The sequence below is a fragment of the Cognatundibacterium rugosum genome (assembly GCF_014284365.1).
GTDB lineage: Bacteria > Pseudomonadota > Gammaproteobacteria > Burkholderiales > Burkholderiaceae_D > Undibacterium > Undibacterium rugosum.
Window position 1 is genome coordinate 173015 of record NZ_JACOGG010000003.1, and the last position, 57671, is coordinate 230685.

Annotated in this window: 41 protein-coding genes, 1 tRNA gene and 1 riboswitch (2 of these 43 running past the window's edge); of the genes, 34 read left to right on the plus strand and 8 right to left on the minus strand. The window is 52.2% G+C overall.

Features of this window, described 5'->3' with window-relative positions; all coding sequences use genetic code 11:
• The 16 genes from nusA to H8K47_RS04105 all read left to right on the plus strand — a co-directional run.
• Positions 1–1549, plus strand: the 3' portion of a protein-coding gene (gene nusA / locus H8K47_RS04030) for a transcription termination factor NusA (RefSeq protein WP_162020156.1). It extends 11 nt beyond the left edge of the window; 1549 of the gene's 1560 nt are visible here — the last part of the coding sequence; its start codon lies off the left edge, out of view; it ends in the stop codon at positions 1547–1549.
• Positions 1550–1596: 47 nt separating this feature from the next.
• Positions 1597–4455, plus strand: a complete 2859-nt coding sequence (gene infB, locus H8K47_RS04035) for a translation initiation factor IF-2 (RefSeq protein ID WP_186880133.1) — start codon at positions 1597–1599, stop codon at positions 4453–4455.
• Positions 4456–4512: 57 nt separating this feature from the next.
• Positions 4513–4899, plus strand: coding sequence for a 30S ribosome-binding factor RbfA (gene rbfA / locus H8K47_RS04040; RefSeq protein ID WP_162020158.1), 387 nt, complete (start codon positions 4513–4515; stop codon positions 4897–4899).
• Between the two features lie 27 nt (positions 4900–4926).
• Positions 4927–5862 carry a tRNA pseudouridine(55) synthase TruB gene (truB, locus tag H8K47_RS04045; protein WP_186880134.1) on the plus strand — a complete coding sequence of 312 codons (936 nt, stop codon included), beginning with the start codon at positions 4927–4929 and terminating at the stop codon, positions 5860–5862.
• 167 nt (positions 5863–6029) lie between these two features.
• On the plus strand, positions 6030–7865 hold the full coding sequence (typA, locus tag H8K47_RS04050; RefSeq protein WP_186880135.1) for a translational GTPase TypA: 1836 nt from the start codon (positions 6030–6032) through the stop codon (positions 7863–7865).
• A gap of 363 nt (positions 7866–8228) precedes the next feature.
• Positions 8229–10031 (plus strand): DUF4153 domain-containing protein, encoded by a 1803-nt coding sequence (locus H8K47_RS04055; RefSeq protein ID WP_186880136.1) that lies wholly within the window; start codon positions 8229–8231, stop codon positions 10029–10031.
• Positions 10032–10365: 334 nt separating this feature from the next.
• On the plus strand, positions 10366–11259 hold the full coding sequence (locus H8K47_RS04060; RefSeq protein WP_222612725.1) for a DMT family transporter: 894 nt from the start codon (positions 10366–10368) through the stop codon (positions 11257–11259).
• Positions 11260–11325: 66 nt separating this feature from the next.
• Positions 11326–12690, plus strand: a complete 1365-nt coding sequence (trhP, locus tag H8K47_RS04065; protein ID WP_186880137.1) for a prephenate-dependent tRNA uridine(34) hydroxylase TrhP — start codon at positions 11326–11328, stop codon at positions 12688–12690.
• Between the two features lie 68 nt (positions 12691–12758).
• Positions 12759–15227 (plus strand): PKD domain-containing protein, encoded by a 2469-nt coding sequence (locus H8K47_RS04070; RefSeq protein WP_186880138.1) that lies wholly within the window; start codon positions 12759–12761, stop codon positions 15225–15227.
• 102 nt (positions 15228–15329) lie between these two features.
• Entirely contained in the window at positions 15330–15602 is a 273-nt protein-coding gene (locus H8K47_RS04075) for a DUF1294 domain-containing protein (protein ID WP_186880139.1), read from the plus strand.
• A gap of 151 nt (positions 15603–15753) precedes the next feature.
• Positions 15754–16083, plus strand: coding sequence for a DMT family transporter (locus H8K47_RS04080; protein WP_186880140.1), 330 nt, complete (start codon positions 15754–15756; stop codon positions 16081–16083).
• Positions 16084–16128: 45 nt separating this feature from the next.
• Complete coding sequence (locus H8K47_RS04085) at positions 16129–20220, plus strand: DEAD/DEAH box helicase (RefSeq protein ID WP_186880141.1); 4092 nt, start codon at positions 16129–16131, stop codon at positions 20218–20220.
• A gap of 217 nt (positions 20221–20437) precedes the next feature.
• The gene (locus H8K47_RS04090) at positions 20438–21265 is read left to right on the plus strand and encodes an ABC transporter substrate-binding protein (protein ID WP_186880142.1); all 828 of its coding nucleotides are present in this window, start codon (positions 20438–20440) and stop codon (positions 21263–21265) included.
• Positions 21266–21292: 27 nt separating this feature from the next.
• A complete protein-coding gene (locus H8K47_RS04095) occupies positions 21293–22066 on the plus strand; it encodes an amino acid ABC transporter ATP-binding protein (RefSeq protein WP_186880143.1) in 774 nt (257 codons plus the stop codon).
• A complete protein-coding gene (locus H8K47_RS04100; protein WP_186880144.1) occupies positions 22063–22797 on the plus strand; it encodes an amino acid ABC transporter permease in 735 nt (244 codons plus the stop codon). Before H8K47_RS04095 ends, H8K47_RS04100 begins: the two co-directional genes overlap by 4 nt.
• A 78-nt stretch (positions 22798–22875) precedes the next feature.
• A complete protein-coding gene (locus H8K47_RS04105; RefSeq protein WP_186880145.1) occupies positions 22876–23559 on the plus strand; it encodes an amino acid ABC transporter permease in 684 nt (227 codons plus the stop codon).
• A 183-nt stretch (positions 23560–23742) separates the two neighbouring features.
• Here the strand turns inward: H8K47_RS04105 and H8K47_RS04110 are convergent, their stop codons facing one another.
• Positions 23743–24147, minus strand: a complete 405-nt coding sequence (locus H8K47_RS04110) for a hypothetical protein (RefSeq protein WP_186880146.1) — start codon at positions 24145–24147, stop codon at positions 23743–23745.
• Between the two features lie 454 nt (positions 24148–24601).
• Here H8K47_RS04110 and dusA point away from each other — a divergent pair, with 454 nt between their 5' ends.
• The 6 genes from dusA (at position 24602) to H8K47_RS04140 (ending at position 28667) form a co-directional block, all read left to right on the plus strand.
• Entirely contained in the window at positions 24602–25660 is a 1059-nt protein-coding gene (dusA, locus tag H8K47_RS04115; protein WP_186880147.1) for a tRNA dihydrouridine(20/20a) synthase DusA, read from the plus strand.
• A 21-nt stretch (positions 25661–25681) separates the two neighbouring features.
• Positions 25682–26125: a copper chaperone PCu(A)C gene (locus H8K47_RS04120; protein WP_186880148.1), complete on the plus strand. Its 444-nt coding sequence runs from the start codon at positions 25682–25684 to the stop codon at positions 26123–26125.
• 196 nt (positions 26126–26321) lie between these two features.
• Positions 26322–26879: a hypothetical protein gene (locus H8K47_RS04125; RefSeq protein ID WP_186880149.1), complete on the plus strand. Its 558-nt coding sequence runs from the start codon at positions 26322–26324 to the stop codon at positions 26877–26879.
• A gap of 161 nt (positions 26880–27040) precedes the next feature.
• Positions 27041–27116: transfer RNA gene (locus H8K47_RS04130), tRNA-His, on the plus strand.
• A gap of 218 nt (positions 27117–27334) precedes the next feature.
• Complete coding sequence (locus H8K47_RS04135) at positions 27335–27757, plus strand: hypothetical protein (protein WP_186880150.1); 423 nt, start codon at positions 27335–27337, stop codon at positions 27755–27757.
• 457 nt (positions 27758–28214) lie between these two features.
• Complete coding sequence (locus H8K47_RS04140) at positions 28215–28667, plus strand: RrF2 family transcriptional regulator (RefSeq protein WP_186880151.1); 453 nt, start codon at positions 28215–28217, stop codon at positions 28665–28667.
• A gap of 15 nt (positions 28668–28682) precedes the next feature.
• Here H8K47_RS04140 and H8K47_RS04145 read toward each other — a convergent pair whose 3' ends face one another.
• The 6 genes from H8K47_RS04145 to glyA all read right to left on the minus strand — a co-directional run bounded on the left by H8K47_RS04145 (position 28683) and on the right by glyA (position 37558).
• Positions 28683–29843 carry a PepSY-associated TM helix domain-containing protein gene (locus tag H8K47_RS04145; protein ID WP_186880152.1) on the minus strand — a complete coding sequence of 387 codons (1161 nt, stop codon included), beginning with the start codon at positions 29841–29843 and terminating at the stop codon, positions 28683–28685.
• A 145-nt stretch (positions 29844–29988) separates the two neighbouring features.
• On the minus strand, positions 29989–32094 hold the full coding sequence (locus H8K47_RS04150) for a TonB-dependent receptor (protein ID WP_186880153.1): 2106 nt from the start codon (positions 32092–32094) through the stop codon (positions 29989–29991).
• Between the two features lie 37 nt (positions 32095–32131).
• The gene (locus H8K47_RS04155) at positions 32132–33367 is read right to left on the minus strand and encodes an MFS transporter (protein WP_186880154.1); all 1236 of its coding nucleotides are present in this window, start codon (positions 33365–33367) and stop codon (positions 32132–32134) included.
• A gap of 3 nt (positions 33368–33370) precedes the next feature.
• The gene (locus H8K47_RS04160; RefSeq protein ID WP_186880155.1) at positions 33371–35230 is read right to left on the minus strand and encodes an IucA/IucC family protein; all 1860 of its coding nucleotides are present in this window, start codon (positions 35228–35230) and stop codon (positions 33371–33373) included.
• A gap of 360 nt (positions 35231–35590) precedes the next feature.
• Complete coding sequence (nrdR, locus tag H8K47_RS04165) at positions 35591–36067, minus strand: transcriptional regulator NrdR (RefSeq protein ID WP_186880156.1); 477 nt, start codon at positions 36065–36067, stop codon at positions 35591–35593.
• A 240-nt stretch (positions 36068–36307) separates the two neighbouring features.
• A complete protein-coding gene (gene glyA / locus H8K47_RS04170; protein WP_186880157.1) occupies positions 36308–37558 on the minus strand; it encodes a serine hydroxymethyltransferase in 1251 nt (416 codons plus the stop codon).
• 104 nt (positions 37559–37662) lie between these two features.
• Positions 37663–37813, minus strand: a riboswitch (ZMP/ZTP riboswitch).
• 415 nt (positions 37814–38228) lie between these two features.
• On the opposite strand from glyA, the gene H8K47_RS04175 reads away from it, so the two are divergent.
• From H8K47_RS04175 to H8K47_RS18590, 8 genes are all read left to right on the plus strand, one after another.
• Positions 38229–38981 (plus strand): SDR family NAD(P)-dependent oxidoreductase, encoded by a 753-nt coding sequence (locus tag H8K47_RS04175; protein ID WP_186880158.1) that lies wholly within the window; start codon positions 38229–38231, stop codon positions 38979–38981.
• 125 nt (positions 38982–39106) lie between these two features.
• Complete coding sequence (gene ybgC / locus H8K47_RS04180; RefSeq protein ID WP_186880159.1) at positions 39107–39508, plus strand: tol-pal system-associated acyl-CoA thioesterase; 402 nt, start codon at positions 39107–39109, stop codon at positions 39506–39508.
• A gap of 53 nt (positions 39509–39561) precedes the next feature.
• Positions 39562–40257, plus strand: coding sequence for a protein TolQ (tolQ, locus tag H8K47_RS04185; RefSeq protein WP_186880160.1), 696 nt, complete (start codon positions 39562–39564; stop codon positions 40255–40257).
• A 13-nt stretch (positions 40258–40270) separates the two neighbouring features.
• A complete protein-coding gene (locus H8K47_RS04190; protein WP_186880161.1) occupies positions 40271–40714 on the plus strand; it encodes an ExbD/TolR family protein in 444 nt (147 codons plus the stop codon).
• Between the two features lie 3 nt (positions 40715–40717).
• The gene (locus H8K47_RS04195; protein ID WP_186880162.1) at positions 40718–42586 is read left to right on the plus strand and encodes an autotransporter assembly complex protein TamA; all 1869 of its coding nucleotides are present in this window, start codon (positions 40718–40720) and stop codon (positions 42584–42586) included.
• 1 nt (position 42587) lies between these two features.
• Complete coding sequence (locus tag H8K47_RS04200) at positions 42588–46871, plus strand: translocation/assembly module TamB domain-containing protein (RefSeq protein WP_186880163.1); 4284 nt, start codon at positions 42588–42590, stop codon at positions 46869–46871.
• Between the two features lie 328 nt (positions 46872–47199).
• On the plus strand, positions 47200–48846 hold the full coding sequence (locus tag H8K47_RS04205; RefSeq protein ID WP_186880164.1) for a methyl-accepting chemotaxis protein: 1647 nt from the start codon (positions 47200–47202) through the stop codon (positions 48844–48846).
• Between the two features lie 331 nt (positions 48847–49177).
• Entirely contained in the window at positions 49178–50845 is a 1668-nt protein-coding gene (locus tag H8K47_RS18590; RefSeq protein ID WP_186880165.1) for a methyl-accepting chemotaxis protein, read from the plus strand.
• Between the two features lie 35 nt (positions 50846–50880).
• Here the strand turns inward: H8K47_RS18590 and H8K47_RS04215 are convergent, their stop codons facing one another.
• Positions 50881–51564 (minus strand): DsbA family protein, encoded by a 684-nt coding sequence (locus H8K47_RS04215; protein ID WP_186880166.1) that lies wholly within the window; start codon positions 51562–51564, stop codon positions 50881–50883.
• A gap of 349 nt (positions 51565–51913) precedes the next feature.
• On the opposite strand from H8K47_RS04215, the gene H8K47_RS04220 reads away from it, so the two are divergent.
• From H8K47_RS04220 to H8K47_RS04235, 4 genes are all read left to right on the plus strand, one after another.
• Positions 51914–53275 carry a putative bifunctional diguanylate cyclase/phosphodiesterase gene (locus tag H8K47_RS04220; RefSeq protein ID WP_186880167.1) on the plus strand — a complete coding sequence of 454 codons (1362 nt, stop codon included), beginning with the start codon at positions 51914–51916 and terminating at the stop codon, positions 53273–53275.
• A 106-nt stretch (positions 53276–53381) separates the two neighbouring features.
• Complete coding sequence (locus tag H8K47_RS04225) at positions 53382–54110, plus strand: sterol desaturase family protein (RefSeq protein ID WP_186880168.1); 729 nt, start codon at positions 53382–53384, stop codon at positions 54108–54110.
• Between the two features lie 155 nt (positions 54111–54265).
• The gene (gene ilvD, locus H8K47_RS04230) at positions 54266–56149 is read left to right on the plus strand and encodes a dihydroxy-acid dehydratase (protein WP_186880169.1); all 1884 of its coding nucleotides are present in this window, start codon (positions 54266–54268) and stop codon (positions 56147–56149) included.
• A gap of 690 nt (positions 56150–56839) precedes the next feature.
• On the plus strand, positions 56840–57671 hold the start of the coding sequence (locus H8K47_RS04235; protein WP_186880170.1) for a hypothetical protein. 911 nt of this gene lie beyond the right edge of the window; only the first 832 of its 1743 coding nucleotides appear in the window; the start codon lies at positions 56840–56842; its stop codon lies beyond the right edge, outside the window.

Genomic DNA, 57671 nt, shown 5'->3' on the forward strand with positions numbered 1-57671 from the left:
TTTGTTGTTATTAGTGGATGTGCTGGCGCGTGAAAAAAACGTCGATGAAGAAGTGGTCTTCGGTGCGTTGGAGCATGCACTGGCTCAGGCGACAAAAAAACGTTTTCCCGGCGAAGTAGATATTCGCGTTGAAATTGATCGCGACACAGGCGAGTTCCGTTCTTTCCGCCGCTGGCACGTGGTGCCGGATGAAGCTGGTCTGCAATTGCCTGATCAGGAAATTCTGCATTTCGAAGCAGTCGAAGATGATGCCGATATCCAGGTTGGTGATTACATCGAAGAAGAAATTGAATCCGTTGATTTTGGCCGTCGTTTTGCACAGGATACCAAGCAGGTTGTGTTGCAGCGTATCCGTGATGCTGAGCGCGAGCAAATTTTGGCTGACTTCCTGGCGCGTGGTGACTCCCTGGTAACAGGTACCATCAAACGCATGGAACGCGGTGATGCTGTGGTTGAGTCCGGTAAAGTGGAAGCCCGTCTGCCACGTGATCAGATGATCCCGAAAGAAAACCTGCGTGTCGGTGATCGCGTCCGTGCTTACATTTTGCGTATCGACCGCAACGCACGTGGCCCTCAGGTTATCTTGTCCCGTACCGCGCCTGAATTCATCATGAAGTTGTTTGAGCTGGAAGTGCCAGAGATCGAACAGGGCTCCCTGGTGATTAAATCGGCTGCCCGTGATCCTGGTGTGCGCGCGAAAATCGCGGTACATACCAGCGATAAACGCATCGATCCTATCGGTACATGCGTAGGTATGCGCGGTTCCCGCGTACAGGCAGTGACTGGCGAACTCGGTGGTGAGCGTGTAGATATCGTGCTGTGGTCGGAAGACCCGGCACAGTTCGTCATTGGTGCGCTGGCGCCGGCCAATGTGTCATCCATCATGGTGGATGAAGAGAAGCATGGCATGGACGTGGTTGTCGACGAAGAAAACCTCGCGATCGCCATCGGCCGCAGTGGCCAGAACGTACGTCTGGCAGCTGAACTGACTGGCTGGCAAATCAATATCATGACTGCAGAAGAATCTGCCAGCAAAGCTGAGCAGGAAACTGCAGGTATCCGCGCCCTGTTTATGGAAAAACTGGACGTGGATCAGGAAGTGGCTGAAATCCTGGTGGATGAAGGCTTCTCCAGTCTCGAAGAAATCGCTTATGTACCAATCAGCGAAATGCTGGAAATCGAAGCGTTCGACGAAGACACTGTGAATGAATTGCGTAACCGTGCGCGCGATGCCCTGTTGACTGAAGCGATTGCTTCGGAAGAAGGTCTGGAAGGCATGGAAGATCAATTGATCAACCTCGAAGGTATGACCCGCGTGACTGCTGGCAAACTGGGTTTGGCTGGTATTAAAACGCTGGCAGCTTTTGCTGCTCTGGCATACGACGAATTTGGCGCGATCCTGGCATTATCTGCCGACCGTTCCCGCCATTTGATTAAAGAAGCATTTGAAGATGTGACCGATGATGAGATGAAACTCATCGACGCTAAATATGATGATCAGGCCAAAGCTGTATTAGCGACCGCCTGGAAACTCGTAGAAGCTAAGTAATTCACGGGTTTCAAATTCATAACGCGCACATAGAAAAAGAGGACTGAATGGCGAGTAACAACGTTGCCCAATTTGCCACCGAGCTGAAAATGTCAGCGGATTTACTGCTCACGCAATTGCGTGCGGCAGGCGTGGATAAAAATTCCACGTCGGATTCATTGACCAAAGAAGATAAGGACCGACTGCTGGATCACCTGCGTCGTTCCCATGGATCTGCTGTTGACACTGAAAAGAAAAAGATCACGTTGACTCGTAAAGAGACAACGGAGATCAAACAGGCGGATGCTACGGGCAAATCGCGCACCATTCAGGTCGAAGTTCGTAAAAAGCGTACCTTTGTAAAGCGCGATGAAATCTCTGCTGAAGAAGCGCCGGCACGTGCTCCTGTCGTTGATGCGGAAGAGATTGCGCGTCGCGAAGAAGAGGCTCGCCGCGAGGCAGAGCTGATCGCGCGTCAGGAAGCTGAGCTGATCGAAAAGCAGGAGCGTCTGGCTAAGCTGGAAGCTGAAAAAGAAGCGCAGGCAAAAGCTATGCGTGAAGCTGCTGAAGCTGAAGCGAAAAAGGCAGAAGCTGAGCGTCTGAAAGCGGAGCAGGCTGCTGCTGCAGCGGCCGTCGCAGCTGTGAAAACGGCTGAAGCTAAGCCAACTGCCAACGACGAAGAAAAGAAACGTCTGGAAGCAGAAGAAGCGAAGAAAAAAGCGGCTCTGGAAGCGAAAGAAGCTGCTGAGCGTGCTGCCGCAACAGAGCGTGCCCGCAAAGCGGTGGCTGATGAAGTTGCGCAGATCAAAGAAATGATGAATGCCGCACGTCGTCCTAAGCCAGTTGCTCCGGCACCTGCGCCTGCACCTAAAGTGGCAGAGGGCACGCTGCATAAGCCAACGGATAAAAAACTGGCCGACAAAAAGCCAGCGCCTGCGGCTGAAAAGAAAGATGACAAAAAACCTGCAACGACGGATAAGAAGGCAATTAAATCTGCCAATGTATCGTCGACCTGGCAGGATGAGTCATCCAAAAAACGCAGCGGTGGTTTGAAAACCCGTGGCGATACGTCGGGTGGCCGCGATGGCTGGAAAGGTGGCCCTAAAGGTCGCCGTAATCATCATCATGATGATCAGCGCGAATCGAATTTCCAGGTTCCGGTTGAAGCCGTTGTAAAAGAGATTTTTGTGCCAGAAACACTGACCGTGGCTGAACTCGCGCATAAGATGGCGGTGAAGGCTTCCGAAGTCATTAAGCAATTGATGAAACTGGGTCAGATGTGCACCATTAACCAGGTACTGGATCAGGAAACAGCGATGATTCTGGTCGAGGAAATGGGTCACAAAGCATTTGCTGCGAAGATCGATGATCCGGAAGCGATGCTGACAGACGTGGCGGAACATGCGCAGTACGAAGCATTCCCGCGTGCGCCGGTGGTGACAGTCATGGGTCACGTTGATCATGGTAAAACGTCCTTGCTGGATTACATCCGTCGCGCTAAAGTCGCGTCAGGTGAAGCCGGTGGCATTACTCAGCATATCGGTGCCTATCACGTTGAAACACCACGTGGCATGATTACCTTCCTCGATACGCCAGGTCACGAAGCGTTTACCGCAATGCGTGCACGTGGTGCGAAGGCAACTGACATCGTTATTCTGGTGGTTGCAGCTGATGACGGCGTGATGCCGCAAACGAAGGAAGCGATTTCCCATGCTAAGGCGGCGGGCGTTCCTTTGGTGGTAGCGATTAATAAGATTGATAAGCCTAGTGCCAATCCGGATCGCGTGACTCAGGAGCTGGTTGCTGAAAGTGTTGTGCCGGAAGAATACGGTGGTGATTCTCCTTTCGTTCCTGTGTCTGCAAAAACTGGCCAGGGTATCGACGCCTTGCTGGAGCATGTATTGCTGCAGGCAGAAGTGATGGAGTTGCGTGCGCCGAAGGATGCGCCGGCTAAAGGTCTGGTGGTTGAATCCCGTCTGGATAAGGGGCGCGGTACCGTTGCAACTATCCTGGTTCAGTCCGGTACGCTCAAGCGTGGTGACGTGGTACTGGCAGGTTCTTCGTATGGCCGTGTACGCGCTATGCTGGATGAAAATGGTAAGAGCATCGGCGAAGCAGGTCCTTCGATTCCGGTAGAAATCCAGGGTCTGACAGAAGTGCCGTCCGCTGGTGAAGAAGTCATGGTGATGGCCGATGAGCGTAAAGCACGTGAAATCGCGCTGTTCCGTCAAGGTAAGTTCCGTGACGTGAAACTGGCTAAACAGCAAGCTGCTAAGCTGGAAAATATGTTTGAAAACATGGGCGAGGGTGAAGTGAAAAACCTGCCTGTTATTATTAAAACAGACGTTCAGGGTTCGCAGGAAGCGTTGGTGCAGTCGCTGGTTAAATTGTCTAACAGCGAAGTGCGCGTACAGGTTGTACATGCAGCGGTGGGCGGTATTTCTGAATCCGACGTCAATCTGGCGGTGGCTTCGAAAGCAGTAATCATCGGCTTTAATACCCGTGCTGACGCGTCTGCGCGTAAGCTGGCTGAGTCGAATGGCGTGGATATTCGTTACTACAACATCATTTACGATGCGGTCGACGAAGTCAAAGCAGCCTTGTCCGGCATGCTGGCTCCAGAGAAGCGTGAGCAAGTGATCGGTATGGTAGAGATCCGCCAGGTATTCATGGTCAGCAAAGTCGGCGCAATTGCGGGCTGTCTGGTGACCGATGGTATGGTTAAACGTACTTCTTCTGTCCGTCTGCTGCGTAATAACGTAGTTACCTGGACAGGCGAGCTCGACTCCCTGAAGCGTTATAAAGATGACGCTAAAGAAGTCAAAGCCGGTATGGAGTGCGGCTTGTCCCTGAAAGGTTATAACGAGATTCAGGTTGGCGACACACTCGAAATATTTGAAGTTCAAGAGATAGCACGTACGCTCTAAACACTTCGGCCCCGGACTCGTTCCGGGGTTCTCGTTTTATGGCGTAGAAAAGAATTTATGGCAAAACATAGTAAAAATATTCCGGGTCGTGGTCTGCGTGTTGCAGATCAGATCCAAAAAGATCTGGCAGAAATTATCTGGTCAGAGTTGAAAGATCCACGCGTCGGCATGATCACGCTGACCGAAGTCCAGCTCACGCCTGACTACGCGCATGCGAAAGTGTATTTCACCACGCTGGCAGACGATGCGGAAGCGATCAAGGCGACCCAGCAAGGTTTATCCAAGGCTGCTGGTTTCTTGCGTAATCAGCTGGGTCTGCGTCTGCGTATCCACACCTTGCCGCAACTGCATTTCGTGCATGACACCTCCACCATCCGTGGTATGGCGATGTCTAAGCTGATCGATGAAGCGATCGCGACCCGTGTTCAGGACGAAGAAGAATAAAGCCAGTCCGGTTTTTCCAGATTACTTATGACGAATCCCCCCAAAAAACGCACGCGTTTGCCAGTGCATGGCGTGCTTTTGCTCGATAAACCCGTTGGATTTTCCAGTAATGATGCGCTGATCAAAACCAAGCGCTTGCTGAACGCGATCAAGGCCGGGCATACCGGTACCCTGGATCCGTTTGCAACTGGCTTGCTGCCACTGTGCTTTGGTGAGGCGACCAAGTTTTCTCAGGATTTGCTGGAAGCGGACAAGACTTATATCACCGTAGTTCATCTGGGTATCACCACGACTACTGGAGATACAGAAGGTGAGCAACTGGAGCAGCGTGCCGTCGACGTCAGTATTGAGCAGATACGGGCGGTGCTGGCGCAATTTACAGGCCCGATACAGCAGGTGCCTCCCATGTATTCAGCGCTTAAGCGTGACGGCAAACCCTTGTATGAATATGCGCGTGCCGGTGTGACGCTGGAGCGTGAAGCCCGTGCGGTGGTGATCCATGCGTTGGAATTGCTCGATTACAGCGCGCCCATGATGACTTTGCGCGTCAAATGCAGCAAGGGAACCTATGTGCGGGTGCTGGGTGAAGATATCGGTGCTGCACTGGGTTGTGGTGCGCATCTGCAAGCTTTACGCAGGATACAGGTTGGTCATTTGCAGCTGGAAAAATCGATCACGATCGAGTCAATTGAGGCGATGCCGGAAGCAGCGCGCCTTGAGTTGCTGGACCCGGTAGACGCCTTGTTGTCCAGCTTCCCGGCTATTACACTGGATGAGGCGCTGTCCGTCCGTTTCCTGCACGGTCAGCGGCTCGCGCTCGCCAAACTGATGCCAGATTTGCCCGCGACACCTGGCCGGGTGCGCGTGTATCGCGCTGCCGACCACCAATTGCTGGGTTCTGCGCAGTTGCAGGAATTCGGCATTCTGGCACCGGAGCGGCTGATACAAACCGGTACCCATTGAGCCGCTGTGCTGCCGGGCTTACCGGCAGTTCACCGGTGCTTAGTTTTATTGAAGTCAAATTGTCATCGTACGGTAGCAACTCCTTGAAATAATAGGAGTTTCCTGCTTTTGCGTTGCAGCATGTTATAATCTCAGGTTATCCGATTTACCCCAAAACGAACGCTATCATGTCTACTACAAAACGCGCTATTCGCAACATCGCAATTATCGCTCACGTTGATCACGGCAAAACCACGCTGGTTGATCAATTGCTGCGCCAATCCGGTACTTTCCGTGACAACCAGCAGGTTGATTCTCGTGTCATGGACTCCAATGATATTGAGAAAGAGCGCGGTATTACCATTCTTTCCAAAAACTGTGCCGTTGAATACAAAGGTACCCACATCAATATCGTGGATACACCAGGCCATGCGGACTTCGGTGGTGAAGTAGAGCGTGTATTGTCGATGGTAGACAGCGTGTTGCTGCTGGTCGATGCGCAAGAAGGCCCAATGCCACAGACGCGTTTCGTGACACGTAAAGCACTCGCGCTGGGTCTGAAGCCTATCGTGGTTGTGAATAAAATTGACCGTGAAAACGCGGACCCACAAAAAGCCGTTAACGCGACTTTCGAATTGTTCGACAAGCTGGGCGCAACTGATGAACAGCTGGACTTCCCAATTGTGTACGCTTCCGGTTTCAAAGGCTATGCAGGCCTGGAAGACACAGTGCGCGACGGTAACATGGAGCCATTGTTTGATGCGATCCTGAAACACGTTCCTGCACGTGAAGATGATCCGAATGGTCCTTTGCAATTGCAAATCACATCGCTGGAATACTCTTCTTACGTTGGTAAGATCGGCGTTGGCCGTATCCTGCGCGGTAAAGTGAAAGCGTTGCAAGACGTGGTCTGGATGAATGGCCCTGAAGATAAACCAACTAAAGCACGTATCAACCAGGTTCTGACATTCAAAGGTCTGGATCGCGTATTGGTTGACGAAGCGCTTGCTGGCGACATCGTACTGATTAACGGTATCGAAGAAATCGGTATCGGCTCCACGATCTGCGCACCAGATACCCCAGAAGCCCTGCCTATGTTGAAGATTGACGAGCCTACCCTGACCATGAACTTCATGGTTAACAGCTCGCCACTGGCTGGCCGCGAAGGTAAATTCGTGACTACCCGTCAGATCCGTGACCGTCTGGAACGCGAACTGAAATCCAACATGGCATTGCGCGTAGTGCAAGCTGAAGGTGATGATTCCACATACGAAGTTTCCGGTCGCGGTGAGTTGCATCTGACTATTCTGATCGAAAACATGCGTCGTGAAGGTTTCGAGCTGGCTGTTTCCCGCCCACGCGTTGTGTTCAAAATGGTAGATGGTGTACGTCACGAGCCATATGAAAACCTGACCGTTGACGTTGAAGAGTCCAACCAGGGTGGTGTGATGGAAGAACTGGGTCGCCGTCGTGGTGATCTGCAAAACATGGAACCGGACGGCAAAGGTCGTGTACGTCTGGAATACCGTATTCCGGCCCGTGGCCTGATCGGCTTCCAGGGCGAATTCATGACACTGACCCGTGGTACAGGTTTGATGAGTCACGTGTTTGATGACTACGCACCCGTCGATAACTCCAAAGGCGAACTGGCTGGCCGTCGCAATGGTGTATTGATTTCTCAGGATGATGGCGCTGCTGTTGCTTACGCGATCTGGAAACTGCAAGACCGCGGCCGTATGTTCGTGAGCCACAATGATCCAGTGTACGAAGGTATGATCATCGGTATCCATTCCCGTGACAATGACCTGGTGGTTAACCCGATCAAAGGCAAGCAATTGACTAACGTTCGCTCTTCCGGCACGGATGAAGCGGTACGTCTGGTACCACCAATTCAAATGTCTCTGGAATACGCAGTTGAATTCATTGAAGATGACGAACTGGTTGAAGTCACACCTAAGAGTATCCGTCTGCGCAAACGTTTCTTGAAGGAACATGAGCGTAAGAAAGCTTCCCGCGAAGCGTAATCCTTAAAGGGTTTATCCGGACAATAAAAAACCGCAGCGTCGTCTGCGGTTTTTTTATGTCGCCAATTTTGCTTGCCTAACACCATGCCTGTCGCTAGATTCATGTGTCTGACTAAATGCGGAAATTAGCATAGCAACTTTGCATATATCCAAATAATTAAAAGGCTGTTTAAAAACTTCGATGCAGATTTCAGCATAGCTATGCCAATAGGAACGCTGCGCTTCGTCAACGGGTGTCAGGGATGTCAGGCATTTAATGTAATATAAGCAATTTCGGGTGCTGACATCTGGCTGTACAGATCTATGAAGCGAGGCGTCAGAAAGCCTAAAAGGCTGAATCTATCACGGTAGAAGTGGGATGCGATGAATCAGGAATTATCTTCTGTCAGCCGTTCGGTTGGTCTGATCAGGGTAGTGGTGGCGGCTGGGCAGGCGCTGTTACTGTTTTTGCTGTATCGCGCGGCAATGGATAAAGTGTGGCCGGCGTTAGTACCGCAATGGTTTTTTCCTTTGCTCTTATGCGGACTCAGTTTGCCGGTGATGGCAATTTCTTCGCTGGGACAAATGCGTAGCGCTGCCTTGCTACGCTGGCTGGCGGTCCTGTTACTGGTCTTGGTTTTATTGACGCAGCATGACTGGTTGCGCCGCAATGGCTGGAATAATGGCTGGGGCTTGCCGCCGGATGAAGTGCAGATTGTGTTTCCTTCACCCTTGCTATTTTTCTTCAGTGCTGTGAGTTTGTATGTGGCGCAAGCCCTCAAACTCGCTTATGAGCAAAACCAGCAATGCTTGGGTAGCTATCCCGTGTATTTTGATTTGTCGTGGAAATTGCTGGTGCAATTGGTGTTTTCCCTGATTTTTGTTGGTGCTTTGTTTGCCTTGCTGTATCTGGGTTCGGCTTTGTTCATGTTGCTGAAGCTGGATTTCTTAAAACACTTGCTGGAAAAAGACTGGTTCAGCATTCCGGTGGCAGTGTTGTCATTTGCCTGTGCCTTGCATTTGACCGATATGCGTCCGTCCATCGTGCGCGGCATCCGCAATCTGTTGCTGGTGTTGTTGTCCTGGCTGCTGCCGGTGGCGACTCTGGTACTAAGCGGCTTTCTGGCGGCTTTGCTGTTCAGCGGCACAGAATTGCTATGGCAAACCAAACACGCAACGAATTTACTCTTAAGCTCCTGTGTCGTGCTGGTGGTGCTGATCAATACTGTATTTCAGGATGGCACCGCCTTGCAGTCAGCCGCGCGGATATTGCGCTGGAGCGCGCGTGTCGCTTGCTTGTTGTTGCCAATACTGGCGGCGCTTGCTCTGCGTGCGCTGCAATTACGCATAGGGCAGTATGGCTGGAGCAGCGATCGTGTGATTGCAGTGATGTGTGCGCTCATCGCATTGAGCTACGGTTTGGCCTATCTGCGTGCTGCGCTCAAGGTGGATGGTCTATTGAGTAGCATCGCTGGCGTGAATATCGTCATGGCCTATGTGCAGTTAGCGGTGGTGCTCGCCATGTTTTCGCCTTTGCTGGATCCGGCCCGCATCGCAGTTGCCGATCAGTTGGCGCGTTTGCAGCAGGGGAAAGTCAGTGCTGAACAATTTGATTATGTCTATTTGCGTTTTGAAGGTGGTCGCTACGGGCGCGCTGCACTGGAGCAATTGCAGCAGTTGCAGCCGGAAAAGGCCTTGTCCCAAGCCGCCACCATCCGTACGCGTGCAGCGCAAGCCTTGGCGCTGACCCATCGTGGCCGTGAGAGAGTGGATGTCATTACGCCCTATGAAGTCTGGCCTCAGGGCGCTGTTTTGCCTCAGGGGTTTTTGACGCAGGCAGACGGAACAGCAGCGCCATGGCTGAGTGAGTATCATCGTGCATGCCTGATCGCCAAAACGCGTGGCTGTGATGTGCTGATGCAGGATATGAATCACGATGGTAAGCCAGAGGTCTTGGTGCTCGAGCGTGGTAGTTATTATGGCGGCAGCCTGTATGCCGAACTGAGTCCCGGAGTTTGGGCGCATCAGGGGCAAGTCGACTTGCAAACACAAGAATGTGCCGGTGTCAAAGAAGCATTGCGGGCCGGCCAGATCAAGGCTGTGGCGGGCTGGGATGTGCTCGAAGCGGCAGGCGCACGCCTGGTCGTGACGCCGGAATTTGCCAAGCGGAGCCATTGCCCGCAGTAATCACGGGTTATCCTCGGGTTTGGATCAGAAAACGCGGTGTGCCAGTTGGTATGGTTGCGTTTTATTGCTTCCTTATTAAGCTGAATGCACTGTATTTCTGTATGAGCATTTCTGTGCAGTAAGCCGGATTCAAAAAATTTCAAGTCTCTCGTCCACTGTTTTTGCGGACATCCACGATATCGGGCGGATAAGCTGGCTGTTATATTCAGTTTTTATGAATTTCCAGCCTGACATCACCATTTGGGTCGTGTCGCTGCAGATGCCTGACTTTAGCGGTCTAACGGTCAATCCCGTGTGCGGCATCTGAAATCGTACTGCCAATCGAGGAACCCCCATGCCTGCCAGCCAGCACGCCCGCCGTCACGCCATTTTGCTGATGATCATTGCCGCTACTTTGTGGAGTAGCGCCGGTGTCGCCAGTCGTCATTTGCAAAGTGCAGCCGGTTTCGAGATCGTATTCTGGCGCAGCCTGTTTACCGCCATCTTTGTCGCCGGGCTGATGCTGCATCAGTACCGGCGTGCTTTTTTCAGTCGTTTAAAGCTGATGGGCAGCACCGGTATGCTGTCTGGCCTGATGTGGGCTACCATGTATAGCTGCTTCATGATAGCGCTCACCCTGACCACGGTGGCGAATACCTCGGTGATGGAGAGTCTGGCCCCCTTATTCACCGCCTTGCTGTCCTGGCTGGTGCTGAAGGAGCGTATCCCGGCGGCCACCTGGATTGCGATTGCGATGGCGGGTTGCGGCATGGCCTGGATGTTTGCCGGTAATCTGACGCTGACCGACAGTCGCGGCGTACTCGGCATGTTAGTCGCGCTCGGCATACCGCTGGCCTCGTCGGTGAATATGATTTTGCTCAAACGGCGCGCACATACGGTAGACCTGATACCGGCGGTGTTTTTAGGTGGCAGCTTTTCTGCGCTCGCCATGTTGCCCTTGTCGCTGCCGTTTCAGGCTAGTCTGCAGGATGTGTTGATACTGGGCGCGCTGGGATTTTTTCAGCTGGGTTTGCCTTGCAGCCTGATGGTCAAGGCTTCGGCCAGCCTGAAGGCCCATGAGGTGGCCTTACTGGCTTTGCTGGAAGTCTTGCTGGCACCTTTGTGGGCCTGGCTATGGGCAGGCGAAACCCCAAATTCGGCCACGCTGGCGGGCGGTGCTATCGTTTTAGCGGCCTTGATCATCAATGAAATCTGGAATTGGCACCAGAAGCCGGGTGAATCGCAGTAAAATAGCGGGTTAATTTATTGTTTTCTGCTAGCTGGAATTGCTGGCAGTTTTACCCGGAATTTTGCTATGTTGAAAGCGCCTGAACTCTTGTTGCCAGCCGGTTCGCTGGAAAAAATGCACGCTGCATTTGATTTTGGTGCAGATGCTGTTTATGCGGGCCAGCCCCGTTACAGCCTGCGTGCCCGTAATAATGAATTTTCCACGCTGGATGTTTTGCGTGAAGGCATCCATGGTGCGCATGCGCGTGGCAAGCTGTTTTTTGTTGCCAGTAATATTTTCCCGCATAACTCCAAACTGAAAACCTATCTGCGCGATATGGAGCCGGTGATAGAAATGAAACCGGATGCGCTGATCATGGCTGACCCTGGCCTGATCATGATGGTGCGTGAAAAATGGCCGGAAGTGCCAGTGCATTTATCTGTGCAGGCGAATGCGGTGAACTGGGCCGACGTCAAATTCTGGAAAAAAATGGGCCTGACCCGCGTGATTTTGTCGCGTGAATTGTCGCTCGATGAAATCGAGGAAATCCGTCAGGAATGCCCGGACATGGAGCTGGAAGTCTTTGTACACGGCGCGCTGTGTATCGCGTATTCCGGCCGCTGCCTGTTATCCGGTTACTTCAATCACCGTGATCCAAATCAGGGTACCTGCACCAATTCCTGCCGCTGGGATTACAAGGTCGAAAACGCGACTGAAAATGAAACTGGCGATTTGCAGCGTATTCCGGTCGAAACCATCAAGTTCGATTTCAATAAAGCGCTGGAAGAAGCGAATCAATCCTTCTCTGCCATGGGCGACATGCCGCGTCATCCGCTGGCAGACCGTCCTTATCTGATCGAGGAAGGTGGTAAGCCAGGTCAGTTCATGCCTATCCTCGAAGATGAGCATGGCACTTACATCATGAACTCCAAGGATTTGCGTGCCGTTGAGCACGTAGAGCGACTCGCTAAAATCGGTGTCGATTCCTTAAAAGTAGAAGGTCGTACCAAGTCCCTGTATTACGTCGCCCGTACCGCACAAGTCTATCGCCGCGCGATTGACGATGCGGTTGCCGGACGTCCGTTCAACCCGCAATTGCTGGGTGAATTAAATGGTCTGGCGAACCGTGGTTATACCGATGGTTTCTACCAGCGTCATCATACCCAGGACCACCAGAATTACATGGAAGGCGTATCCCAGGCACATCGCAGCCAGTACGTTGGTCAGGTCTTGCAGATCAATGATGGCTGGGCTGAAATCGAAGTCAAAAACCGTTTCGCAGTTGGCGACCAGATCGAAATCATCTCGCCGCAAGGTAATGAAATCGTGACCCTGACTGAAATGCGTAATACTGAAAACCAATCCTTGAACATCATCCCAGGTGCGGGTCATAAAGTGCGTATTCCGTTGGATGGAAAACACGAAAAGGCCTTGATTGCAAAAATGTTATAAAAGTATCATATGAGAAACAAGCGCTTGTGCTAGGATAACCGCGCTCAAACTTTTATTCTGGAGTGAAAATGACAAAAATAGCACAAGCACTGTTGGTCTCTGCCATGTCGGTGGCGGTATTGACAGCATGTGGCGGTGGAGGTGGCGGCAATACGACCGCGCCTGCGCCAGCTCCGCTGCCTACACTCTCAGTCGCAATTACATCTCCTGCATCGGGTGTGTCATACGCTGGTCGCAGTGTTAGCCTCTCCGCGAACGCAACATCGTCAGCGAATCTTACTGCAAACTATAGCTGGGATTTTGGTGACGGCACTACAGGATCCGGTTCTGCAGCAACGCATGCCTTTTCCAAAGCAGGTACTTATGCAGTGACAGTAACCGCTAGTGACACGAATGGCACGAAAGCACAATCTACAGTGAATTTAGTGATTGTTGATGTGGTTTTGGATGCTCCGACAATCACATCTACTGGTCAAAATCAGGTGGCCGGTACTGAAGTGAGCTTTACCGGAGCGTCTAAAGACCCAAGTGCACCGAGTGCAGTACTGACTTACACTTGGGATTTTGGTGATGCATCCAGCACCACAGGCGCAAGTGTAAAACATAGCTTTCAATCAGGCGGTGAGCATTTCGTAACGCTCACCGTTAAAAATGATTTAGGTAATACAGCTAAATCGACGTTGAGTTTTCAGGTTACACCGTTGCCTGGTTCGCCAAGTTACCCTTCCGTTACGCCTTCATTAGCAAATACTTTCGCAAACAATTCGGTCGGTTTTACGGCGGCTGCCAGCGATCCGGCACAGCTGGCGCTCACTTATGCATGGAATTTTGGTGATGGTGCTACCGCAACCGGCGCATCTGTATCGCATACCTATGCATCTGCTGGGATGTATAACGTGAGGGTTGTTGCAACGAATTCCAAAGGGCTTAGTTCGTCTACGACGAAACAGTACCCGGTCATGCAACAGGTCAGTAATCCCTTGGTTGTGGGATGTTCAGGCACTGGTTGTGCGTCAACTGGGGCGACTAGTTATGCAGGTTCGGGGGTTGGTATCTGGCAGTATAAGAATGCAGGGGCGACCGATGCTGTCGCAGACTTTTCCATCGCAGGCGTCAAATCTGGCCAGGTGGCTACCTTGGTCTTTACCAATCCAGATGATAAATTGAGTTTGGCGAAAGCATCAGCCGGGGCTATCCCAGTGGCACCGTTGCTGGCTCAATTGGCGCCGACCTCGTCAACGGTTGCTGCGCGCGATGAGCATGCAGATCACGATAGCACACACTCGCTGATGCGTTTTAAAAATCAGGAATTACTGAAATTGCAGCGCGCTAATCCGCTTGCTCTCAATCCAGTTGTTCGTGCAGAAAACGTACCGTCTGTGAAGCCCGTCGCCATTGGAGATACAAAGGTATGGATAGATACCTTTAACTCATCATCACCAGTCAGCTACAACTTGAAAGTCAGTCAGATTTGCAAACTGAAAACGGGGCGCAATGCCGTGTTCTGGGCAGATCCGAACGGGGGTGCAACTGCCTCTGACATTCAGGCGCTGGCAAATACCTTCTGCCTGAACGGCGGTGCGGGTACCGGTGGTTTCGATGTGTTGACAGATACGATGGGTGATGCCTATGGTACTAAGAGCTATACAAACACCATTACCGATGCCAATGGGCTGCTGGATATAAATGTGGTTCTTCCTAACGTACCTGCATCTACAGGTTGGGGCGGCTATTTTTGGGGGGGGAATAATTACCTGAAAACGGCATATTCATCCACTAAAAACAGTAATGAAGCGCTGGTGTTCTTTGTGAACGGCCCAGGAGTGACCCGAGACCTCAATTACTATAAATCGACACTGATGCATGAGGCTGTGCATATGATCAACTTCTATCAGCGCGGATTAGTACGCAATACCGATCATGACACCTGGCTGGAAGAAACGACGGCGATGATGGGTGAGGATATTCTGGCTAAGACTATCTTTACGGACGGTTTCAACAAAATGACCAGTGTGCGTATTCCAGATTACTTAAAAACAGGTGGCGGTGTCAGCTATGTCAACTGGCCAGATTTGTCGAGTGATAATTATGCATTTGGCGGTGCTTTCGGCGCTTTCCTGAACCGTAAGTATGGTGCCAGCTTGTTTAAAAACCTGGTCACTTCTTGCAATGATGGTTCAGCTACGGGGCAAGTATCGAGCTATTCTTGCTTGAATACCTTGATACTGAATGCAGGTGGATTGGGTATCGCTGATGAGTTGACTAAGTTTGGTGCGTCTATCTGGAGTAATTTACCAACGTCAGGGCTGCCTGTCGGTTACGGTTTCCCGCAACGTACGGTAGACGGAAATTTTAATGCGATTGATGTGTTAGCTATATCGAAGTCTGTTCCAATCAAAGCAAAAGCATTTGCTAATATGGCGCCGACTACGCATTACTTTGCCCAGGAAACGATTGCCGCTGGTAAGTCTAGCTATGCAAAAACCAATGTAATCGTCCCTGCTGGTGCAACGCTACATGTGGTGATTCGTGATTAAGTCAGTGTATTGACTTTGCGAAACAGCTGAAACAGAAAAACCTCTGGTGTACAGCCAGAGGTTTTTTTTCGTCTGGAATCTGAATGGAAGGGATGGTGAAGTATGGTGTACTTACTGCTCGCGTGCTTGGTTTGGAATTTACTGTGTTTCGGCATGATGGGCATGGATAAGTATTTGGCTTTGCGCGGCAAACAGCGGATTTCTGAATTGACTTTGCTGCTGTCAGCCTTGTTTGCAGGTAGTGCAGGCATCTGGTTAGGGATGCTGGTATGGCGGCATAAATCGGCCAAGCGCAATTTTCAAATTCGCTTATTGCTGGTGACGCTAGTGCAGTTGCTGCTACTTATTTTGCTGCGTTCAGATAGGCTGATCTGAGTTAAGTCCAGTTGATTTGAATGGGGTGGCGCAGGCTTTGCAGTGATAAGGATGCAGTGCTGACGGTTTCAGGGGATAATGCCAGGTTAGCCTGAAGTGTGTGGTTTGCCATCAGGTGAGTTTCAATAATCTGGACTGTTTCGGAGGATATATGAACTGGATGTTTCTGGGGCTGGCTATCGTCTGCGAGGTGATTGCGACCTCTGCATTAAAGGCATCCGATGGATTTACGCGCTTATGGCCATCCGTGATCCTGGTGCTGGGTTATGGAGCCTCGTTTTATTGTTTGTCTATGACCTTGCGCACGATACCGGTTGGGATTGCTTATGCGATTTGGTCAGGTGTGGGCGTGGTATTGATTTCGCTGGTGGCGTGGATGTTACATGGGCAAAAGCTGGATCTGGTCGCCATGCTGGGTATCGCTTTGATTGTTGCGGGCGTGGTGGTTCTGAATCTGTTTTCCAAGACGGCGGCGCATTAAAAACGTCGCTGTTGTTTGAGTTTATTTGTGAATGATAGAGTGAGTATGGAAGACTTGTCCGGTCTGAGTGAAGATGAATTGCCACTGGTGTATGCAACTGCCTTATACGAGGTGCCACTCAGTCAGAGTAAGGCGCTGGACTTGCTACACATGCGCCGGCAATGCAATGTGATCGGCAATCCGTATGATGCCAAGCTGGTTAAGGATGTATTGCAGGAGCTGGCCAGGCGCATGATACTGCGTCAGGAAATCGGGCTGGGATATCAGCTGCGCGATGAGCATCGTATGCAGGTGCTGCTGCATATGCATCAGCAGGGCATATTAACATCCTGGATTAGCAGTATCCGCGATTTGCTCAAACAACTTGGCGAATACCAGTATTGGAAGTCTTACGACGGCAATTTCTATGCACGGGAAATACAATTCTCGGTGCTGTCCGGTCGTACTGATGATGCGCTGATGTGGCGCGAAAAATTTTTCTCGGTAACCAGCAATCAGGCACGTTTGCCAGCGGAAAAATTTTTCTCAACAGCGCCAGGCATGACCTTGTTCAGTAGTTTGCGCAGCGTAGATCAGGGCATGTTGTTATGCGACTTGTTTCAGCATGCGAACTGGAGTCTGACCGAGTGTCAGTCCGCTTATGAGTATGCCTGTGATCAGCTCGACAGCCTGCGCCCGCAATGGCCGCAACTGCCCGCGATGCTGGCCTGGCAAGCGATATTACGCGGTGATTTTGCGCAGTTTGAAGAGTTGTATCCCACGCTGAATCCGCAATATCAGGGCGAATTTCTGATCGTACGCCACATCCTGAATAATCAAGTCGTGAATGCGGTGGGCTTGGCGCAAACCCATGCAGAAATGCAGAGAGCAAACAGCGGTAAGCGTAAATTTTTCATACCGCATTTACTTGGCTTGTTTGTGACTGTTGCGCTGATGGCAAAAAATGATATAGCGAGTCTCAAGCTGGCCAAGAGTCAGATTGATGAAGGCATCAAAGCCCGCGAAGCGAACGCGTATTACATACTGCAGCCCTTCATCAATCATCTGGCGCAGGGTGTCATATTACCGGGGGTGCCGTTTGCAGTCCGGACGACCAATGATATTGATGCCTTGTTTGAGGCCTATGCGGCGCATTGGCAGGATGCACCGCCACATCCGCGACTGCATGGAAAATTGACAGAAATGCGTCTGCAGATGCAGCAGCGCGGCTATGTCTGGGTGGCTGCTGAAATTGATCGCTTGCTGGTCAAACAGTTTCAGGATGCCGGTGGTTTTAGCGGCTGGCATGCCAAACATCAGATTTGCCCACTGGTCGATATTCTGCAAAAAGAAGAATCCTGGAAGCGCGCACTGAATGCGCTGACGCAGTTAAAGCCCGGTGTAGAAAAAATCGCACCCGTCAAGGAAGAGGGTGTGCGCTTGGCCTGGTTGTTGGATATGCAGTTTCAGGAAATGCGGGCCGAACCGCGGGAACAAAAGCGTGGCGCAAAAAACAGCTGGAGTAAAGGACGTCCGGTTGCACTGCGCCGCTTGGCGCAGGATCAGGACAGCATGCCATATCTGACCGAACAGGATAAGCAAATCGCTGCTTGCATACGGCGTGGCAGTGAAGGTTATTATGGTGCCAGCGAATTCGATCTGAATATAGAAAAAGCCTTGCCCAACATGATTGGGCATGGCGCCGTGTATTGGATGGATGCGCCTGAAGTGCGTATTGATGTGGTCAAAGCCGAAGTCGCTTTGCTGCTCAAAGAAAAAAACGGGCAAATCAGCTTACAGCTCGATCCCTATATTGCTCCGAATGAAGCGACCGTATGGCGCAGGGAAACGCCGACCCGCCTCGCTGTGTATGTGGCGACGCCTGAGATTCGCCAAATCAGCGGCATACTCGGTCGCGGCCTCAATGTGCCGCTGTCGGCCAAACAACAACTGATCGATGTGGTGGCGGCGATTGCACCGCATTTGGCTATTCATTCTGATTTACCCGAGCTGGCATCGAACGTGCAGGCGCTGGAGCCGGACATGCGCCTGTATGCGCATCTTTTGCCTTTGCATGAAGGCTTAAGAGTACAAATATTGGTGCAGCCACTGACCGATGGCACCTGGCTCACACCGGGTGCAGGTGCGATGAATTTGTTGGGTGAAAAAGAAGGGCTGACGGTACAGGTCAGTCGTCGTCTGGATGAAGAAAAGCGATTGTTGCAGCGTTGTGTGCAAGCCTGCCCGGCGCTGGGCGTGGCTGGCAGCGATCACAATGAATGGCAATTGCAGGAACCCGAGCAATGCCTGGAATTGCTGACTGAATTAAAACAGCTCGAAAGCGAAGGTGTAGAGCTGGTGTGGCCGGAAGGCGAGCGCTTCCGATTAAAAGGCAGCCGCTCGATGGACAATCTGCGCCTGACCATTAAGCGTCAGGGCGAATGGTTTGTCGCAGGCGGTGATGTGGTGCTCGATGACGGTCGTGTGCTGGCCTTGCGTGAGTTATTGCAGATGGCCGAGTCCGGCAAAGGCCGCTTCTTGAAAATTGGTGATCAGGATTATCTGGCGTTGACGTCCAGCTTCCGCCAACGGCTGGAAGAAATGCGTGCCCTGGGTGAACTGAATGCTAAAGGTGAATTACGCTTTAATCGTCTGACTGCACCGGCCTTGGCAGAATTGGCAGAGCAGGCGGGTCAGCTGGATGCCGATCTGGCCTGGCGTGAACAGGTGCAGAAACTCGATGCACTGGCAGAATTTCAGCCAAGCTTACCCAGCACTTTGCAGGCTGAGCTGCGCGATTATCAGCTGGCTGGCTTTAACTGGCTGGCGCGGCTCGCGCAATGGGGTGTGGGTGCCTGTCTGGCAGATGATATGGGCCTGGGCAAAACCATGCAAACACTGGCCCTATTGCTGCACAGGGCGACAGGCGGGCCTGCTTTGGTCGTCGCGCCAATTTCAGTGGCGATGAACTGGCAGGCTGAGGCTTTGCGCTTTGCGCCCACACTGCGGGTACGCCCTTATCACGCGGTGCGCTCTCTGGATGAGCTGGGCGCATTTGATCTGGTGATTGTGAGCTATGGCATGCTGCAGTCCGATGCCAAATTATTCGCCGCCCAGCATTGGCACACCGTGGTGCTGGATGAGGCGCAAGTGATTAAAAACGCAGCGACGAAGCGCAGCCAGGCAGCGATGGCCTTACAGGCAGACTTCCGTATGATTGCCAGCGGCACGCCAGTCGAGAATCATTTGGGCGAATTATGGAATTTATTCCGCTTCATTAATCCGGGTTTGCTGGGTTCCAAAGATAGCTTTGCCGAGCGCTTCAGCACACCGATAGAACGCGGGAATCAGGGTGGCAAGGACGCCAGACAGCTGCTGAAAAAGCTGATACAGCCCTTCATTTTACGTCGTACCAAAACCCAGGTATTGACCGAGCTACCACCGCGCACAGAGATTTCTCTGCAGGTTGAACTCAGCGATGAAGAGCGTCACGTGTATGAGGCACTGCGGCAGGAAGCGCTGGAAAAAATCGCCAGCAGCGGTGCTGAAGAAGCGTCTTCATTGAAGGTGTTAGCGGAGATTACCAAGTTACGCCGCTTTTGCTGCCATCCGCAACTGGTGCTGAAAAACTCTGATATGGCGGGCAGTAAGCTCGCAGTGTTTAACAGTACCTTGCAAGAGATACTGGACAACCGGCATAAGGTTCTGGTGTTCAGTCAGTTCGTGGATCATCTTGCGCTGGTGCGCGAGCTGTTAGAAAAACAGGAGATCGCTTACCAATATTTGGACGGCAGTACGCCGCCAACCGAGCGTAAAAAACGGGTGGATGCTTTCCAGTCGGGCGAGGGCGATGTATTCCTGATCAGCCTGAAAGCCGGTGGCACAGGCTTGAACCTGACCGCTGCTGATTACGTGATTCACCTGGACCCGTGGTGGAATCCGGCTGTTGAAGATCAGGCATCAGACCGCGCCCATCGCATGGGGCAGCAACGGCCGGTCACGATATACCGCTTAGTCACGCAAGATACGATAGAAGAAAAAATCATCGCCCTGCATGTACAAAAACGCGATCTGGCGGATAGCTTGCTGGAGGGTGGTGACGCCACTGCAAGGATGGATACGGAATCCTTGTTACGCTTATTGAGGGAGAGTGTCTGATTCGTTGGGATGGTTGGCAGTGTTTGTGCGCATACATCACATCACTGTCAGCCGTTTTGTCATTCAAGCCAGTCATCAATTCACGCATCAATTCAGCCATCAAAATCATCATTTGAAAAGTTGAAATGCTTCGTTGGCACTGAGCATACAGTTCCATATACTTTATTCCATCAGCAGTGATTCAAGTTCACGTAGTCTTAACTCATGGATGGAGTAAATGATGAATTTCAAAATCAAAAAAATCTCGTATTTGTTCAGCGTAGCGGTCGCTGCACTGTCTTTTTCTCAGTTGGCAATGGCTGATAAGCTGGACGATATAAAAAAAGCTGGCGTATTGCGCGCAGCAGTATTTGACAGCAATCCACCATTTGGCTCGGTCGATGCAAAGTCGCATAAAGTGGTGGGTTACGATATTGATTTTGCAGAAGCGTTGGCCAAAAAAATCGGCGTCAAACTGGAGTTGGTTCCTACTAATCCCGCTAATCGCATCCCGCTGCTGCAATCCGGAAAAGCCGATCTGATCGTCGCAGATATCACGATCACACCTGAACGTGCCAAGGTCATTGAATTTAGTCACCCTTACTTTGTCACAGGTCAGCAATTTTTGGTGGCATCCAGTGCCGCAAATAAGCTGGACGCGTTTGCTGACGCCCGCATCGGCGCAGTAAAAGGCACGACCGGTGAACAAGAGCTACACGTGCGCTTTCCTAAGGCGCAAGTGGTGGCCTATGACGATGTGCCGCTCGCGCTCACCGCTTTGCGGAATGGCAGTGTCAAAGCAATTACTCAGGATAGTTCTATTCTGATCGGCTTGCTGGCGAATGCGGCGGATAAGAAAAACTTCAAAATTTTGCCGGAATACCTGAGCACAGAGCATATCGGTGTCGGTGCACCGAAAGGTGAAACTGCATTGCTGAACGTAGTCAACAACACGCTGCTTGAACTCGAAAAAAATGGTGAGGCGGCCAAAATTCATGAACGCTGGTTTGGTAAAAATTCAGCAGCACCTGAACCACGAAACTTCAAAATTTCTGCACCTAAGTAAGTACTTCAGTTTTGTTTAAAGGTATCAATGCGCCAGAACGAACACGCTGTGCCTGCAATAGAATTTCGCCATGTCTCTAAAAGCTATGGCGATTTTTCTGTTCTGCAGGATGTGAATTTGCAGATCGCCACCGGTGAGGTGGTCGTGATCTGCGGCCCCTCGGGATCCGGTAAATCAACCTTGATCCGTACCATCAATCGGCTGGAAAACTATGAACAGGGCGATGTGCTGATTGCCGGTCAAACGACACGCTCACTGCGTCAACGCCAGTTGCAGGCTTTACGTGCAGGCATAGGTTTTGTGTTTCAACAGTTTAATTTGTATGCCCATCTGAGTGCACATGACAATATCACGCTGGCCTTGCGACAGGTATTGGGATTGAGTGAGGATGAGGCTCGCCAACGTGCCGATGCCTTACTTGCAAAAGTGGGTTTGCCCGATAAAGCAGATCATTTTCCGGCGCAGCTGTCCGGTGGGCAGCAGCAAAGGGTGGCGATTGCGCGCGCGCTGGCAATGCAACCGTCGATACTGTTATTTGACGAACCAACTTCAGCATTAGACCCTGAGATGATTGCTGAAGTACTGGCGGTGATGCGCCAGCTCGCCCATACCGGTATTACGATGCTGGTCGTGACGCATGAAATGGGCTTTGCACGTGAGTTGGCAGATCGTATCGTTTTTATGGATCAGGGGCAGATTTTGGAAGTGGCGACGCCTGAACAATTTTTTACTCAGCCGACACATCCGCGTGCGCAACGTTTTTTGCAGCAGATTTTGCCTGCGCACACAGGTCAGACATGAGTGGTTTTCATCTGGACTGGTATGGTGTGCTGAGTGGCGCGCCCGCTGCCTGGCTGTTAGCTGGTTTATTCAACACGGGCCTGATTACCCTGCTTGGCAGTATCGCCGCCACAGTGCTGGCATTTGCATTGATTTTATTGCGCACCAGTGAGTTAGGGGCGTTGCGTCATATTGCGCGGGGCACCATATTGGTGTTTCGGAATACGCCTTTGCTGGTACAGATATTCTTTTGGTATTTTGCGGTCTATCCGGTCTTACCTGAGGCTGTACGCGACTGGATTGTCAGTGATCATTGGTTTTCACCGCTGGCAAATGGCTTTCGCTGTTTGTCTCCCGAATTCTTTTGTGCGTGGCTGGGATTAAGCTGGTTCACTGCAGCATTTTTAGCAGAGGAATTGCGCGCGGGGTTGCAGGCTGTATCATCCGGCCAGGCAGAAGCAGCACGCAGTCAGGGGTTTAGTCGCTGGAAGATTCTGCGCTATATTTTGCTGCCGCAAGCGATGCGCAATGCCTGGCAACCCATGATAGGCCAATATCTGAATCTGATGAAGCTGTCTTCGCTCGCGTCGGGCATAGGTTTTGCAGAAATCATCTACAGCACGCGCCAGATCGAAAGCTTTAATGCACATGCGATTGAAGCTTATGCCGTAGCCACTTTACTCTATCTGCTGTCAGGCTTAGTGATGGGGCAGTTGTTACTGCGCTTTGGTCCTGCCAGACATACAGGGTGATCAGCTTGATGGATGAGCTCGCCGCTTTTGAGTCAAGCATGTGCAGCAGTTTCATCGTGTGTCAGCAGGAGTTTTTGGATGAATTTTGATTTCGATGTGATCGCCAGTAACTGGCAATACTTGTTGATAGGTCGCACCGCAGATGGTGAAATTGGCGGCCTGCTACTGACGCTGCTGATGTCTTTGTCGGCTGGCCTCATCGCCTTAGTCGCCGGTATGGTGACTGCTGCGGTCGCCTGGTATTTTCAGGGCTGGAGCCGTCGTGTTTTGTTTTCTGTAGCAGAGCTGATCCGCAGCATACCGCTGATACTGGTCATCTTTTGGTTGTATTTCTTGCTGCCGCGCTGGCTGGGTCGCGATATCTCTGGGGTGACTACGGTGGTGTTGGCGATCGCCTGGTTTAGTGCTGCGTCTGTGATGCACGCCACCCTGGCCGGGCTGGAGGCCTTACCTGACGGCCAAACCGAAGCGGGTATTGTCAGCGGTATGAGTCGTTGGCAGGTACTGCGCCATATTTTGCTGCCACAAGCCTTGCCCAATCTCTTGCCATCCTACACGGGCTTATTTGTCGCTTTAATTAAGGATATGTCGCTGGCGCTGGTGGTGAACGTGCCCGAGCTGACCACAGTCGCCAATCAGGTCAATAGCCGTACCCAAATTTATCCGGCTGAGATTTTCCTGTTCATTGGGGCAATTTACTTCATTCTTTGCACTGCACTCAGTGAATTGCCGCGCCTGGTGTTGAAAACGAGGCCATTATAGATGTATGTCGCGCTTGGTTTGGTACATCACTTGATGCCTGAAGGGCGTAGCGTATTGTAGTAAATCCGGTTCTGCATCAATTGTTTTACGCAGAACCGGACGGAGCTGCTTACCTGCGTTTGCTCGAATTGCTGTTAGCGTTGTAGCTCGACTGTCAGCATATCGTTGATCCAGCAAATGTAATCAGATTTTAGCAGCGTCTTTGTTGCGCTTATTGATGTCTTCCTGACGTTCTTTACGATCATGGCTCAGTTTTTTTCTATCTTTGTTCAAATCCTTTTTTTCGTGGTTGATTTCGCGCTGTTCATGTTCACGCTTTTTCTCCATTTTCTCTGCGTCGGCTAAATTTCCATTTTTGATATCACGGTCTTCCGCACGTTGATCGGCATTGCGTTCTTTGCGGTCGTGAGCGATTTCCTGCTTATCGCGGCTGATATCGCGTTTGTCTCTGTTGATTTCGCGATTCTCATGGCGAATCACTTTGTTATCTTGTTTAACCTGATCTACCGGCGTAGTGACAGGAGTTTGCGCAAAAGCGGAGATGGAGAATGCGGTGGCGAATGTAGCTAAGATTATTTTGGATTTCATGGCGATATCTCCTAAGTGTGATTAATTAATTCAAGCATCGTTAGCGTTTTTGCTGAATGGCGATGTCTTGATGATTTAACGGCATGCTTAAAAAACGGATGACAGGATAGTTGGCTGGGTTTGTAACGACATGTAGGCACGTCCACAGGCTGTTATCCAGAATTGGGCTGCTTCTCCCGCTATGCAGTCACACACACGCATTCGGCCTGAAAATTTGAGTTAAAAGTGACGTCGATATTTGCGTGTAGTCACATCATGACCCAGGTCTTGTCATTTTTTCCTTCGCTTCCCTGCTTTACCCAAGACCATTTGTCCAGAATGATTTACTGGTAGACTTATGCCCTTTGAGAAGCATAGCTGCGTCGTCATCGTGCGCTATTGCCTTTATCTCCATGCTGCGCCGGGACATAATGCGTCCTGGCTTTAAGTTAAAACAAGATTGCATCACCAAGAAATGAAGCCTGTTATAGAGAATCCCCCTGGTTTGCCGCCGCGTCGTGTATCGGTGGCACCGATGCTCGAATGGTCTGACCGCCATTGTCGTCAGTTTCATCGCCATATCACCCGTCATACCTGGTTGTACACTGAAATGGTGACGACTGGCTCGCTCATGCATGGGGATGTGCAGCGGCATTTGGAATTTAATCCGGATGAGCATCCGGTAGCGCTGCAGCTGGGTGGCAGTGAGCCGGCCGATCTGGCGCAGTGCGCGAAGATGGGGCAGGAGTGGGGCTATGATGAGATCAATCTGAATTGTGGTTGCCCGTCAGAGCGCGTGCAAAAAGGCGCGTTTGGTGCCTGTCTGATGGCGGAGCCGCAATTGGTGGCGGACTGCGTGAAAGCTATGCGTGATGCGGTCTCCATCGATGTGACGGTCAAACATCGTATCGGTATCAATGATGTGGATTCGTATGAATTCATGCGCGACTTTGTCGGCACGGTGGCTGAAGCAGGTTGCAGCACCTTTATCGTTCATGCGCGCACTGCGATTTTGAAGGGCTTGTCGCCACGTGAAAACCGCGAAATTCCGCCGCTCAAGTATGACTATGCCTATCGCCTGAAGCAGGAATTTCCTGCGCTTGAAATTATCCTCAATGGAGGGATCAAAACTGCCGATGAAATGGAAGTCCATTTACAGCACGTGGATGGTGTGATGATAGGGCGTGAGGCTTATCACAATCCCTATTTTATGGCCGATTTTGATGCGCGCTTTTACGGTGACCATGCGCGCATAAATACGCGTGAAGAGATTTTGGAATTGATGATTCCGTATATACACCGGCAGCTGGAACTGTATGGGAATAATGGCAAAGGTTTGCGCTTAAACAGTGTGATACGCCACATGTTAGGTTTAATGATGGGGCTGGTGGGGGCGCGCGCTTTCCGCCAGACTTTATCGGATAGTAAACTGCTGGCAGCAGGCAAGCCAGAAATCTTACTGGATGCGCTGGCGCGTATGAAAACCGTCAGTGCCTTTGATCGTAGTGCAGACAAGCCGGATGAGCCGGTGTAACTGCTTTTCAGGAGAACTCAGATGAAAAAAAGTGTAATCGCTCTGTTGCTGGCATCCGCCAGTCTGATGGCGCAGGCTGAAGTCAGCGTTAAAGATGCATGGGTGCGTGCAACTGTTCCTCAGCAAAAAGCGACCGGTGCTTTCATGACCTTGACCAGCAACCAGGACGTGCGTCTGGTCGCTGCAGAATCTTCGATTTCCGGCGTAACGGAAGTTCATGAAATGAAGATGGAAAAAGACGTCATGAAAATGCGTGCCGTTGACGCACTGGAGCTGAATCAGGGTAAGGCGGTTGAATTGAAACCGGGCGGCTATCACATCATGCTGATGGATTTAAAATCGCAGGCCAAGGCTGGTGACACCGTCACGCTGAAACTGACTTTTGAAGGCAAGGATAAAAAGCGTGAAGTGCTGGAGGTGAAGGCACCGGTTAAACAAATCACGGCGACTGAACACAAAATGTAATTCGTTACGCGCCCGGCGCGAAATGTGTCATTCCACCTGCTCAAGTAAAAAAGTGTAAGAGCAGCGGTGTGAAATTCTGATCAAAGTTATATTGTCCGGAGTTTCACTGCACGCTCCTCATCTCACAAAATGTGAGTTATGCCTACGCAAAGAAATTTGCGTAGGCTTTTTTATCGCTTAGTTTTGGTGGTCTATTATGAAGCGCATCTCTTTTCTTAAACGTCATGATCTGGCTGTCGAGCTGGCATTGGCGTTTTCCACGCCAGCACAGCAAGATCAGCAAGAGCGGCAAGAGCAGCACGCACCACCCGCGCAGCAAAGTGTATCGGCATCAGCAAAAGCTTGCCGCTTGCAACTGATGCAGCAGGACTTGCGACTCACACCTGCGCAGCAGGCACTGTGGGCACGTATGGCAGAGCGCGCCGCCTTCCTGATGCGTCAGCGCGCTGCACGCGCCAGCCGTCGCCAGCTCAAGAAAACAGGTTCACAACTCAGTCTGCCGGGACTGCTGGCACAACTGGATGCGGAAGAGCAGATACAAGCCACGGAAAACATAGAAATGCGCGACCTGGCACTGCAGCTGTATGCGGCATTGGATATGGGCCAAAAAGAGCGCATGCGCGAACTGCTGCAACAGGATCACCGTTCGCCAGCAGCGGCCAGTGCCAATGCGAGCAACAGCGCAAACGCAGCCAGCACTGGCTTTGCCTGGCTGTGGGCACAACTGCTGCCCAGGCTGGCCAGTGCTAGCTGATCGGGTATCGATCAGCGCATCTCTCATCAAATCAGGCAGCGAGCCAGTCAACATTCGCAAGAAAATAATTTCCGCAGTACGGGGGATTGCTAAAAATCGATACACCCCGTATAATGCGCAGCTTACTTGCTGCAGTATTTGCAAATAATGCAGTAGCAATGGTGGCTGTAGCTCAGTTGGTAGAGTCCAGGATTGTGATTCCTGTTGTCGTGGGTTCGAGTCCCATCAGCCACCCCAAAGAATTCAAAGAAATCAACGGCTTACAGAGTTTTCTCGGTAAGCCGTTTTTCTTTGTCCGTCCAAAAAGCGAATTTTCCGATCTCGCTGAATTGCCTGCACCATTTCTAATACATCTACCCAGGTAATTTTCTAACCAGACATTTCTTGTTCACGGTTAATTTTACTGCTTATAATGCTTGTCAAAATCCATATTCGTTTTTCCAAGGTGGCTGACAATGCGCTCAATACTTACTTTCGCTGTTTTTTCCGCTTGCCTGGCGTTGAGCAGCAGCGATGTGTTGGCTGATTGCCAGCAGCAACACGCGTTTGTGCAATCTGAAGGCAAGGATGTCGATAATTGGGTCGTCAAACCTGGCGAAGTGCATAAGATCACTTTGCTTAAAGGCACGCAGCTCGGTTTGCAAATCTCCCCCGCGACAGCAGAAAAATACCGCGAGTTACTCAAAAAAACGGGGCAGAAGGAGTTTCCCGAGTTGGTGGAAATATCCATCTTTGACCTGAGCCCCTCAACACCCACCTTGCTCAGCCATACCTGGGGCGGCGCAAATTCCAGGCAAGGCTACGGTTCTTTAAGTGGCGCGGCGATAGAAATCATGTTCATCAAGCCGCAATGTGTGAAGTTGGAGGAGTTGAAGTGAGCTTGTGACCTCAATGTTTAAGGGTTTTTCCTAGGTCATTGGGTCATCTTTGATCGCAGCAACTCAAGCTCGCGCGTTTTCTTCACACTTGCATGCGACTTTAACCCCGGGAATTTTAGGACTTTTACAGTAATTGCTAAGGCCGGGTTGCCATCGGCAGACAAAGCTATGAGCTACAGCCGCGCACAGTTGCGTGATGTTCGGGGTGATTTCAGGCTTTTCACATAGCAAAGCAAGACGATTTTGATATTAGGCTTGCTGGGGGCGAACCGGAATAAGCCTAAGTGCATTCCTCGGTATTTAGTGTGTGTGAAATGTAAAGCAGTGGGTATAGCCTTGTTTGCGTCTAAGCATGTGACACGCTGAGCTCAGCCGTCTACAATATGGCTGGCGAATGGACGCTGCTTGAATTGTCAGAGCGGCGCTTGCTGAAACTCTTAGTGGATTTGCGCCGGACATGAAATTAACTGCCTACACCGATTACACCTTACGTACCCTGATTTATCTGGCGCTGCATCGGGACCGGCTGGTGACGATACAAGAGATCGCAGAGCTGCATACGATATCCAAAAGCCATTTGACCAAGGTGGTGCATCAACTGGGCATGTCGAATATGGTAGAGACGGTGCGGGGCCGTCATGGTGGCCTGAAGCTGAACCTGGAACCGCGTGAAATTGGTATCGGTGCGGTAGTGCGTAGCACGGAGACTGACTTTGATATGGCTGAATGTTTTGATGCTCAAAACAATAGCTGCGCCTATGCCAAAGGCTGCAATCTGAAAGGCATACTGGCTGCCGCTACAGCAGCCTATCTGCAGGTGCTGGATCAGGTGACTTTGGAAGACCTGATCACTAAACCGTCTGAGCTACACGTCATCAATCTGTATCCGCCTATCAGTCACACGGGCTGATCGCAGTTGACTGACTTACGATAGCGACACTCTGCGCTTTTTCCACCACATCACGTAGCCTGAGACCATCAGCAACAGCAGGCCCAGTCCACATACGCTGATCAAAATTCTGCCCGCGGTACCGCCGATTTCTCCACTATGCAGCGGATAAAACCAGCTTACCCAGCGCTCGCTACCCTGCATATTTAAAGGATCGATCAATTGCCGTATTGCGCCGCTATACGGGTCCAGACTGATGCGGCTTGCCCCATCTTCTTTTCTGAGTTCACCGGGTTGGCGCAGGCGAATTTCCAGCGGTTTGCCAACTGAGGCTGGCAGACTGATGCGGCTGATACGCGCATCGGGAAAGGCTTGCTGGGCGATTGCGAGCAGCGAGGTCAGAGGTAAAGCCTGCACCCCTGTTGAGGCTGGTGCTGTATCGGATAATTTCTTCACCTGTGCCGGAAAGACAGGACTCAGCCAGGCTGGCTGATTGAAGTAAATACCGGTCAAGCCCAGCATCATCAGCAACAGCGCCAGCAGCACGCCTGCGCTGCGATGCAGGCTGTACAGGAAGGCGGGTAATGATCCGCGCCAATGCACTGTGAGGGATTTTTTCCAGGCCTGGCGGCTGGCGGCAGGCAGCCATAACAGCAGTCCTTGCAGGCAGCTCAGGAGTAGCACCAGCCCGGTCACTGCCATCAGGGTTTTGCCGGTGTCGCCGAGTAAAAAATAGCGATGTATATGGAATAGCGTGGGGATGATCAGTGCGCGTGAAAAGCCGATCTCACCCCATATCCGTTCGCCCAAAATCTGGCGTCGCAGCGGGTCTATCATCACCTGACGTGAGCGTGCTAACTGCCAGCCTGTATTGGCTGGGGCTGGCAATTTGTACCAGGCGATCACTGCGTGTTCGGGGTTTTCCGGGAAGCTCAGCATGGATGGGCGCTGATAGCCGGGCTGGGTATTGAGCCAGTCTATCAGCGCGGCTTGTTGCGCATGCTCACAGCTTTTGCTGCTGCAACTGGCTGGCGCGGCCTCGACATGAAATAGCTCAGGATTGAGGCTGGCATCCAGTGCATGACGCCAGCTCAGGATACTGCCCGTGATAGCAGATGCAAATAAAAACAGGCCGAAGCATAATGCACACAAGAGATGGAACTGGTGCAGAAAGCGGCGTAGTAAACCTTTAATCATGGCTGGCTAGGATGGGCTGGTGTTGACTGAAATTGGCTTTTCGGTGCAAAAAAAAGCGAATGCCGCCGGGCCATTTCGCCAGCCCGGCGGCTTGATGAATGCGACTTAACGTTTAAGCATAGCGATGAAATGGCTGCGTCTGCACTCAGAAACGGTAGCGCACGCTGGCGGTCAGTGTACGCGGTTCGCCAGGCATGTTGTAGTCATTTGCACCGCTATGCGCCGCAACAAAGTACTGACGATTCAGCACATTTTTCAGGGTTAGATAAACATCCATTGTTGCGGATTGATAACCGGCCCCGAGTTGCAACACGCCATAACCTGGCAAGGTCAGTAAATTATCCGGCGCGGCAAAACGCGCGGATTCCGCGCGGCCACCAATCGCGAGGTAGTAGTGCTGATTCAGCTGATGCTTCAGCCACAGATTAAACGTATGGGTTGGCGTCAGTGAGGCGGTATTACCCTGGAATGGCGTTTTGGCAGAAGTCAGTTCTGTTGACTGATCGATGCGGCCTTTCATCCAGGCATAGGCTGTCATCACTTGCCAGTCGCGGTTCAGCGCGCCGCTGAAGCTGAGCTCCAGGCCCTGAGTACTTTGGCGTCCTACCGGGAGTGAAAAATTCGGATTGGCCGGGTCGGCTACTTGAATATTGGTTTGCGACATATCGAATGCACTCAGAGTCAGGCTGGCGCTGGCATTGAAGTCATATTTCGCACCGATTTCTTTGTTCACGGTTTGTGTCGGTTTGAGTTGGTCGCTGTTCGTCCTGAAGGTAAAGGTATCGGCAATAGGCTGGAAAGAACGGTTCCAGGACGCATACAGGGCCAGCGTTTCTGATGGCTGGTAGACCAAGCCTATACGCGGGGACAGTGTGTTGTCGGTCCGTTGTAAATCCTGATTTTTCGGCGTCAGATCATCACGCTCTTGCTGCAAGCGGTCATAACGTACACCGGTCAGCAGTTTCCAATTTTGGTCTATGCTGATCAGGTCTTGCAGGTACAGACCGGCGATACGCAGACGGGTTTGGGTATTGGTACTGACTGGTGTATTGTCAGGTAGCGGGCCGAGTGTCGCCAGGACAGGATTAAACAAGTTATAGGTTCCTACGTTATTGCGGGTACGCAGATATTCACCTTTCGTCTGATAGCCAAGCTCCAGCCCATACAGGATTTGATGGCGCAGATTGCCGGTCGTGAGTTTCTGACTCAGTTCATTTTGCCAGTAGCTGCCATCTTCATCACGGAAACGCTGGGACTGGGAAATGGTCACAGTCGGAACTGCACCATCCTTGATATTGGTGTTGGTGGTGTAGTTACGGTTCAGTGCGAAATCATAAGTGCGCAACACGCTATGCAGCTTGAGTTCCGGGCTGAAACTGTGATCCAGCGTGATAGCCGCGCTTTTGACATCCGATTGTATGTAAGCGCGCTGCTTGCCATTTTGGGCGCCATAATAGGTCGCGATATCGACGGCGACCGGACGTCCGCGGTAACCGGGCAAGCCCTGATCGGCCAGTCGTTTGTCATGCAGATAGTCGGCCTGCACCAGTACCCGCGTGTCGGGTGTCAGCTGGAACTGAGCAGAAGGAGCGAGTGCCTGCCGTTCCAAAAAATACTGATTACGGAAATTAGTCGTATCTTCGAATGCACCGGTCAGGCGGAATGCAGCCACGCCGGAGTCAGTATTCGCATTCAGATCCAGCTCTGCACGGCGCTGTCCGCCTGAACTCAGATTGAAGGCGATTTCTCTGAATTGCTGTTGCAAGGGTTTTTTTGTGACGCGGTTAATCAGGCCACCGGCAGAGCCGCGCCCGTATAGCACGGAGGCCGGGCCTTTAAGCACCTCGACGCGCTCTATATTCGACAGGTCGCGGAAGTACATCGCATCATCGCGCACTCCATCGACGAACTGATCTGTAATCGCGCTGAAACCGCGCAGACTGACCTGATCGCGCTGACCATCACCCACAGAAAAACTGAGCCCCGGAACATTTTGCAAAGCATCCTGCAGCGAAGTCGCATTTTGTTCACGCAACAGAGGCAGGTTGACGATATTGATGGTTTGCGGGATATCGCGTAAAGCGGCTGGAATTTTAGTCGCTGTTTTGGATTGCGTCACTTCATAGCTTTGCGTGTTATCACGTTGGCTGTTGACGCGGATGTCTTCCAGTTGTTGATCGGCATATGCAGACTGGGTACAGAATAAGCTGGCGATGAGCAGGCTCAGAGGATGCGGGTGAAAAATCTTCATGGTGTAAACGAGTTTAAGTAGAAAGTGAAAAATAAAATTAAGCCGGGGCAGAACCGGGTGAAGGATAAGTGTGGGGTATCAGTGTGAGCAGCAAGGCTGTGATGAAGTAGGCGACTGCCACCGCCCAGAACAAGTGCTGCAAAGGCAGTATTGCCATCAAGAGTGCACCGGCCGCCGTACCTAGCAAGGCGCCGGCTTTGGCTGCGCTGTTACCGTATGCGAGTGCCTGACCTTGGCTGTTGGCTGGCGTGTGGAGGGACAGCAGGCTGTAAAACACAGGCAGCAAGGCACCCAGTACGCAGCCCCATAGAAAACGGCAGATCAGAAACACGTTGGCGGACAGATACAGGCTTTGTACCGCCATCAGCACGGCGCTGGCGATGCAGAGTGCGATCATCCAGCGCAGGATGCTGCTGTCTTGCTGGTGTCGGAAATAGCTGGCCCAGAGCGGCGCGCACAGACACAGACCGGCGGCGCTCAGGCCATAGCTGAGCCCGGCAAAGCCCGTATTCGCCTGCATGACCTGGGTTACGTAAAGACTGAAGTAAGCTTGCGGCAGCATCTTGGCTGACTGGACCAGCAGTATGCCGATCAGGAAGCCTGGCAACATGCCCTGACGCCACCAGGCAGTCTGCTGTGCTGATCCGGGGCTGCTTGGCATGCTGGTACGCGCGTTAGCTGGCACGACCTTGCTGCGCGGCAGATATAGTGCAGCCAGCAGCAGACAGCCTGTGCATAAGCCCGCAGCCAGCAGATTGACGGCGGCGAAGCCCTGGCTTTGATATAGCCAGCCACCAGCCATAGGCCCCAGTACGGAGCCTAATGCAGTTGCAGTTTGTAAGCTGGCCATTAACTGACCACGTTGTTCACGGTGGCTCAACTGGCTGCCATAGGCTTGCGCTGCTGCGATGAATCCGGCGATCGCACCCTGCAGTAAGCGTATCAGTATGATCCACAGCGGCTGGGTACAATACGCCAGCCACAACTGGGTCAGTGCCAGTGCTGCCAGTGCACGTAACAGCATCCAGTGGTGGCCGATACGGTCACCGGCCTTGCCCCACCATGGTATGCACAGCATTGCGGTCAGCATCGGGCCTGCATAGGCTATTGCGCTATACCAGCTGAGTTCGCTGGCACTGAGCCGGCCACCGGTTTGCAGATGCAAGGCCCAGAATGGGCCACTCATTTCCATTGCACCCATTGCGACGCATTGAATCAGCCACAGCAGTTTCAGGGCATGCGCAGGAGCCGCTTGCCTGTGAATAAGCAACATCGGTCAGCGTCCTGTGCAGAGTGGATTTGGCATCGTGCCATGTACGTCATCTGCGCTGTCTGACAGGCGCATTTTGAGCAAGGATTTGGCGGGCCATGGCGCATGCAGGATGGCTTCACGTTCACTGGACCAATGTGCTACGTCACAACGACTGCGCAAGTGATCAAAAGCGGCCTCGGTCTGGTGGCGAAGAATATTCCACAGTGCAGCTTCAGGGATGTGGTAGCTGGTCGCCAGCAACACGGCCAGTTCGGATAACTGACACAGGAAGGTTGCATGCAGCAGTTTATCCCTGACTTGCAGAATATCGTCAAACATCACGTGGCCATTACGATATGCTTCCAGTTGCAGTCCGCGTGACTGCAGTAAAGGCGCATAAATGCGTAAATCCCCAAAGTCCCTGACCAATAGCTGCGCCGGGCGGTAATCCTGATCGACTTGTATCAGGCTGTTTTGCTGATGAGCTTCAAAGGCGATGCCATACAGCAAATAGGCTGACAGGCTGGCACCCAATACAACCTGACAATACTGCTCGAAAAAGGATAGCGCGCCTTCCGCGTGGTCGCCATAAGCCAGGGCGATCAACTCAGTTGCAAGGGCTTTGTCATGGAAAGGGGAGTTGGCAAACAAGCTGCCTACCGGTATGGGAAATAAGTCTGCATCGCGCTTGCTGAGCGGGTTGGCGCGAAACAGGACCGCCAGATGGCGCGCACGATCGTCATCGGCATCAATCCAGTGCAGGCCAGGCAATTCAGGCAGGATATCGAGTTTATGCTGGAAGCCCGCTTCGTGTTGCAGGATACCTTGAATTAGCTGACTGATACGCGGCCCCATGACCGCTGATTTTGGTGACACCGTTCTTTGGGCGCTGGTCATTTGCAGCCCGACTGGCAGTTTCAGATGAGGCGCCTGGGGATAAGCAAGTGCTTCCACCGTGCGGAAAGACATGCTGGGTGAGCAACTGAGCATGACTTCATCCAGAATCACAATCTGGCCTGCCGCCAGTTCGGCGGCGAAACGCTGCGGCAATACCCGCTTGAGCTGATACGGATGCATCGGTACCGGTACCCAGGCGTCAACCTGCATATGCCGTCGGTCTAACGCTGCCCGCCAGGCGCTTGCTGTGTCAGGGTAGTGCGTGGCAAACCAGTCCAGGTAATCCAGTGCCTGATTGCCGCTGGTGACGCGCATGCATTCTTTGCGTACTGCGAGCACCGAAATCGCGAGTTCGGGATGGAATTCCGGTGACAGCTCCATCACTTCGCTGGAGCTGAGTCCGATTTTGCTTTTGAACGCAGGATGCCATGGATGACCGATGGTGCCCCATTGTTCCAGTAGCAGCACCGGATGTGGATGCCCTGACTGTCTGAGTGCCGCGATGAAGTGGGGTGCCAATGCGTAGAAATCAGCGCGCAGCTGATCGGCCCAGAGTCTGCGGAAACTGTGGCACAACGCATCGTTTTGTACGCTGTTGGCCAGTTCTGTGTTGAGGCGCTGCAAATCATCCGCCTGAATTGCTGTATGCAGGCTGCTGGCGAGACAGCTCAGCAATTCACTGCCACTGGTGATGCGTTTTGGCGCATGACCGGCATGGTAGTAGGTGATGGCGCCGGCTAAGCTGCATGCACCACTGCGACCGAAATGCAGGCCATCAAAGCGCATTATGCGTTGCTGTTGCCATAGGGGGAGCCAGCTGTTGCTGGCATCCTGAATCAGGAATTGTTTGCTCAGTAACTCTTCGCGGAATAAGGCTTGCAGCGTTTTCAGCAAGCCACGGCGTTCGCTATCGGCGTAATCCTGCCAGGCGGCAGCCTGTTCATGTTCTGCGGTGGAAAAGTAGCGGTGCGGTGTCAGAGCGTTCATATCCATGCCTTATTTAAGAATATGAGTTCATATTATCGCAAATGAGAATCATTATCAATCGCATTAATTAAATAAAATGGCTGATAAGAAACTTATATCGCAGCGCAAGATGCGCTGCGCCTGTGATGGTGAGATTGGATGAAGGGGAACCTGGGCTTGACTATGTGGGCGGGAATGCCGCGTACGCTGCCGGATGTGGTGCTGTTGGCTCAGTTCTGTTGCGCAGGGCGATGAGCGTGGCAGCTCAGGCTGGCGTCAGTCAGCCCAACCTGACTTCACGCCGGGTCAACGAGGTGTTGGTGGGGGCAATGCAGATTGGCGCAAGGCGCTCAGTGCGCCAGTATGCTTAGCTTGCTTAAATTAAAGCGCCTTCTCCGCGCGTTGTTTATCGGTAGAGATTTCCTGTATCGCTTCGGCAAATTCAGAAATGTCTTCAAAACTTTTATACACCGAGGCAAAGCGGATATAGGCAATTTTGTCCAGTTTCTTGAGTTCGCGCATGACCAGTTCGCCCAAATAGCCGGACAGCACTTCGCGTTCGCCGCTGGACAGTAGTTTTTCTTCTATGCGCTGTATTGCGCCATCAATCGCTTCGGCCGATACCGGACGTTTGCGCAGGGCCAGCATAAAGCTGCTGCGTAGTTTATGGGATTCATATTCAGTGCGGCTGCCATTCTTTTTGACGATGACAGGCATGCTGAGTTCTATGCGTTCATAGGTGGTGAAGCGTTTATCACAGTGCGCGCAGCGGCGGCGGCGGCGCATGACATTGCCCTCTTCAGAAACGCGGGTGTCGATGACCTGGGTATCGTCGTGATGGCAATAAGGGCATTTCATGTGATTCTGTTCTGTTCGTATCGGGGCTAAAAAAACGGCTTGCAAAACGGGGCTGCAAAAACGCTAAAAAACTAAAAAAAAAACCTAAAACACTGCTGAAAAACAGGCATTTGTTGATGCCAAGACATGCTTGTACTGGAAATTGCCAGAAAAGACAACGCCACTCAGTGAGTGGCGTTGTTTTATGTCACATTTGCGACTAATTACGACTTGTCGCCGGATTTTTATCCGGTCGCAGAATTAAGCAGCGTACACAGGGAAGGCCTGAGTCAGCTTTTTCACTTCTGCTTTGACGCGTTCTATGGTGGCTGCATCGTTAGGATTATCCAGTACGTCTGCAATTAGATGACCGACTTTGGCGGCTTCTGCTTCTTTGAAGCCGCGTGTCGTCATCGCCGGGCTACCCAGACGGATACCGGAAGTCACCATAGGTTTTTGCGGATCGTTAGGGATGCCATTTTTATTGCAAGTGATATGCGCGGAACCGAGGATGGCTTCTGCCTCTTTACCTGTCAGGCCCTTAGGACGCAGATCAACCAGCATGACATGCGATTCTGTGCGGCCAGATACGATGCGCAGACCGCGTTCGGTCAGGGCTGTAGCTAATGCTGCCGCATTTTTCACGACTTGTTCCTGATACGCCTTGAATTCTGGCGACAGCGCTTCTTTGAACGCGACTGCTTTACCTGCGATCACGTGCATCAGCGGGCCGCCTTGCAGACCAGGAAAAATCGCAGAATTGATTTTCTTGGCGATGGCTTCGTCATTGCTCAGGATGATACCGCCACGTGGACCGCGCAGGCTCTTATGGGTTGTCGATGTCACGACATCCGCGAACGGTACTGGGTTAGGGTATACGCCAGCGGCGATCAGGCCTGCATAGTGCGCCATATCGACCATGAAATACGCGCCGATTTCTTTTGCGATTTTGCTGAAACGTTCGAAATCGATACGCAAAGCAAAAGCAGAGGCGCCAGCGATGATCAGCTTAGGTTTGGTTTCACGGGCCAGTTTTTCCATGGCATCGTAGTCGATGTCTTCATTCGCATCCAGACCATAAGAGACGACATTGAACCATTTGCCAGACATATTCAGCGGCATGCCGTGGGTCAGATGGCCGCCTTCTGCCAGGCTCATACCCATGATGGTATCGCCTGGGTTCAGCAATGCGAAGAATACGCCCTGATTGGCTTGTGAGCCGGAGTTAGGCTGAACGTTGGCGAAGTTGGCACCGAATAATTGTTTCAGCCTGTCGATTGCGAGTTGTTCGACTACGTCTACGTGTTCGCAGCCACCGTAGTAGCGTTTGCCCGGATAACCTTCGGCGTATTTGTTGGTCAGTTGCGAGCCCTGAGCTTCCATCACCGCTGGTGATGTGTAGTTTTCAGATGCGATCAGTTCAATATGTTCTTCCTGACGCAGGTTTTCCAGTTGGATGGTTGCGAACAATTCCGGATCGATATTGGCGAGGGTATGATTTTTAGCAAACATGGCGTTCCTGACTTCCTGTTAAGTATATAAACTAAAAGATGAATGAACTAAGAATGAGGTGGCAATGACGTAGTGTGACATGGCAGCCGCATTCTTGCTTACCATCAGGCTGCCCAGGCGTACGGCTGAGAAGATCACGTGACAGCTCAGTGCTGCAGTGTTCAACTCTGGATCTCACGCTCCCCGATGGATGCCCATCTTTCGCAGTGATTTACATAGAGAATCGCTGCTTTTTCGCCAGTTGCGTGAGACGAAATGGTGCGCGAATTTTACGTGATGCATGCTGAATGGGCAAGTCAAAACCAGATAACTGTTTGCATCCAGGCTGCAGTTTGCCTCGCGCTTGCAACGCTGGCGGTGTACTGTGCAGCTTTCTGCGCTGGCCGGGTGGTCAGCTGCACAGCAATACCATCGTAGTACCCGTGTTCGTCGAACGTGGCGCGCTTTGATTGTTCCTGATCTGTTCTGTTGCGCTGGAAATGCGCTGTAACAGCGTGCATTTCTTAAAAAGCACTTAAAATAGAACACAATATGGTCTGGTGATCGCGTTGTTGTCGCTGGAACCTCAATTTTTATCGCAAGCTTATTGTGCGCTACAGACGTAGTGTGAGTCAGAAAAACGCAAATAAGTCACAAATCAGCGCAAATAAATGCAAACAGGGAGTAGAGAATGATCGTTTTGATTACGGGTGCGAGTTCGGGTTTTGGTGAGGAAATGGCGCGCAAGTTCGTGCATGAGGGGCATCGCGTGATCGCCACGGCACGCCGGGTAGAGCGACTGGCGGCTTTGCAGGCAGAACTCGGCAGTGCCTTGCTGCCCGTGACTATGGATGTGATGGACAAGGCATCGATACTGGCGGCTTTGGCCGGGTTGCCAGCAGAATGGAAAACGATCGATGTGCTGATCAATAATGCGGGTCTCGCCTTAGGTACAGAGCCGGCGCATCTGGCTTTGCAGGATGAGTGGGAAACGATGATAGACACCAATACCAAGGGCCTGGTGACGGTGACCCGTGCCATTTTGCCTGAGATGGTCGCGCGTAACAGCGGCATGATTATCAATATCGGTTCAATTGCCGGCTCCACCGCCTATCCGGGTGGAAATGTGTATGGTGCGACGAAGGCATTTGTGGATCAGTTCACCCGCAACCTGCGTGCCGACATGGCAGGGACCAATGTGCGCACCACCAATATCGCGCCTGGCCTGTGTGGTGGTACTGAATTCTCGAACGTGCGTTTCCGTGGCAATGATGATGCAGCGGCTAAAGTGTATGAGGGCACCACGCCGCTGACCGCAGTGGATATTGCAGAAACCGCGTATTGGATTGCAACGCTGCCAGCTCACGTGAATATCAATTACATAGAAATGATGCCGACCTGCCAGGGCTTTGGTCCGCTCAACATCAAACGTCAGCCAGTTTAGTGTGCTGATTTTTTGTAAACACCCTTTTGTATAATGTCAGACCTGAAACTGCGCTGCGTCAGACTGAACTACGGCGCACACTGCTGGTCTAAGGGTGTTCTTTTGTTGAGGATGAAAGAATAAAGATGGTGGATCCGTTTTTTTGGCCGGTACGTGTGTATTACGAAGATACCGATGCCGGTGGCATCGTTTTTTATGCCAATTATCTTAAGTTCTTCGAACGCGCCAGAACCGAATGGCTGCGCGCGCGCGGTCTGCAGCAACAGCAGATGAAGGCGCAGACCGGGACTATGTTTGTCGTCAAATCAGGCACAGTCGAGTATCATGCACCTGCGCGACTTGATGATGAACTCACAATCAGTGTCGAGGTACAGAAGTTGGGCCGAGCATCTTTGCATTTCGTGCAGGAAGCGCGCTGCGCTGAGCGCTTGCTGGCCAGCGGTGTGATTAAAGTCGGTTGTGTCGACGCTGAATCGGTGCGTCCAGCCGCGATCCCGGACTATGTACTCGACGCTATACGCAAATAGATTTTTGCTTCATTTTGCCTTATTTTTGCTCCACTTAGATTAGTAGATTCGTTATGACTGTTACTCAAGACCTTTCGTTTTTCAGCCTGATCAGTAATGCCTCGATACTGGTACAGTTGGTGATGCTGTTGTTGCTTGGGGTATCCCTGACCAGCTGGACCTATATCTTCAACAAAATGTTCGCCATTAAAAAGGCGCGTGGACAGACTGAAGAATTTGAACGTCATTTCTGGTCAGGTGGCAATCTGGTTGAGCTGTATCAGACTGCGGCCGCCAACCGTCGTAATGGGCGCGATAAAACCGGTTCGCTGGAACGTATTTTCGAAGCGGGTATGAGTGAATACCAAAAGGTCAAGAACGCGAATAAAGCAGCACTGGATGCCGGTGCCATGCTGGATGGTGCACGCCGTGCGATGCGCGCAGCCTACCAGCGCGAAATGGATATGCTGGAATCGCATTTGTCTTTCCTTGCCTCGGTGGGTTCGGTCTCTCCTTACATCGGTCTGTTCGGTACAGTGTGGGGGATTATGAATGCTTTCCGTGGTCTGGCGAATGTGCAGCAAGCGACACTGGCCGCAGTAGCGCCAGGTATTGCCGAGGCTTTGATTGCGACCGCAATCGGTTTGTTTGCGGCGATTCCTGCTGTGCTGGCCTACAACCGCTATTCACACGACATAGACCGGTTAGCGATTCGTTTTGAAACTTTTATTGAAGAGTTCTCGAATATCCTGCAACGTCAATCCCGCTGATTATTGAGTCTGCATGAGTTATCTGCGTGGCGAACGTAAACGCAAATTTAAAGCTGAAATCAATGTGGTTCCCTACATTGACGTGATGCTGGTGTTACTGGTTATTTTTATGGTGGCGGCACCGATGACCAATCCCAGTGTGATCAATCTGCCCACGGCGGGGCAATCAACGCAGCCGCCTACAGATTACATAGAAATCACGCTGAAACCTGATGCGGCCGCGACCATTAGCGTGACCAGTAAAAACGGTGCGAATGGCAATAACCAGCAGGAGAGCCGCGACGAGGTAAAAAACCGGCAGCAACTGTACAGCCTGCTGCGTGAATATCATCAGAAAAAGCCCGAGCTGTCGGTGCTGGTTTCTGCTGATAAGGGCATCATTTATGACGAAGTGGTACAAGTCATCAGCGAAGCCAAGAAAATTGGTATCAAACGGGTTGGTCTGGCGACCAAGTAAGTGATGATGTCTTATTCCCGTGCTTCGCATTTCCTGTCAGTCTGCCTGTTGAGCATGCTGGCGCAGGCTGGCTTGGCGCAGGAAACGCCTGCGACGGTCATGCAATCGCCAGCCACGGACAGCAATACAGAGAGCGATGCGCCGCCGCGCAGTCTGAGTGGACGTTTGCAATTGAAAGCGCCCGCTACCCCGTGGGCCGCCTTGTTACGTGAGCATATACAGGAATTTTCCAGCTCGGCTGAGTCGCAAAATATCACTCCCTCGCTGATACGTCGCTTGCGTCAGGATATAGAGGGCATACTGGCGACCGAAGGCTATTTTTCTCCGCATATAGAATTTGAAAATCCAGAGTCGGCTGCGGCGTCGGGTGCTGCTAAGCTTCCAGGGCAAGAGCGCGACAAGCTGATCCATGTCAGCGTCGATGCCGGTCAGCGCACCTATATTACACAAGTTGGTATGCGCTTCATGGGTAGTCTGGCAGATCGTGCGAACAGTGGTGACGAGCAGGCAAAACAGAGGCGCTCCGGTCTGATCCAGGATTGGGGCTTGCCCTTGGGGGAGGTGTTTCGCGACACTGACTGGAGCGATGCAAAAAGCACTTTACTGGAAAATCTGCGAGCAGATACCTACGCGTCAGCCAAAATTACACAGAGCGCGGTTGATGTCGATGCCGACGCTGCACAGGCCAGCATTCGGCTTGAGGTAGATAGTGGCCCTGCTTTTCGGCTGGGTGAGCTGCGCGTCAGCGGTCTGCAACGTTATCCATCCTGGTTGCTAGAGCGTTATCAGCCGCCCAGGGCTGGAGAACCATACTCACGCGCGCGTTTGCTGGAATTTCAGCGTACGCTGCAGAACTCTGCGTATTTTGCTTCTGTCGCCGTTGGTGTTGAACCCGATCCAGAAAAGGCCGATGCGGTGCCGGTGGACGTCAGTGTGGTGGAACGCAAACGGCGCGATCTGAGTTTTGGTACTGGCTATAGTTCCAATACGGGCTTTCGTGGTGAAATCGCTTACCGCGACCGCAATATGCTGGAAAAAGCCTGGGACTTGCGCAGCGCAATCCGTATCGAGCAAAAACGTCAGGTCGGGTATGCCGATGTCTATCTGCCGCCGCATGATCGCGTGACAGATTCTTTTGGTGCGATTATTGACCGCCAGGATGTGTCTGGGGTACGCACGCTTAGGAATGCAATCGGGATTAAGCGTACCAGTCAGCGTGGGCATATCGAGCAAAGGCTGGGGCTGAACCTGATACGCGAACATAACACCATCGAAGGCGAGCCAGCCGAAACCAGCAAGGCACTGGTGCTTAGTGCAGGCTGGACCTGGCGGGATGTGGATGATGCATTCGCGCCGCGTAAGGGCGAAATTTACCAGCTGGATCTGGCTGTTTCTGAAAAAACCTTATTGTCTGACCAGCGCTTCATCCGCAGTTATGGCAAATACCAGCGCTGGATACCAATCGGTAACAAGTCCGACAGTGTGATACTGCGAGCGGAAGTCGGGCAGGTAGTGGCGCCGGACAGTGCAGGTATTCCTGAAGAATATCTGTTTCGTACCGGTGGCAGTACCACAGTACGCGGTTATGCATACCAAAGTCTGGGTGTGCAGCAGGGCACGGCGATCACGGGCGGACGGGTGATGGGAGTCGCCAGTGCGGAATACGTGCATTGGCTGAAAGACGCCTGGGGCGTCGCCACCTTTCTCGATATCGGCGATGCCGCAGATACCTGGCGCGATCTGAGCATGCGTCAGGCCATAGGTGTCGGTGCACGCTACCGCACGCCTGCAGGTCCGATTGCACTGGATCTGGCGTATGGCCGCCAGTCGAAAAAAGTCAGACTGGATTTTTCTATCGCGATTGCGTTCTGATATGACCGACAAAAAACAGGCTGAACATCAGCGAACAGAATCTCTCTCTCCTGAACCGGCGCAGCAAGGCAAACCTGCAGCACGCCGCTATTGGCAGCGTGGATTGTTAATGCTGCTGTTGAGCCTGGTGCTGGCAGCCGCACTCTGTTTCGCTGCCGTATGGACACAGAACGGTACCCGCGCCTTGTTCAGCCTGGCCCACACGCTGACGCAGGGACGCTTATCGGTGCAGGACATCAATGGCAGCCTGGGAACGGCATTCAGTCTGCAAAAACTACAATGGCAGAGTCAGGATTTACAGCTGGAAATACAAGGGCTGGAGGCAGATTGGAATAGCTGGTCGCTGCTCTCATCTCGCTTTGAATTATCGCGTTTGCATGCTGCCAGTGTGGCAGTTGCCACGCTGGCGACGCCGGGTTCTGTGGTATTACCAACTTCGCTGCGGCTGCCGCTGACCCTGCGCCTGCAGGATATCGCGGTCGGTAAATTCGCGCTTGCGGACCTCGATGCACAGGGTAAGCAACATCCGGTGCAGAGCTTCAGTGGTTTGCGTGGACGTGCCTCATATGAAGATGGACGTTATCAGGCGGATCTGCAAGCGACCAGTGCTTTTGGTCAGATCAAGGCCAAGGCCAGTATGCTCGCAACAGCACCGTTCGCGCTTGAAGCTCAGGCGGCAGTGAGTACGCTGGCCCAGGACCAACTGCCTGCACTACAAATCAGCAGCACGGTGAAGGGGCATTTGTCGGCGCTGGACTTGTCCTGGCAGGCTGGCAGCGCAGATACTGCGACGAAGATGGCTGCAAAGCCTGTGCAGACAACATCTGCATTTGCGCGATTGCAGGGCAGCGGCAGCGCACTGATTACTTTGTTTGCGCCGCAACTGATCGCCAGAGCACATGCAGACCTGGTTCACCTTGATCCTTCGGCATGGAACGCGGCTGCACCTAAGGCGGATTTACGCATCCTGGCAGACATACGTCCGATCTCCGCAAGCACTGCGCAGCGTTCTGCGTCTCAGGCAGGCTCAGCGAATGACGACAGTTTTGCATTGCAAATGACCGTGCAAAATACTGCCGTTGCCAGCCTGGATCAGCATGGATTGCCGCTACAGTCTTTGCAGGCAGAGGCGGTTTGGTCAGGTCACAGCTTGCAGTTGCAGCGCATGTCGGCACGTCTGGCTGGCGATGGGCAGATCACCGGCGCAGGACAGCTGCGCTGGGACCATCCCTGGTTTGCGGATGGTAAATTTGTGCTGTCGAATATCAATCTGCAGAAATTGCATCAATCCCTGAGAGCAGGCCAGATTCGGGGTGAAGTGCATGCGAAAACCAATCAGGGCCAGCAAATCCTGGCGGATGCCAGCTTGCAGGATCAGGGCGCAAAGTTGCAGCTACAAGCCAGTTACGATATTGCGAAACAATTGCTCACTCTGCCGACGCTGACGTTGCAGGCTGGAGCGTCCCAGGCTGAAGTAAAAGCGGACATATCGTTTGCTGGCAAACAATTGTTTCAGACTGAGGTGCAAATCCACGATTTTGATCCGGGTTATTGGATTACAGGTCCAGCCGGAAAGATCAGTGCGCATTTGAAAGCGAATGGTCAGTTACAGCCTGCGACTGCCGATCTTAAGCTGGAAAAGCTGGCAGGACACTACGCCGGTCAGGTACTGGACGGAAGTATGCAGGTGCAGTGGCTGGGCAAGGATAAATTGAAAATTCCTCAGGCGGATTTGCAATGGGGTAAAAATCGTTTGCATGCGAGCGGTGCCTGGGGAGAGAAAACGGATCAGCTCAATATTGGTCTTGATGCGCCCGAATTGCAGGCGTTGAATCCGCTATGGAAAATGGCTGCGCTTGAACTGTCTGGTAGTCTGAAGGCCGACGGACAACTACGTGGCGGCCTGAGTCATGCAGCCGGACAGCTGGAGCTGCAAGCCACACAGTTAGAGCTGAAACGTGACAATAAGCGTTATGCCTTGAAAACGCTGCAGGCAAACTTGCAGGCAAGCGATGCGCTCGCTGGTGTGTTGAGCGCAGATATCCGGGCCAGCGGTTTCAAAGGTGATTTCCCTGACTTGCCAGGTGCTGCCACGCCATTAGCGCAGGACGCTGACAAAATTCAGCAACTGTCATTGCGTTTAAATGGGAAGCGCGCAGCACACACACTGCGACTGGAGCTGGATTTGCCGGATAAGCGTCAGTTTGTTGTTGCGCTGAGCGGAGGAATTCCGGATTCCGCAGTTGCTGTTGGCACCGGTGCAACTGCCTTAAGCTGGAGCGGGCAACTGACAGAAACCGAGTTGCGGGGAACGCCTGCAATACGTCTGCTCAATCCGGTTAGTCTGGAGTTATCGGCTGATAGTTTCAAAACCGGACGCATGCAATTACAGAGCCCCTTCATGAATCTGCAGGTCGAGCAATTGGAGTGGGTTGCAGGCACACTGAAAACCAAGGGCCAGATGCAGGATATGCGGGTGGTTGAGCTGATCAATCTGTTTGCGCCTCAGGACGCAATAACGGGCAATCTGCGCGCGCAGGCTGACTGGGATGTGCAATTGAATCAGAGTGCGCGGGCCATGCTCAAGTTGCGTCGCCAGTCGGGCGATCTGCGTTTTAACGATCCTGACGGTACCGGCGTGCCGATAGCCTTGGGTATACGCGACATCCAGCTTGCTTTAGGTACAGGCAATAGTGTTGGCCTTAGTACTGGCCTTGGTGCTGGCCTTAGTGCCGCTGCGGGAGCCGGAATGAAGACTACCGTAGCAGGTATGCCAGGTGAAACGCTGAATTTGCATTTGCAGGCCGATGGTACACGGCTGGGGCAATGGCAAGCCGATGTCAGCAGCGCACTGGCCTTTGTGAACGGGCAGTGGCGTTTACCGTTGGACACACCCGTCAGCGGCAAGGCTAAAGCCAATGTACCAGACCTGGAGTGGCTGGGCCCCTGGCTCAATCCTGGTCTGGTGATGAAGGGCAGACTGAATGCAGATGCGCTACTGGGCGGCACTCTGGCTCATCCTGACTATCATGCGCATATTACCGGGGCCGGACTGGAACTGGCATTTGCTTCTGAGGGCTTACTGTTGCCGAATGGCGTACTCGATGCGCAGATTGATGGTACACATTTGCGCCTGAATCAATTGCAGTTTTCAAATACGGTGACGATGTTGCCGCAACATGCGCAGTTCAAAGGCATGGATGTCATGGGTAAGCGCGGTGAATTTTCAGCCAGTGGAGAAATCGATATTGGTAAAGAGACCGGAGCGATACAGGCACGCTGGCAGCAATTTCCTATGTTGCAGAGAAAAGATCGCTGGTTGCTGGTCAGTGGTGAAGCCAGCATTGTCGAGGCACAAAATATCTGGACGCTGCAGGGGCAGTTGATGGCAGACGGTGCCTATTTTAAATTGCCAAAACTACCACCGCCCAGCCTGTCTTCCGACGTGAATGTGAGTCGAAAATCAGATAGAACTGCGATGAAAGCGCAGGAGTCCACGCGCAAGTCACTAAAAACACGGGTCGATGTCAGTTTCGAAATGGGACCTAAATTTGTATTCGTCGGGCGCGGTCTCGATACCGGGCTGGCTGGAAAATTGCGTATGCGCTCCAATGATGGCAGTCCCCTGCAGGCGACCGGGTCGATCAGCACGGTCAAGGGCTTATATGAGGGCTATGGCCAGCAACTGGCGATAGAGCGCGGTATTTTGAATTTCCAGGGGCCTCCGGCCAATCCGGGCCTGAACATACTGGCATTGCGCCAGGGTTTGCAGAACCAGGTTGGGGTGGAGGTGATTGGTACTGTAGTCAGCCCGCAAGTCCGGTTATTTTCGGATACCGCCATGAGTGATGCCGAAAAATTATCCTGGCTGGTATTAGGGCGGGGCTCAGATCAGTTGGCCTCAGGCGACGCGTCTTTGCTCATGTCGGCCGCATCGGCGATTTTTGGCGGTGATGGCAGCCGCAATGTGCCACGCGATATTGTACAAGGCCTTGGATTTGATGAATTTTCTATCGGTGCATCTGGCAATTCCGGCAGCAGTCATGTGCCCGGGCAAACCATAGCCGGATCGACTACAGGCGGCAATACGACCAATAGCGCAGATCAGGTCGTCAGTGTGGGCAAGCGTCTGATGCCGGGTTTGGTGTTGTCGGTAGAGCGTGGCCTGGGGGATGCGAGTGGTGCCATTAAACTCAGCTGGCAATTGACCCGCAGGATTACTGTGACTGGCCGAACCGGCAGTGAATCCGCTATTGACGTGAATTACACCTTCTCTTTCAATTGAGCGCGCTGGCGCTCAATTTTCCTCTATCTACTCGGGTTACCCCTGTTGCAGCTAACTATTTTTAGTTAGATTGATCTGCCTCAAACTTATTTTACGCATTAAATGATGTTACCTTTGATCTGCGTCAAAGCGATGACGCCTGTATCGTTTAGGCATACATTCTATAAATTTTGCAAATTTCACTAAAAATAGGCTGGGAAACTTGGAAAGTTTTGCATTCTTCAACTATTCTCAGAGCAATATTTTAGAAGGAAGGGGCGTTTTACTTAATCGGGTACTTGATCAATTCAATAATTAAAATTTGGCTAGACAATCAGGGAGTCACGAGATGCGTACTAATTTACCTGTTACCAATCGCGAATACATCCTAAGCGATGATCAAACCATTGTTTCCAAGACTGATTTGCAAGGCAATATCACGTATATCAACGATGATTTCGTCAGAGTCAGTGGCTTTACTGAGGAAGAGTTGTTAGGTGCACCACAGAACATCGTGCGCCATCCGGATATGCCGGTTGAGGCTTTTGCCGATTTCTGGCGCACGATTAAAGAAGGAAAAGCCTGGACTGGCTTGGTCAAAAACCGCTGTAAAAATGGTGATCATTATTGGGTGGAGGCAACTGCCGCACCGCTGGTGCAAAACGGACAGGTCGTTGGTTATACCTCAATCCGTGTCAAACCAGACCGCGCCAAAGTCAGCGCAGCTGAGGCAGCTTATCGTGCAATTAAAAGCGGAGATACCTCATTGCGCATTGTGGAAGGTAATGCAGTACGCAGAACCACTGCCGGGCCACTCGGCAAGCTCACACATCTTTCTTTGCAGAGCAGGTTAATCAGCTTTTCAGCGGCAATGGCGATTTTGTTTCTGACTTTGCTGAGTCTGGCTTTGTTTGATAGTCCGGGCACAAGTAGTGTTGTGACTATCGCGGTTCTCGGACTGGTGCTGGCACTGGCTTTTGGTTTGATCATGGGGGCGGCGCTGACTAGTCGGCTGCATGAACTGGAACAACAGATCGCGGTGATGAGTGGTGGTGATTTGTCGAGGCATATCGTAGCCAGCGGACATGATGAGATCACTCGCGTGACCCAGGCCTTACGTGTGTTGCAAACCAATGTGAAACTGCTTATCGGACAAATTAAGCAAAGTACCGGTCATGTATCCAGTGGCGCGGCGGTGATTGCAGAGGGTAATGCAGAACTCTCGGGACGTACCGAATCCCAAGCCAGCTCGCTGGAAGAAACCGCCTCGTCGATGGAAGAGCTGACGTCGACAGTCAAGCAGAATGCCGAAAATTCGATTGAAGCCAGTCAATTGGTGGAAGCAACAGCCAAAGTCGCAGAAAAAGGCGGCGAGGCAGTCGCCAATGTGGTCACTACCATGGGTGCGATCAAATCCAGTTCTGGCAAAATCGCCGATATTATCGGTGTGATTGACGGTATCGCTTTCCAGACGAATATCCTCGCACTCAATGCTGCGGTAGAAGCAGCCCGTGCCGGTGAGCAGGGTAGGGGCTTTGCGGTGGTCGCAAGTGAAGTCAGAAATCTGGCACAGCGCAGCGCCAACGCAGCAAAGGAAATCAAGGTATTGATCAATGACTCGGTTGCTCAGGTTGAAACAGGCGCCAAACTGGTCGATGAAGCCGGTAAGACCATGGGAGAAATCGTGACCGGGGTGAAACGTGCGGCTGATATCATGCATGAAATCACAACTGCCAGTCAGGAACAAAGTTCAGGCATAGAGCAGATCAATCAGGCCATTACGCAAATGGATGATGTGACGCAGCAAAATGCCGGTCAGGTGGAAGAGGCTGCCGCATCTGCCGAGAGTCTGCGTCAGCAGGCCAGAGCCTTGACCGATCTGGTCAATGCCTTCCGCCTGGTCAGACATGCTGCTGCCCCTACAGTCGCATCCACCGCAAGGGTGACGCCAATCAAGGCAGCCCATGCGACGCAAAAGAAATTGTTAGCAAAATAAGTGTAAGCCCTGTTTGCCAGCTTCAGAGCTGGCGGACAGGCGGCTCGCGCTCTGCTGCGATGTCGTACTGTCACTATCCCACCACGCAAACCCCCGCTGTTTGATACAGATACCCCTACTTTTGCGGCACCGCAAAATTCTTTTTTGATAAAACATTTAAGCTCAGTTCCGGATCTTGTCACGGCTTAACGATGAAGTGCTGGCTCCCTCATCTTGCGGCGCAAGAGTGATGCTCGCTGACTTGCTGTCATGTGCGCACAGTGAGGTCAGCACCGGTTCGACTTCAGTCGTGATCCGGTTACAACATCGTGTCTGAATAACGGGAGTAGGAATGAGTAGTCAGCGACCGGTAACAAAGCGGGAATACGTATTAAGCGAAGGGGAAACCATCGTTTCGAAAACCGACTTAGCCGGAAATATCACGTATGCCAATGACGATTTTGTCCGTGTAAGTGGCTTTACTATGGATGAGCTGATGGGGGCGCCGCAAAACATCGTGCGCCATCCAGATATGCCTGCCGCGGCGTTCGCTGATTTCTGGCGCACCCTGAAAAGTGGTAAAGCCTGGAATGGTTTAGTTAAAAATCGCTGTAAAAATGGCGACTATTACTGGGTGGAGACAACTGCCGCGCCTCTAGTAAAAAATGGAAAGGTAGTCGGTTATACCTCAATCCGGGTGAAGCCTGAGCGTCAGCAGATTCGTGCTGCAGAATCCGCTTATAAAGCCTTGCAGCGTGGTGACCCTGGCTTATCTGTGCGCGAAGGTTGCGTTGTGCGGCACTCAGCAGCAGCGACGCTGCGTAACTGGCTGGATCTGAGTGTACGCGATAAGCTGGTGTTGTACTGTGTGCTGACGACGCTGATCCTGGTGCTGACCGCGATCCTGCCTGCCGCTGCAGTCAGTCAACATGCCTTGTGGGCAGCCGCATTGGGCGCTGTACTCGCCGCACTATTTTGCCGCAATCTGTACCGCAGTATCGCTGAGCCCCTGCATCAGCTGGAGGCGCATATCCACGCCATGAGTTCGGGTGATTTATCGTTGCGTATTACTGTCAGCGATAACAATGAAATCAGTGAGGCTGTGCAATCACTGCGTGTACTGCAAACCAATATCAAGCTGCTCATTGGTCAGATCAAGCAAAGTACTGGCCACGTGAATGCTGTGGCGGTAGAAATTGCAGAGTGCAGCTATGAACTCTCAGCGCATACTGAATCTCAGAAAAGTGCACTTGATGAAACCACCAGTTCTATGGATGAACTGACCAGCACAGTGCAGCACAATGCTGATAATTCGACCGCAGCCAACACGGTGGTCATGTCGTCGGCTCTGGTCGCTGAACAGGGTGGGCAGGCGGTCGGAAACGTGGTGCAGACCATGGGAGCCATCAAAACCAGTTCAGGAAAAATTGCGGACATTATCGGTGTCATTGATAGCATAGCATTTCAAACCAATATTCTGGCGCTGAATGCCGCTGTCGAAGCTGCGCGCGCGGGTGAGCAGGGACGCGGCTTTGCGGTGGTGGCTAGTGAAGTCCGGACCTTGGCACAGCGCAGCGCGAATGCAGCTAAAGAAATCAAAACCTTGATTACCGACTCGGTGAATCAGGTAGAAATGGGCGCACGCCTGGTTGATGATGCCGGTAAAACGATGGATGGATTGGTATCCGGTGTGCGCCAGGTAGCGCAAATCATGCAGGAGTTCAGCATAGCCAGTCAGGAGCAGAGTGCGCAGATCGGGCAGCTGAATCAGGCCGTATTGCAGATTGATGATATGACTCAGCAAAATACTTTGTTGGTTGATGAGGCGGCCAGCTCTGCAGAATCACTGCGGCGTCAGGCCGGGCTGCTGGCAGAGCTGGTCAATTCTTTTAAACTGGTACCCAATGGTGAGTTAACTGCAACGGCTCAGGTCCGTCTGGCCAGTGTAAATACAGCCGGTAGTGTACAGATCACAGCCGAACATACGGCTGCCAGGCCTGCACTGCAGCGTTCTGCATGACACAAGCCTGACTTCGGGGGATGCAGGATGGCTGATCAGCAGCCATCAATGCTGCAAAATGCGCCGGAAGCTGCTGATGGCGCAGCGGAATGGCTCTTCAGCCATTGTTGAAATGCTTCAGCTTTTCCCAGCCATGAGCTGATATCCAGGCGCTGCAATTGCCCATCCTGTTCCAGTGCCAGCGTAGGGAAGCCGCCACCGCCAAGTTGCGTCAGCAAACGACGGCTGTCTTGGATATGCTGTTCAGTCGCACTGCCGGATAAGCTGTGCCAGCTGGTGTGGAAGGCCGCTTGTTCCGCACCCAGTTGTGCAGCTATGGCGCTTAGGGTACCCAGTTCTGACACTTTCTGACCCTCTGCATAATGTGCGTGCTGGATTGCCTTCAGCATATTCAGCGCGTCCACACCCAACGCCGGTGCGGTCAGGATGGCCGTGATAGGCATTGCAGAATCGAATACTGCGCTGCTATCGCGCAGCAAACCTTCAAAATAGTTTTCGCCAAACACCTGTCCGGTCAGCTGTGCAATGCGCAGGTCATGCGGAATCACATAGTCACGCAGGGCAGGGCTGACTTGCGTGCGTCTTGCGCCTGCCATCATTCCGCCGCCATGCAGACGAATCTGCAATCCGTTTACAGCTTGCGCTGCGCTGAGCAAAGGGGCGGCGGCGTAGCACCAGCCGCAGTAAGGGTCGTAGATATAGTGCAGGGTGGCAGACATGAGTTTTTTCCAAAAAAGTAGAGTGAGTTGGGGGCAGAGGCTGGCGATTATAGTGTGCACTCTGATGTCCGGCTATACGCGGGTTTGCACATCACTGTTGCATAAATTGGGCAGACCTTGGGTGAGAATCCGCTTCAGCGCACGTCGACCTGAGACAGGATGTCAGGCATGGCATAAATTCTGCATGATACTGGTCTGAGTCTGGTTATACTGCTGTACTTTGCTGTAATCACACCGGTTTCGCAAAGTTCGTATGGTCCGGCGTTGCTGTCATCCAGTTCTGTTGCCTTCGTCTACAAACGCAGACTAAGTGTTTTGTAGTGCTGATGCCCTCCGTTTAATTCAAGAAATGAGCTTGAGATTGTTGCCGATTTTTGAAAATCCACTTTGGAAAGATGCACTGACCGGTTTGCCAAATCGTCAGGCTTTTCACCATCTGCTAGAACAGTTAATGCAACAGGCGGTAACACAGTGTCAGTCGCTGGCTTTGTTGCTGATCGATTTCGATAATTTTAAATGGATCAATGAGAGTCATGGCTATGGTTTTGGCGATCAGCTATTGCGTCAGGTTGCGCGTGAACTGGAAAGGCTGGCCGATTCGCGAGCCAGTGTTTGCCGCCTGGGCGGGGATGAGTTTGCGTTGGTCGTGACCGATCTGTCACAGGTCGATGGCTTGCTTCATTTTGCAGCACAGCTGAAGTCAGATCTGGATAGCAGTCTGGTCGTGGATGGCGTCTGGCTGGATCTGAAATGTAAAGTTGGCATTGCCTGCTATCCGGGTGACGCGACCACGCCGGAAGCGATGTTTAATAATGCCTTTGCTGCGTTGCAGGTTGCCCAGACATCTGACAATACCCCCATAGTTCAGTACCGGCCCGAGATGCTGGCATCCTGTGCGGAATACCGGCCTGATTACAATGAGTTAAAGCTGGCACTCAAAAATCGTGAATTTTTCCTGGTCTATCAACCCAAATTTGACCTCCCCTCTATGCAATTGCAAGGACTGGAAGCCTTGTTGCGCTGGCGTCATCCACTGCGTGGCGTCGTCAGTCCCTTGGTGTTTATTTCGGTGGCGGAACAGACTGGATTGATTGCGGCGATTGGCGACTGGGTCGTCAAGGCTGCGATCATGCAGATGGAAAGCTGGCAGCGGCAAGAGGGTGTTTATGTGTCCGTCGCGGTCAATGTGTCGCCTTTACAGCTTAAGGATGATGGCTTCGTCGCGCGTATCAAAGCGCTATTGAATCTGAATGGAATTGCCGGTGAATTTCTGCAGCTGGAACTCACAGAAAGTTCTCTGATAGAAGACCCGCGCCGTGCGCACACCATTATTGCGGAATTGCGTAGCGCGGGCGTGCAGATTGCGCTTGATGATTTCGGTACTGGTTATTCTTCGTTGGCCGCGCTGCAGACTTATCAGCTCGATTATCTGAAAATGGATAAGAGTTTTGTTCAAAAAATTCAGACCAGACAGGGGCGTTCAGTATCGCACGCTATTATTCAGCTTGGACATGCACTGGAAATGCGAGTGATCGCTGAAGGAGTGGAAAATGCAGAACAGGAAGCGGCGCTGTGCGCCTTGACTTGTGATCAGGTGCAGGGTTTTCTGTATAGTCATCCTTTATCGGCCGATCAATGTCTGGCCTTCATGAAGCAGTCTGGGTCTCCAGACTTATTCGCCGTAGAAGAGGCATCAGTGGCAAGCGTGTGATTTTGTCCGGCCTGCTTGCGATTTATGGTGCAAGTGAGCGCTTTGTTGGTGCAGAATTTGGTGTTGAGCGCTAAGCTACGCATACTTTAACCAAGCTTGTCATGTTATGGAATGGTTTGCATATCCCGTGTTACTCCTGGTGTTTGTCGCTTTGTTTACGCGTGAAGTCATTGCGCCCGCATCTGGTAATTCCTGCGATAAGCGGTGGCAATACATGGCACTCAGCATGGGCTTACTGACTGTTGGTGTGACGATCACGACAGGCTATGTGTTTGGGCCGGCGATCCGGCATTATGCCTTATTACCTTTGGCCGATCAGCTGGCCGCCCCTGTGCTTGGATTTCTAAGTTTTCTCAGTACCAGTTTGTTTTTTTACTGGTGGCACCGCGCAACCCACGCCAGTGATTTTTTGTGGCGCCATGTTCATCAGTTACATCATTCTGCTCGAAGAATCGAATCGTTGACGGCATTCTTTGCACATCCGCTCGATACCGCATGCGCGACCCTGATTTCGTGCCTGAGCAGTTATCTGCTGTTTGGTGCAACGGGAATGGGTGCAGCCTGGGCGTTGCTGTTCACGGGTGTGTTCGATCTGTATCTGCATGACCGCAGCTCGCCCACCTGGTTGGGCTATCTGATACAAAGACCGGAAATGCACAGAGTGCATCACGCTTACGGCCATCACGCGCAAAACTATGGTTTGCCAGTCTGGGATATGTTGTTCGGTACCTGGCATAACCCCTCAGAGCAGGTGCTGCGCTGCGGTTTTGATGATGAAAAATCCGACAATATCTGTGCCATGTTGCGCGGTGTTGACGTGCACCGTTTGCCCTGAGTGCGCATCAGTCAGCGTGGTCAGATTTCGCTGAAACCAATTGATCTTAGCTGTATTGATATTATTTATGTCTTAATTATCGTTTAATTTGATATTTGACATATGCTTGCGTCCGGGGCAAGCTAAGGACTTGTATCTATCCATGAAAGTCCGCTATGCCGCAATACCGATCCCGTACCACTACCCATGGCCGCAATATGGCCGGTGCCCGCGCTTTATGGCGTGCGACCGGTATGACCGATGCCGATTTCAATAAACCCATTATCGCAGTGGTGAATTCGTTCACCCAATTCGTGCCGGGGCATGTGCATCTGAAAGATCTGGGTCAGCTGGTGGCGCGTGAAATCGAGGCGGCAGGCGGTGTCGCAAAAGAATTCAATACCATCGCAGTGGACGACGGTATCGCGATGGGTCATGGCGGCATGCTGTATTCGCTGCCTTCGCGCGAACTGATTGCCGATTCGGTGGAATACATGGTGAACGCCCATTGTGCGGATGCGATGGTGTGTATTTCAAATTGCGACAAAATTACGCCTGGCATGCTGATGGCTGCCATGCGCCTGAATATCCCGGTGGTGTTTGTATCGGGTGGCCCGATGGAAGCCGGTAAGGTGCTCGATGTACTGCATCCATCCAATTCTGCCGTTGCAGGGCAAAAGATCATGAAAATTGATCTGGTCGATGCCATGATCAAAGCGGGTGATAGCAGTATCTCGGATGAAGAAGTTGGCCGTATTGAGCGCTCTGCGTGTCCAACTTGCGGTTCCTGTTCCGGCATGTTTACGGCGAACTCTATGAATTGCCTGACCGAGGCACTGGGCTTATCCCTGCCTGGCAATGGCACTATCCTGGCCACTCATGCTGACCGTAAAGCTTTGTTCCTGCGCGCCGGACGTTTAATCGTTGAACTGGCTAAACGTTATTACGAGCAGGATGACGACAGCGTCTTGCCACGCACGATTGCGACTAAAGCGACGTTTGAAAATGCGATGGCGCTGGATGTATCGATGGGGGGGTCTACAAACACCGTATTGCATTTGCTGGCGGCCGCGCATGAAGCCGGGGTCGATTTCAGCATGGCAGACATAGACCGTATTTCGCGCAAAGTACCTTGTCTTTGCAAGGTGGCGCCGATGACGGATAAATACCATATCGAAGATGTGCATCGCGCAGGCGGCATCATCGCGATCCTGGGTGAGCTGGCACGCGCCGGTTTGCTCGATACCACGCGGCCAACTGTACACAGCAGCACGCTGGCGCAGGCGATTGCGAATTACGATATCGCTGTCACTCAGAACGTTGAGGTACACAGCCTGTTCAAGGCTGCGCCGGGCGGCGTGCCGACCCAGCAGGCATTTTCTCAGGAACGCCGCTTCGATACGCTCGATAGTGACCGCGCTGCTGGCTGTATCCGCGATAATGCGCATGCGTATTCGCAGGATGGTGGTCTGGCTGTGTTGTATGGCAATCTGGCAGAAAAAGGCTGTATCGTCAAAACAGCCGGTGTTGATGAAAGCATCTTGCGCTTCAGTGGCAAAGCGCGTGTGTTTGAGAGTCAGGATGCCGCGGTGGAAGGTATTTTGCAGGATACTGTGCATGCTGGTGACGTCGTCATCATTCGCTATGAAGGCCCGAAAGGCGGACCTGGTATGCAGGAAATGCTGTATCCGACTTCATATATCAAATCCAAAGGCCTGGGCAAAGCCTGCGCGCTGTTTACCGATGGCCGTTTCTCCGGTGGTTCATCCGGTCTGGTGATCGGTCATGCCTCGCCAGAGGCGGCAGAGGGGGGGGCGATTGGACTGGTACAGGAAGGCGATATGATCGATATTGATATTCCGGCGCGCAGCATACAATTGCGCATCAGCGCGGAAGAAATGGCGTCGCGTCGTGCCGCGATGGAAGCGCGTGGTGAACAAGCCTGGCAGCCGGAAAACCGTGAACGCTACGTGTCGCAGGCTTTGCAGGCGTATGCAGCATTGGCCACTTCAGCTGATCGTGGTGCGGTGCGTGATATCAGCCAGTTACGCCGCCGTTAAGATTTTTTTTGCGCTGTTGTTCCAGTATCCGGGGAGCTTAGGCTCCCCTTTTTTTTATGCGTACTCTGGTCAGGAGTTGAGTTCTGGTTCCAGATGAAATTCAGAGATTTTTTGTTTTTGCAGTTCTATGATGACGCGCTGTTGCAACCGGTATTTCTGAACAGAAGCCTGAGAGTATGGTTGGAATAGTTCTCAACGCTACTGTTCGGCCTGTGTCGGGCCATCCATCTCTTCCTGCTATGCTGACCGATGCCAGATCTGCTTGTGACAGGGCTGAGCGTAGCAGGGCGTCCTTGCCAATGCGATTAAAGAAATTCGCCAGCCGTTTGCGGCTTTATCAATTGGTATGCGTATCGGTGCTAACTGTTTTTTCAGTCATGCATCGTCATAAATCACAACAGATCCAGGTGTCCGAAAACATGGCTTGAGCGGATAGGGATGTTTTGACGAAGATGCCGCGTTCTGCGTCATTGCATCGCTTGTCGCATGCTTCCCACAGTTGCTGGGGTGTTCAGGAATGAATGCCGGAATTTGCTTGCAAGGTATCTTGCTTTGTTGGAAACTGCTTTTCCTCAGGCAAAGCCACGTCTGGATCGTGGCGCAGAACGGGAGAAAGTGATGTTTGCAGTGGGAATGACAAAGGCAAGTTCGGCAAATCAACCAGAAAAACAAATAATACGCAGAACGTCAATGATGTCTGTAAGAAAGTCACTGATGGATTTGCAGGGTACCGGGCTGGCAACAGTGCTGGCACTGGCTGCCGCTGGATTGGTGTTTCCGGTGCAGGCGGCGGACGTACCTGCCGCAGGAATGACGATACAAATTAATTACCCACAATTGCCTGCCGGGCAGCCAGCGACGCGGCTGGAAGTCAGTTACACCCCGTCCAAGTCCTGTTCTCGTCTGCAGTTTCAGAAGGAAAATCGTGATAACGAAGGCTTACGTGACGGCTGGCAGGCGCTAAATGATTGCGCTCGGCTGGAGGGGGATAGCATTGTGTGGCAAAAAACGACCTCTGGTGCTGCTTGTATCGCGCGGTTCGCTGTGCCGGTCACTAAGCAATTGTTTCATCATTACCAGCCAGCTTTGCCGATTGGCGATGCAGTGCTGCTGCATACCAGCAATTACGCCGTCGATAAGACTTGTGGCGCAGCGCAGTATGTAGTGCAGGCACCGGCTATTGCAACCGGTGGTGATATCGTCGATGGAAGCTTGCAGATCAGCGCATCGAATAAAGCGCGTGACAGTTTACCGGTGATGCTGTTTCCGACGTCGGGTTTGCAGTTTCAGGGGACCCCTTTTTATGCTGATGCTGATTTGCCGCCTGCGACGATCGGTTTGATTCGGGAAGTGGCGGATCATAGTGTGCAGCATTTGCGCAAGCAATTGCCGTCGGTACCGTTTCAGATGCCGATGATCGCTGCCGCGTCGGTGCGCGATGATGGCCCCAGTTATTTTAACGGCAATGCGCAGGATATTTTGCAGCTGGCTTTTTTTAACTGGCCGCATACGATGGATGCGG

Bases quoted from the DNA above. Each gene is read 5' to 3' on its own strand.
- infB (WP_186880133.1), top strand. From the start codon at position 1,597: ATGGCGAGTAACAACGTTGCCCAATTTGCCACCGAGCTGAAAATGTCA.
- rbfA (WP_162020158.1), top strand. From the start codon at position 4,513: ATGGCAAAACATAGTAAAAATATTCCGGGTCGTGGTCTGCGTGTTGCA.
- truB (WP_186880134.1), top strand. From the start codon at position 4,927: ATGACGAATCCCCCCAAAAAACGCACGCGTTTGCCAGTGCATGGCGTG.
- typA (WP_186880135.1), top strand. From the start codon at position 6,030: ATGTCTACTACAAAACGCGCTATTCGCAACATCGCAATTATCGCTCAC.
- H8K47_RS04055 (WP_186880136.1), top strand. From the start codon at position 8,229: ATGAATCAGGAATTATCTTCTGTCAGCCGTTCGGTTGGTCTGATCAGG.
- H8K47_RS04060 (WP_222612725.1), top strand. From the start codon at position 10,366: ATGCCTGCCAGCCAGCACGCCCGCCGTCACGCCATTTTGCTGATGATC.
- trhP (WP_186880137.1), top strand. From the start codon at position 11,326: ATGTTGAAAGCGCCTGAACTCTTGTTGCCAGCCGGTTCGCTGGAAAAA.
- H8K47_RS04070 (WP_186880138.1), top strand. From the start codon at position 12,759: ATGACAAAAATAGCACAAGCACTGTTGGTCTCTGCCATGTCGGTGGCG.
- H8K47_RS04075 (WP_186880139.1), top strand. From the start codon at position 15,330: ATGGTGTACTTACTGCTCGCGTGCTTGGTTTGGAATTTACTGTGTTTC.
- H8K47_RS04080 (WP_186880140.1), top strand. From the start codon at position 15,754: ATGAACTGGATGTTTCTGGGGCTGGCTATCGTCTGCGAGGTGATTGCG.
- H8K47_RS04085 (WP_186880141.1), top strand. From the start codon at position 16,129: ATGGAAGACTTGTCCGGTCTGAGTGAAGATGAATTGCCACTGGTGTAT.
- H8K47_RS04090 (WP_186880142.1), top strand. From the start codon at position 20,438: ATGATGAATTTCAAAATCAAAAAAATCTCGTATTTGTTCAGCGTAGCG.
- H8K47_RS04095 (WP_186880143.1), top strand. From the start codon at position 21,293: ATGCGCCAGAACGAACACGCTGTGCCTGCAATAGAATTTCGCCATGTC.
- H8K47_RS04100 (WP_186880144.1), top strand. From the start codon at position 22,063: ATGAGTGGTTTTCATCTGGACTGGTATGGTGTGCTGAGTGGCGCGCCC.
- H8K47_RS04105 (WP_186880145.1), top strand. From the start codon at position 22,876: ATGAATTTTGATTTCGATGTGATCGCCAGTAACTGGCAATACTTGTTG.
- H8K47_RS04110 (WP_186880146.1), bottom strand. From the start codon at position 24,147: ATGAAATCCAAAATAATCTTAGCTACATTCGCCACCGCATTCTCCATC.
- dusA (WP_186880147.1), top strand. From the start codon at position 24,602: ATGAAGCCTGTTATAGAGAATCCCCCTGGTTTGCCGCCGCGTCGTGTA.
- H8K47_RS04120 (WP_186880148.1), top strand. From the start codon at position 25,682: ATGAAAAAAAGTGTAATCGCTCTGTTGCTGGCATCCGCCAGTCTGATG.
- H8K47_RS04125 (WP_186880149.1), top strand. From the start codon at position 26,322: ATGAAGCGCATCTCTTTTCTTAAACGTCATGATCTGGCTGTCGAGCTG.
- H8K47_RS04135 (WP_186880150.1), top strand. From the start codon at position 27,335: ATGCGCTCAATACTTACTTTCGCTGTTTTTTCCGCTTGCCTGGCGTTG.
- H8K47_RS04140 (WP_186880151.1), top strand. From the start codon at position 28,215: ATGAAATTAACTGCCTACACCGATTACACCTTACGTACCCTGATTTAT.
- H8K47_RS04145 (WP_186880152.1), bottom strand. From the start codon at position 29,843: ATGATTAAAGGTTTACTACGCCGCTTTCTGCACCAGTTCCATCTCTTG.
- H8K47_RS04150 (WP_186880153.1), bottom strand. From the start codon at position 32,094: ATGAAGATTTTTCACCCGCATCCTCTGAGCCTGCTCATCGCCAGCTTA.
- H8K47_RS04155 (WP_186880154.1), bottom strand. From the start codon at position 33,367: ATGTTGCTTATTCACAGGCAAGCGGCTCCTGCGCATGCCCTGAAACTG.
- H8K47_RS04160 (WP_186880155.1), bottom strand. From the start codon at position 35,230: ATGAACGCTCTGACACCGCACCGCTACTTTTCCACCGCAGAACATGAA.
- nrdR (WP_186880156.1), bottom strand. From the start codon at position 36,067: ATGAAATGCCCTTATTGCCATCACGACGATACCCAGGTCATCGACACC.
- glyA (WP_186880157.1), bottom strand. From the start codon at position 37,558: ATGTTTGCTAAAAATCATACCCTCGCCAATATCGATCCGGAATTGTTC.
- H8K47_RS04175 (WP_186880158.1), top strand. From the start codon at position 38,229: ATGATCGTTTTGATTACGGGTGCGAGTTCGGGTTTTGGTGAGGAAATG.
- ybgC (WP_186880159.1), top strand. From the start codon at position 39,107: ATGGTGGATCCGTTTTTTTGGCCGGTACGTGTGTATTACGAAGATACC.
- tolQ (WP_186880160.1), top strand. From the start codon at position 39,562: ATGACTGTTACTCAAGACCTTTCGTTTTTCAGCCTGATCAGTAATGCC.
- H8K47_RS04190 (WP_186880161.1), top strand. From the start codon at position 40,271: ATGAGTTATCTGCGTGGCGAACGTAAACGCAAATTTAAAGCTGAAATC.
- H8K47_RS04195 (WP_186880162.1), top strand. From the start codon at position 40,718: ATGATGTCTTATTCCCGTGCTTCGCATTTCCTGTCAGTCTGCCTGTTG.
- H8K47_RS04200 (WP_186880163.1), top strand. From the start codon at position 42,588: ATGACCGACAAAAAACAGGCTGAACATCAGCGAACAGAATCTCTCTCT.
- H8K47_RS04205 (WP_186880164.1), top strand. From the start codon at position 47,200: ATGCGTACTAATTTACCTGTTACCAATCGCGAATACATCCTAAGCGAT.
- H8K47_RS18590 (WP_186880165.1), top strand. From the start codon at position 49,178: ATGAGTAGTCAGCGACCGGTAACAAAGCGGGAATACGTATTAAGCGAA.
- H8K47_RS04215 (WP_186880166.1), bottom strand. From the start codon at position 51,564: ATGTCTGCCACCCTGCACTATATCTACGACCCTTACTGCGGCTGGTGC.
- H8K47_RS04220 (WP_186880167.1), top strand. From the start codon at position 51,914: ATGAGCTTGAGATTGTTGCCGATTTTTGAAAATCCACTTTGGAAAGAT.
- H8K47_RS04225 (WP_186880168.1), top strand. From the start codon at position 53,382: ATGGAATGGTTTGCATATCCCGTGTTACTCCTGGTGTTTGTCGCTTTG.
- ilvD (WP_186880169.1), top strand. From the start codon at position 54,266: ATGCCGCAATACCGATCCCGTACCACTACCCATGGCCGCAATATGGCC.